This window comes from Glaciecola sp. 1036, from assembly GCF_050306235.1.
Taxonomy (GTDB): domain Bacteria; phylum Pseudomonadota; class Gammaproteobacteria; order Enterobacterales; family Alteromonadaceae; genus Glaciecola.
Window position 1 is genome coordinate 115,344 of the sequence record NZ_JBLWFH010000008.1, and the last position, 57,671, is coordinate 173,014.

General features: G+C 40.9%; 51 protein-coding genes (2 of these 51 cut by a window edge). 48 read left to right on the top strand and 3 right to left on the bottom strand.

Features of this window, described 5'->3' with window-relative positions:
• The 33 genes from ACNKW3_RS12975 to ACNKW3_RS13135 all read left to right on the top strand — a co-directional run.
• A protein-coding gene (locus tag ACNKW3_RS12975; protein ID WP_427399729.1) for a hypothetical protein crosses the window boundary here: on the top strand, nt 1-308 show its 3' portion. 211 nt of this gene lie to the left of the window's left edge; the window shows 308 of its 519 coding nt (coding positions 212-519); the start codon falls outside the window, past its left edge; its stop codon occupies nt 306-308.
• Between the two features lies 1 nt (nt 309).
• Entirely contained in the window at nt 310-1,557 is a 1,248-nt protein-coding gene (locus ACNKW3_RS12980) for a hypothetical protein (protein WP_427399730.1), read from the top strand.
• Between the two features lie 4 nt (nt 1,558-1,561).
• On the top strand, nt 1,562-3,160 hold the full coding sequence (locus tag ACNKW3_RS12985; protein WP_427399731.1) for a diguanylate cyclase domain-containing protein: 1,599 nt from the start codon (nt 1,562-1,564) through the stop codon (nt 3,158-3,160).
• A gap of 150 nt (nt 3,161-3,310) precedes the next feature.
• Complete coding sequence (gene rplK, locus ACNKW3_RS12990; protein WP_427399732.1) at nt 3,311-3,739, top strand: 50S ribosomal protein L11; 429 nt, start codon at nt 3,311-3,313, stop codon at nt 3,737-3,739.
• 4 nt (nt 3,740-3,743) lie between these two features.
• The gene (rplA, locus tag ACNKW3_RS12995; RefSeq protein WP_427399733.1) at nt 3,744-4,436 is read left to right on the top strand and encodes a 50S ribosomal protein L1; all 693 of its coding nucleotides are present in this window, start codon (nt 3,744-3,746) and stop codon (nt 4,434-4,436) included.
• A gap of 276 nt (nt 4,437-4,712) precedes the next feature.
• Nucleotides 4,713-5,231: a 50S ribosomal protein L10 gene (gene rplJ, locus ACNKW3_RS13000; RefSeq protein WP_427399734.1), complete on the top strand. Its 519-nt coding sequence runs from the start codon at nt 4,713-4,715 to the stop codon at nt 5,229-5,231.
• 56 nt (nt 5,232-5,287) lie between these two features.
• Nucleotides 5,288-5,662 (top strand): 50S ribosomal protein L7/L12, encoded by a 375-nt coding sequence (rplL, locus tag ACNKW3_RS13005; protein ID WP_427399735.1) that lies wholly within the window; start codon nt 5,288-5,290, stop codon nt 5,660-5,662.
• 277 nt (nt 5,663-5,939) lie between these two features.
• Nucleotides 5,940-9,968, top strand: a complete 4,029-nt coding sequence (gene rpoB, locus ACNKW3_RS13010; protein WP_427399736.1) for a DNA-directed RNA polymerase subunit beta — start codon at nt 5,940-5,942, stop codon at nt 9,966-9,968.
• A gap of 74 nt (nt 9,969-10,042) precedes the next feature.
• Nucleotides 10,043-14,251 (top strand): DNA-directed RNA polymerase subunit beta', encoded by a 4,209-nt coding sequence (rpoC, locus tag ACNKW3_RS13015; RefSeq protein ID WP_427399737.1) that lies wholly within the window; start codon nt 10,043-10,045, stop codon nt 14,249-14,251.
• 360 nt (nt 14,252-14,611) lie between these two features.
• Nucleotides 14,612-14,986, top strand: coding sequence for a 30S ribosomal protein S12 (rpsL, locus tag ACNKW3_RS13020; protein WP_427399738.1), 375 nt, complete (start codon nt 14,612-14,614; stop codon nt 14,984-14,986).
• Between the two features lie 72 nt (nt 14,987-15,058).
• Nucleotides 15,059-15,529, top strand: coding sequence for a 30S ribosomal protein S7 (rpsG, locus tag ACNKW3_RS13025; RefSeq protein WP_427399739.1), 471 nt, complete (start codon nt 15,059-15,061; stop codon nt 15,527-15,529).
• 183 nt (nt 15,530-15,712) lie between these two features.
• Nucleotides 15,713-17,815, top strand: a complete 2,103-nt coding sequence (fusA, locus tag ACNKW3_RS13030) for an elongation factor G (RefSeq protein WP_427399740.1) — start codon at nt 15,713-15,715, stop codon at nt 17,813-17,815.
• Nucleotides 17,816-17,882: 67 nt separating this feature from the next.
• A complete protein-coding gene (gene tuf / locus ACNKW3_RS13035; protein WP_427399741.1) occupies nt 17,883-19,067 on the top strand; it encodes an elongation factor Tu in 1,185 nt (394 codons plus the stop codon).
• Between the two features lie 738 nt (nt 19,068-19,805).
• Entirely contained in the window at nt 19,806-20,213 is a 408-nt protein-coding gene (locus ACNKW3_RS13040) for a hypothetical protein (protein WP_427399742.1), read from the top strand.
• Nucleotides 20,214-20,681: 468 nt separating this feature from the next.
• Nucleotides 20,682-21,086, top strand: a complete 405-nt coding sequence (locus ACNKW3_RS13045; RefSeq protein ID WP_427399743.1) for an Imm44 family immunity protein — start codon at nt 20,682-20,684, stop codon at nt 21,084-21,086.
• 482 nt (nt 21,087-21,568) lie between these two features.
• A complete protein-coding gene (locus tag ACNKW3_RS13050; protein WP_427399744.1) occupies nt 21,569-21,886 on the top strand; it encodes a DUF6678 family protein in 318 nt (105 codons plus the stop codon).
• 118 nt (nt 21,887-22,004) lie between these two features.
• Entirely contained in the window at nt 22,005-22,334 is a 330-nt protein-coding gene (locus tag ACNKW3_RS13055; RefSeq protein WP_427399745.1) for a hypothetical protein, read from the top strand.
• Between the two features lie 201 nt (nt 22,335-22,535).
• On the top strand, nt 22,536-22,730 hold the full coding sequence (locus tag ACNKW3_RS13060) for a BrnT family toxin (protein WP_427399746.1): 195 nt from the start codon (nt 22,536-22,538) through the stop codon (nt 22,728-22,730).
• Entirely contained in the window at nt 22,720-22,980 is a 261-nt protein-coding gene (locus ACNKW3_RS13065; protein WP_427399747.1) for a BrnA antitoxin family protein, read from the top strand. The genes ACNKW3_RS13060 and ACNKW3_RS13065 overlap by 11 nt, the downstream gene beginning before the upstream one ends.
• A 129-nt stretch (nt 22,981-23,109) precedes the next feature.
• On the top strand, nt 23,110-23,349 hold the full coding sequence (locus tag ACNKW3_RS13070) for a DUF4160 domain-containing protein (protein WP_427399748.1): 240 nt from the start codon (nt 23,110-23,112) through the stop codon (nt 23,347-23,349).
• Nucleotides 23,309-23,599 (top strand): DUF2442 domain-containing protein, encoded by a 291-nt coding sequence (locus ACNKW3_RS13075; RefSeq protein ID WP_427399749.1) that lies wholly within the window; start codon nt 23,309-23,311, stop codon nt 23,597-23,599. Before ACNKW3_RS13070 ends, ACNKW3_RS13075 begins: the two co-directional genes overlap by 41 nt.
• 85 nt (nt 23,600-23,684) lie before the next feature.
• A complete protein-coding gene (locus ACNKW3_RS13080; RefSeq protein ID WP_427399750.1) occupies nt 23,685-24,008 on the top strand; it encodes a hypothetical protein in 324 nt (107 codons plus the stop codon).
• A 70-nt stretch (nt 24,009-24,078) separates the two neighbouring features.
• A complete protein-coding gene (locus tag ACNKW3_RS13085) occupies nt 24,079-24,429 on the top strand; it encodes a hypothetical protein (RefSeq protein ID WP_427399751.1) in 351 nt (116 codons plus the stop codon).
• Nucleotides 24,430-24,703: 274 nt separating this feature from the next.
• Nucleotides 24,704-25,600 carry a hypothetical protein gene (locus tag ACNKW3_RS13090; protein ID WP_427399752.1) on the top strand — a complete coding sequence of 299 codons (897 nt, stop codon included), beginning with the start codon at nt 24,704-24,706 and terminating at the stop codon, nt 25,598-25,600.
• A gap of 128 nt (nt 25,601-25,728) precedes the next feature.
• Nucleotides 25,729-25,980, top strand: a complete 252-nt coding sequence (locus ACNKW3_RS13095; protein WP_427399753.1) for a hypothetical protein — start codon at nt 25,729-25,731, stop codon at nt 25,978-25,980.
• 61 nt (nt 25,981-26,041) lie between these two features.
• Complete coding sequence (locus tag ACNKW3_RS13100) at nt 26,042-26,491, top strand: GNAT family N-acetyltransferase (RefSeq protein WP_427399754.1); 450 nt, start codon at nt 26,042-26,044, stop codon at nt 26,489-26,491.
• Between the two features lie 43 nt (nt 26,492-26,534).
• The gene (locus tag ACNKW3_RS13105; protein WP_427399755.1) at nt 26,535-27,221 is read left to right on the top strand and encodes a CPBP family intramembrane glutamic endopeptidase; all 687 of its coding nucleotides are present in this window, start codon (nt 26,535-26,537) and stop codon (nt 27,219-27,221) included.
• Nucleotides 27,222-27,255: 34 nt separating this feature from the next.
• On the top strand, nt 27,256-27,534 hold the full coding sequence (locus ACNKW3_RS13110) for a hypothetical protein (protein ID WP_427399756.1): 279 nt from the start codon (nt 27,256-27,258) through the stop codon (nt 27,532-27,534).
• 10 nt (nt 27,535-27,544) lie between these two features.
• Nucleotides 27,545-27,991, top strand: a complete 447-nt coding sequence (locus ACNKW3_RS13115) for an acetyltransferase (protein ID WP_427399757.1) — start codon at nt 27,545-27,547, stop codon at nt 27,989-27,991.
• Nucleotides 27,992-28,096: 105 nt separating this feature from the next.
• Nucleotides 28,097-28,459, top strand: a complete 363-nt coding sequence (locus ACNKW3_RS13120; RefSeq protein WP_427399758.1) for a hypothetical protein — start codon at nt 28,097-28,099, stop codon at nt 28,457-28,459.
• Between the two features lie 106 nt (nt 28,460-28,565).
• Nucleotides 28,566-28,964 (top strand): hypothetical protein, encoded by a 399-nt coding sequence (locus ACNKW3_RS13125; protein WP_427399759.1) that lies wholly within the window; start codon nt 28,566-28,568, stop codon nt 28,962-28,964.
• Between the two features lie 4 nt (nt 28,965-28,968).
• Complete coding sequence (locus tag ACNKW3_RS13130) at nt 28,969-29,796, top strand: RNA polymerase sigma factor (RefSeq protein ID WP_427399760.1); 828 nt, start codon at nt 28,969-28,971, stop codon at nt 29,794-29,796.
• A gap of 39 nt (nt 29,797-29,835) precedes the next feature.
• Nucleotides 29,836-30,330: a hypothetical protein gene (locus tag ACNKW3_RS13135; RefSeq protein WP_427399761.1), complete on the top strand. Its 495-nt coding sequence runs from the start codon at nt 29,836-29,838 to the stop codon at nt 30,328-30,330.
• Between the two features lie 104 nt (nt 30,331-30,434).
• On the opposite strand, the gene ACNKW3_RS13140 is transcribed toward ACNKW3_RS13135, so the two are convergent.
• A complete protein-coding gene (locus ACNKW3_RS13140; protein WP_427399762.1) occupies nt 30,435-31,193 on the bottom strand; it encodes a hypothetical protein in 759 nt (252 codons plus the stop codon).
• A gap of 571 nt (nt 31,194-31,764) precedes the next feature.
• On the opposite strand from ACNKW3_RS13140, the gene ACNKW3_RS13145 reads away from it, so the two are divergent.
• The 9 genes from ACNKW3_RS13145 (at nt 31,765) to ACNKW3_RS13185 (ending at nt 52,255) form a co-directional block, all read left to right on the top strand.
• Entirely contained in the window at nt 31,765-34,998 is a 3,234-nt protein-coding gene (locus tag ACNKW3_RS13145; protein ID WP_427399763.1) for a TonB-dependent receptor, read from the top strand.
• Nucleotides 34,999-35,248: 250 nt separating this feature from the next.
• Nucleotides 35,249-36,058, top strand: coding sequence for an IclR family transcriptional regulator (locus ACNKW3_RS13150; RefSeq protein WP_427399764.1), 810 nt, complete (start codon nt 35,249-35,251; stop codon nt 36,056-36,058).
• Between the two features lie 159 nt (nt 36,059-36,217).
• Nucleotides 36,218-38,644, top strand: a complete 2,427-nt coding sequence (locus tag ACNKW3_RS13155; RefSeq protein WP_427399765.1) for a glycoside hydrolase family 95 protein — start codon at nt 36,218-36,220, stop codon at nt 38,642-38,644.
• Nucleotides 38,645-38,720: 76 nt separating this feature from the next.
• On the top strand, nt 38,721-41,669 hold the full coding sequence (locus ACNKW3_RS13160) for a TonB-dependent receptor (RefSeq protein ID WP_427399766.1): 2,949 nt from the start codon (nt 38,721-38,723) through the stop codon (nt 41,667-41,669).
• Nucleotides 41,670-41,749: 80 nt separating this feature from the next.
• A complete protein-coding gene (locus ACNKW3_RS13165) occupies nt 41,750-43,258 on the top strand; it encodes a tryptophan halogenase family protein (protein ID WP_427399767.1) in 1,509 nt (502 codons plus the stop codon).
• Nucleotides 43,252-44,703 carry a tryptophan 7-halogenase gene (locus ACNKW3_RS13170; protein ID WP_427399768.1) on the top strand — a complete coding sequence of 484 codons (1,452 nt, stop codon included), beginning with the start codon at nt 43,252-43,254 and terminating at the stop codon, nt 44,701-44,703. The genes ACNKW3_RS13165 and ACNKW3_RS13170 overlap by 7 nt, the downstream gene beginning before the upstream one ends.
• 64 nt (nt 44,704-44,767) lie before the next feature.
• Entirely contained in the window at nt 44,768-47,692 is a 2,925-nt protein-coding gene (locus ACNKW3_RS13175; protein ID WP_427399769.1) for a TIM-barrel domain-containing protein, read from the top strand.
• A 65-nt stretch (nt 47,693-47,757) separates the two neighbouring features.
• Nucleotides 47,758-50,982, top strand: coding sequence for a glycoside hydrolase family 3 N-terminal domain-containing protein (locus tag ACNKW3_RS13180; RefSeq protein ID WP_427399770.1), 3,225 nt, complete (start codon nt 47,758-47,760; stop codon nt 50,980-50,982).
• Nucleotides 50,983-51,031: 49 nt separating this feature from the next.
• Nucleotides 51,032-52,255 carry a glycoside hydrolase family 5 protein gene (locus tag ACNKW3_RS13185; RefSeq protein WP_427399771.1) on the top strand — a complete coding sequence of 408 codons (1,224 nt, stop codon included), beginning with the start codon at nt 51,032-51,034 and terminating at the stop codon, nt 52,253-52,255.
• Between the two features lie 53 nt (nt 52,256-52,308).
• Here the strand turns inward: ACNKW3_RS13185 and ACNKW3_RS13190 are convergent, their stop codons facing one another.
• Nucleotides 52,309-53,085, bottom strand: a complete 777-nt coding sequence (locus tag ACNKW3_RS13190; protein ID WP_427399772.1) for a thioredoxin family protein — start codon at nt 53,083-53,085, stop codon at nt 52,309-52,311.
• Nucleotides 53,086-53,330: 245 nt separating this feature from the next.
• On the opposite strand from ACNKW3_RS13190, the gene ACNKW3_RS13195 reads away from it, so the two are divergent.
• The 3 genes from ACNKW3_RS13195 to ACNKW3_RS13205 all read left to right on the top strand — a co-directional run bounded on the left by ACNKW3_RS13195 (nt 53,331) and on the right by ACNKW3_RS13205 (nt 54,585).
• Nucleotides 53,331-53,579 (top strand): hypothetical protein, encoded by a 249-nt coding sequence (locus ACNKW3_RS13195; protein WP_427399773.1) that lies wholly within the window; start codon nt 53,331-53,333, stop codon nt 53,577-53,579.
• 83 nt (nt 53,580-53,662) lie between these two features.
• Nucleotides 53,663-54,157, top strand: coding sequence for a hypothetical protein (locus ACNKW3_RS13200; protein ID WP_427399774.1), 495 nt, complete (start codon nt 53,663-53,665; stop codon nt 54,155-54,157).
• A gap of 224 nt (nt 54,158-54,381) precedes the next feature.
• Complete coding sequence (locus tag ACNKW3_RS13205) at nt 54,382-54,585, top strand: hypothetical protein (RefSeq protein ID WP_427399775.1); 204 nt, start codon at nt 54,382-54,384, stop codon at nt 54,583-54,585.
• On the opposite strand, the gene ACNKW3_RS13210 is transcribed toward ACNKW3_RS13205, so the two are convergent.
• Nucleotides 54,582-55,031, bottom strand: a complete 450-nt coding sequence (locus tag ACNKW3_RS13210; RefSeq protein WP_427399776.1) for a YciI family protein — start codon at nt 55,029-55,031, stop codon at nt 54,582-54,584. The two genes, ACNKW3_RS13205 and ACNKW3_RS13210, sit on opposite strands and share 4 nt — an antisense overlap.
• A gap of 160 nt (nt 55,032-55,191) precedes the next feature.
• On the opposite strand from ACNKW3_RS13210, the gene ACNKW3_RS13215 reads away from it, so the two are divergent.
• The 3 genes from ACNKW3_RS13215 to nhaD form a co-directional block, all read left to right on the top strand.
• Nucleotides 55,192-56,247: a CNNM domain-containing protein gene (locus ACNKW3_RS13215; RefSeq protein ID WP_427399777.1), complete on the top strand. Its 1,056-nt coding sequence runs from the start codon at nt 55,192-55,194 to the stop codon at nt 56,245-56,247.
• Between the two features lie 205 nt (nt 56,248-56,452).
• A complete protein-coding gene (locus tag ACNKW3_RS13220) occupies nt 56,453-56,746 on the top strand; it encodes a GIY-YIG nuclease family protein (RefSeq protein WP_427399778.1) in 294 nt (97 codons plus the stop codon).
• A gap of 410 nt (nt 56,747-57,156) precedes the next feature.
• On the top strand, nt 57,157-57,671 hold the beginning of the coding sequence (gene nhaD / locus ACNKW3_RS13225; RefSeq protein WP_427399832.1) for a sodium:proton antiporter NhaD. It continues 844 nt past the right edge of the window; the window shows 515 of its 1,359 coding nt (coding positions 1-515); it begins with the start codon at nt 57,157-57,159; the stop codon falls past the right edge of the window.

Here is a 57,671-nt window from a genome sequence, read left to right on the forward strand (position 1 = left end):
TCTACATGGGACGAGCCATACAGCTTCCCACTAACGAGCGGGTTTTGGCACTGGATTATGAAGATTCAGAGAATTTACGAGAAGCCTTTTATCTGCAACTTATTGGTATGAACACGAAGCGCGTAAATGCTTATTGGTCAAGATTGCTTTTTTCAGGCAGAGCGCTCCCCCCAAGTCGCGTGGTTGATTTAAACAGCGCAAGCGAACTATTAACGGCGAATTTAAATGCCATTGCTTTTACTCGAAAATCCGACCTGCCAAAAGGATTTAAAGTGTTATTTGAGTTTGAGAATGAGAAGGTGAATTGAGATGCCTAGATTTCTTATTTTCTTCGTTTTAATGAGCATAAGTTGCCTGACGAATGGTAACGAGAAGTTACGAATTGACGGCTTTGCCACCCTAGCATTAACCCACATTGACGATTCAGATGTAAAGTTTAGAGCCTCATTGACCAACACTGGCCGCTCTTCTACTAGTTTCTTACCCGATTCTGTAATCGGCGTGCAAGCGCAATATAGCTTCAACGATAAATTTGAAGCTGTTATTCAAGGGTCGTTTACTGACAAGTCATATCAACATTTGTCAACTTACATCAATATGGCATTTTTGCGCTATCGAGTGAATAACGCCTGGTCTGTTAGAGCGGGTCGACTAAACACCAAGCTCTATATGCTTTCAGAATATCGGGATGCAAATTATGCTTATTTATGGGCTAGACCTCCGATAGAAATGTATGGTGCAGCGACCAGCTCATCTAAAGTCGATGGCGTTGAAGTGACCTTTGCTGACGATGTTCAAGGTGGGCATATAACTGCGTCGCTCGCATATGGCTATACTCCTGTAAGGATGGACGGTCAGTCAGGTGAATTTAAATTAGACTTTACTGAGGCTTTGTTTTTAAGTCTGGAGCAACAGTTTCTATATTGGAGATTTAGTTTATCTGCTGCAACGGGTGTTATGGACAACTATGAATTTCCAAATTTTGATAGTTTTATAGCAAATCTAAACGCTATTCCTACAGAGTTTTTCCCCCAAGGAAAAATCATTGCAGATTACTTTGATCCTGAAAACAAGCGAGCAAACTACCTCAGTGTTGGTGCAGCATTTGACGATGGAGAATGGATATTTCAAACAGAACTTGCATTCTATCGTGCAAATTGGAGTAGTTTGGCGGATGCTAAATTTGGCTACATATCGCTTGGGAAACATATCCAGAGTTTTACCCCTTACATTATGTTGGCATTCAACGAACCTGAAGAGGATTATGAGATCTATCCGTTACCAGACGTTTCTCAACTTCCACCGCCTTTAAATTTCGCAATTCCGGCGTTGCTCAATACAACGAATAACTCAACTGTTAATACTGCTATCGACCAAACTTCAATCGGCTTAGGTCTGCGCTGGGATATGGCAGAAAAGTGGTGTCTTAAAGTGCAAGTGAATCGATATAAAATTGATTTTCCTGGTTCAGGATTGTTTGGCAATAACGCAATTCTTGGGCAAACTCAATCCCGAACCACCAATGTATATCATCTTAGTGTGAGTACTGTTTTTTAAGCTTATGAGAAATTGGAATCAGTTTATCAATGTCCGAATTTCCTTGGTGATAGCGTCACTGAGTATATTGCTGGTGACAGTCACCGCGGTGTTAGGATATTACTACAAACTAAATCAGCAGAATTTAGCCAATCGCCATGTAATTGAACAGATAGGAGCAAGTGTCGAGAGGACTGCCGCGATATCAGCATATTTAAATGACGAAGATTTGGCGTTAGAAATAGTCAATGGACTTGTGTTAAACGATTTAATCAAAGGGGTAATACTGACAGGCGATGATGATTTACTCGTTAAAACTGGAGATATTTCGAGCAAAAAAAGTATAGTGGTTGAATTAAATGATCCCTTTAGCCCAGAAATTAACGTAGGCGTGTTACAAATATTCCCCGATGACGCCTTAATCGTTAAAAATGCGCGCAAAGATAGCTTTGAAAACGCTGTCCTGTTTACCATTGTAAGTTTGTTTATAGCTGCAAGTGTTGGCGTAGTAGTACATTTGCAATTAACTTCGCCTTTGCGTCGTCTGACTACCAAATTCGAAAAGCAAAGTGATTTAAGTCCCGAGCGTTTAAAGCCTATTGATATCGCCTATCCAAGACAAGACGAATTGGGGCAAATGATAAAAGGTATTAATGTCTTAGTTAGTACAGTTCAGGCGCAGTTTTCTACCGAGCAGCAATTGAGGCAACATTATGAAAAACTGCAACATCACTTTAAGTTAATTTTCGAACAGGCTAGCGCTGGCATTGGGATTATTGATGGTAACAATAAGTTGATAACAAAAAATCCGGCATTTGAGCAGCTATGTCCTAGTTTGAAAACCTCGACTGAGTTTTTGTCTATATTCGAAGATAACAGTCACCTGCTATCGCACCTAGAACATTTGCGTCAAAGTCACTCGAATCAGCAAGTGGCTATAGATCTCTCCTTAATTGTTGATGGTAATACCAGAGTGTTGCATTGCCTATTCGCCAGAATATCAGGCGAGCGTTCAGTGATGCGAAATAAGCATGATGTGCTTATTGAAGTCATTGCCCACGATATTACAGAGAGAATAGATAGAGAAAAGCGAATAAAATTTGAAGCTGACCATGATTTATTAACAGGCCTTAACAATAGACGCGCTTTTCTAAGAAAAATGGCCGAAAGGCTGGATGGACATAAAGCTGGACGACATCAAAATAATTTTGCTTTACTGATGATAGATTTAGATAAATTTAAACCTGTGAATGACACCTATGGCCACGAGGCGGGTGATAAAGTTTTACGCCATGTAGGAGAGATTATAACCACTAGTTTTGAATCCTATAATTCGGTCTGTTGTCGATGGGGTGGGGATGAATTCATAATAGGTTTTGAAATTGCCGCTGATGATGAAAGACTCGCGACCATTTGTAAGCGCCTTATCCATAACATTAGTCAGCCTTTAACTGTTGCTAGTGAAACTCAAGTAACCATTGGTGCAAGTATTGGCGTGGTGCATAGTGCGGATTTTGATTTAGACATACAAGGCTTAATGAACGAAGCCGATAAAACCATGTACGAAGTAAAAGAAAAAAGCCGAGGCGATTTCCTGATTGCCAAACCGGACAAATCAGCATAGACAAATTACTTAAATTACCTGTAATAAAGTATTGCATTGTTCATTTTAAAAGCATATAATTTGCGCCCTTTTTTATGCGAGGGAAGCCGTTTGAGTAAGTATTCTCTTTACTTACAAGGCGCTTGACCCATTTAATAGAGAGCAACCATTATGGCGAAGAAAGTTACTGGCTTAATTAAGCTACAAGTAGGTGCGGGTTCAGCAAACCCAAGCCCACCAGTTGGTCCTGCATTAGGTCAACATGGTGTAAATATCATGGAATTCTGTAAAGCATTCAACGCAAAAACAGAATCATTGGAGAAAGGCGCTCCAACACCAGTAGTTATTACTGTGTATGAAGATCGTTCTTTTACATTTGAAACAAAAACACCACCTGCATCTTACTTATTGAAGAAAGCAGCAGGTATTAAGAGTGGTTCAGGCCGTCCTAACACTGAAAAAGTGGGTAAAGTGAATCGTGCGCAATTAGAAGAAATTGCGAAAACGAAAGAGCCTGATTTAACAGCAGCCGATATGGATGCCGCAGTACGAACCATCGCTGGTTCTGCGCGTTCAATGGGCTTGAATGTAGAGGACTAAGACAATGGCAAAATTATCTAAGCGTTTACGCGCTATTCGTGAAAAAGTTGATCCGGTAAAAGAGTATCAATTTGATGAAGCCGTTGCTCTTCTAAAAGAATTTGCAACTGCTAAGTTTCCTGAAAGCATCGATGTTTCAGTAAACCTTGGCATTGATGCTCGTAAATCTGACCAAAACGTTCGTGGTGCAACTGTACTACCAAACGGTACTGGTAAAGATGTACGTGTAGCTGTATTTACTCAAGGCGCTAACGCTGAAGCAGCTAAAGAAGCTGGTGCTGATATCGTAGGTATGGAAGATCTTGCTGAGCAAGTGAAAAAAGGCGAAATGAACTTTGACGTTGTAGTTGCTAGCCCAGACGCAATGCGTGTTGTTGGTCAACTAGGTCAAATCTTAGGTCCACGTGGACTTATGCCAAACCCTAAAACCGGTACAGTAACGCCAGACGTTGCTACTGCAGTTAAAAATGCAAAAGCTGGTCAGGTTAGATACCGTAACGATAAGAACGGTATCATTCACGCTAGCATCGGTAAAATAGCGTTTGAACCGCAACAAATTAAAGAAAATCTTGAAGCGCTTTTAGAAGCATTAAGAAAGGCTAAGCCTTCTTCTGCTAAAGGTACTTACTTCAAGAAAATTAGCTTAAGCACCACTATGGGTGCTGGTATTTCGGTAGACCAAAGCTCTATCAGCTAATACCAAAGCTAACTCTGAAAAGGCTATGGGTTGGAGTGGATACGCAATATGTATCGACTCCCGTCCAAGACCGCAGGTGTGCGTCAGCTAGAGAGGTCAGAGAACTCTAGCATCCAATGACAAACTTAATTGATGCCTGCGCAGACGGTGGTTTCAGCTCAGACTCTCTGGGAAATGAACACCGTAGAGCGGTACCAGATTTGTCTGGTATCAATCTGTAAACCCTGATGAAAGCTAGTTGTTTAGGTGGACATCAGATTTTAAGAGGTGAACTCAGTGGCATTAGGTTTAGCAGCAAAGAAAGAGATCGTCGCGGAAGTGACCGATGTAGCATCTCGCGCTCTATCCGTTGCCGTCGCTGAATACCGTGGTATGGAAGTAGGTGAGCTAACCGAACTTCGTGTTAAAGCTCGTGAGCAAGGCGTTTACTTAAAAGTAATTCGTAACACTCTTGCAAAACGTGCTTTATCAGAAAGTAAGTTTGCTGACTTAGACAGTGCGTTAACTGGACCACTTATTTACGGATTTTCACTAGATGCACCTGGTGGTGCAGCGCGTCTTTTCAAAGACTACGTGAAAACCAACAATAAGTTGAAAGTGACAGCGTTATCTATTGGTAGTGGTTTATTGGGTCCAGACAAACTGGACGCAGTTGCTTCTCTACCAACAAGAGACGAAGCATTGGCGAAACTACTTGCTACCTTCAAAGCACCGGTTGGCAAGTTCGTTCAGACAATCAACGAAGTACCTACCAAGTTTGTGCGTGTATTGGCAGCGATCAAAGATCAAAAATAGTTTTGGTCTTGGCAATTTTATTGATATTTTAACATTATACCCAGGAGTTTAGAGAAATGGCTCTATCCAAAGAAGATATTTTAAACGCAATCGCAGAAATGCCTGTGATGGAATTAGTTGAACTGATCGAAGCAGCAGAAGAGAAGTTCGGCGTAGAAGCTACTGCAGCAGTTGCTGTAGCAGCAGGTCCAGCAGCAGCAGCTGAAGCAGCTGAAGAGAAGACAGAATTCGACGTAGTTCTTACTTCTTTCGGTGCTAACAAAGTTGCAGTAATCAAAGCTGTACGTGGTGCTACTGGTCTTGGCTTGAAAGAAGCTAAAGAAGTAGTAGAATCTGCACCTAAGGCAATCAAAGAAGGCGTTGCTAAAGAAGAAGCAGAAGAACTGAAGAAGCAGCTTGAAGAAGCTGGTGCTGAAGTTGAAATTAAGTAATTAATTGATTTTAATTGCTAGCCTATTATAGGCTTAGGCTGATGGTTTTTAACCATCAGCCTTTTTGCGCTATATCTATTGCAAAAAATTTGCCCTTTATTTCAATAGATTTTTGCGCGGGGAAAGCGTTAAGTTTTGAATTCTTACAGTTTTATCGGCTGTTTTGGTTTATGCTTGAGCTGGCACCCAAAAAGTAAAGGGTACAGGAAGTTTGTTACGCATTTATTATTGTCGTTGTGTAGCAGGTCGGGTCTAAAATCAGTCGGCTGAGGAACCCATGGTTTACTCTTATAGTGAAAAAAAACGTATCCGTAAGGATTTTGGCAAGCGCCCACAGGTATTGGAAATTCCATACCTCCTATCAATACAATTAGATTCATTTAAAAAATTCATTGATCAAGATCCTGATGGTCAGTATGGCCTAGAATCAGCATTTAGATCAGTATTTCCAATTAAGAGTTATTCTGGAAGCTCTGAACTTCAGTATGTCTCGTATCGATTGGGTGAACCTACGTTTGACGTTAAAGAATGTCAAATCCGTGGTGTAACCTTTTCTGCGCCATTGCGCGTCAAATTAAGATTAGTCTTATTTGATAAAGAAGCTGCGCCTGGCACAGTAAAAGATATTAAAGAGCAAGAAGTTTATATGGGTGAAATCCCATTGATGACAGAAAACGGCACTTTTGTTATTAACGGTACTGAGCGTGTAATCGTTTCTCAGTTACACCGTTCGCCTGGCGTTTTCTTTGATCACGATAAAGGTAAGACTCACAGTTCTGGTAAAGTGCTTTATAACGCACGTGTTATTCCTTACCGTGGCTCTTGGTTAGACTTTGAATTCGATCCTAAAGACAACCTATTTGTACGTATAGACCGTCGTAGAAAATTACCTGCGACTATCATTTTACGTGCCCTTGAAATGAGCACCGAAGAAATCCTAAATCTTTTCTTCGAAAAAGTATCTGTTCGCATAGACGAAGACAACTTCCTAATGGACGTTGTAGCCGATCGTTTACGTGGTGAAACTGCTCAATTCGACATTCTTGATAACGAAGGCAATGTTATCGTAGAAGAAGGCCGAAGAATTTCAGCTCGTCACACCCGCGCATTGCAAAAAGCAAAAGTATCTGAGTTAGTAGTACCTGCTGAATATTTGGTAGGCAAAGTATTAGCTACTAACCATGTAAACGAAGATACTGGTGAAGTCATTGCAAACGCAAACGACGAGTTAACACTAGAAATTTTAGAAGCGTTGAGAAATGCAGGTATCAATGAATTTGAAACTCTGTACATCAATGAACTTGATCACGGGTCGTACATCTCTGACACTATCCGCATTGATCCCTCTAGCAACCGTTTAGAAGCATTGGTAGAAATCTACCGCATGATGCGTCCTGGTGAACCACCAACAAAAGACGCAGCAGAAAACTTATTTGACAACTTGTTCTTCTCTGACGAGCGTTATGACTTATCAGCTGTAGGTCGCATGAAGTTCAACCGCCGTTTAGGTCGTCAAGATACCACGGGCGCTGGTACTCTAGATAAAGACGACATAGTTGCGGTAATGCAACAACTCATCACTATTCGTGATGGTAAAGACGAAGTTGATGATATCGACCACTTAGGTAACCGTCGTATTCGTAGCGTAGGTGAAATGGCTGAAAACCAATTCCGTGTTGGTTTAGTGCGTGTTGAACGTGCAGTTAAAGAGCGTTTGTCATTAGGTGATCTTGATAACGTAATGCCACAAGATCTTATTAACGCTAAGCCTATTTCAGCAGCGGTTAAAGAGTTTTTTGGTTCAAGCCAGTTGTCACAGTTCATGGACCAAAACAACCCGTTATCAGAAGTTACGCACAAACGTCGTATTTCTGCACTAGGCCCAGGCGGTCTAACGCGTGAACGTGCGGGATTTGAAGTACGTGACGTACACCCAACGCACTACGGTCGTGTTTGTCCAATTGAAACCCCTGAAGGTCCAAACATCGGTTTGATCAACTCTTTGGCAAGTTTCGCGCGAACTAACGATTTTGGTTTCTTAGAAACGCCATACCGTAAGATTGTTGACGGTGTAGTGACTGACGATATCGAATATTTATCAGCAATCGAAGAAGGTCAATATGCAATCGCCCAGGCGAACGTTGAACTTGACGCTGAAAGTCGCTTAGTAGAAGACTTGATTCCTTGTCGTCTACGTGGTGAAACAACCTTAGTGCAACGTGAAGATATCGCGTTCATGGACGTTTCAGCACAGCAAATCGTATCAATCGCTGCAAGTATTATCCCATTCCTAGAGCACGATGACGCAAACCGTGCATTGATGGGATCAAACATGCAACGTCAAGCTGTTCCTACATTACGTGCTGATAAGCCGCTTGTAGGTACTGGTATGGAAAAAACCGTTGCTGTTGACTCAGGTGTTACTGTAGTTGCTAAGCGCGGTGGTATAGTTGATTATGTAGACGCAAGCCGTATCGTTATTAAAGTTAACGAAAACGAAATGGTACCTGGTGAAGCGGGTATCGATATCTACAACCTAACTAAGTACACTCGTTCAAACCAGAACACTTGTATTAACCAACGTCCTACTTGTAACGTTGGCGAACCAATTGTTGCCGGTGATGTATTAGCAGACGGTCCTTCTACCGATTTAGGTGAGTTAGCACTAGGCCAAAACATGCGCATCGCGTTCATGCCTTGGAATGGTTATAACTTCGAAGACTCGATTCTAATTTCAGAGCGTGTTGCTCAACAAGATAGATTTACCACTATCCACATTCAAGAACTAAGCTGTATCGCTCGTGATACTAAATTAGGTCCTGAAGAAATCAGTTCAGATATCCCTAACGTTGGTGAGTCTGCATTGAGTAAGTTGGATGAATCTGGTGTTGTTTATATTGGTGCTGAAGTTAAAGGCGGCGATATCCTTGTAGGTAAAGTTACACCTAAAGGTGAAACTCAGTTAACACCAGAAGAAAAATTATTGAGAGCCATTTTTGGTGAGAAAGCATCTGATGTTAAAGATACGTCTTTACGTGTACCTAACAGTGTTTCTGGTACTGTAATCGACGTGCAGATCTTTACTCGTGACGGTGTTGAAAAAGACCAGCGTGCACTAGAAATCGAAGACATGCAGTTACGTCAGGTTAAGAAAGACCTTGGCGATGAATTCGGTATTCTTGCTGATGGTATCTTCGCTCGCGCAAGAGATTTGTTAATCAAGTCTGGTATTCCAGATACTAAATTATCTGAAACACCGCGTGAAAAATGGTTCGATATTGTGCTCAAAGATGAAGATGCACAATCAGACTTAGATCAAGCTGCTGAACAATACAGCGAAATTAAGAACGATTTCGATAAGAAGTTTGAAATCAAGCGTCGCAAGATCACTCAAGGTGATGACTTAGCGCCTGGCGTTCTTAAGATTGTAAAAGTATATCTAGCAGTTAAACGTAGTATTCAGCCTGGTGATAAAATGGCCGGTCGTCACGGTAACAAAGGTGTTATCTCGACAATTCAGCCAGTAGAAGATATGCCACATGATGCTGAAGGAACTCCGGTTGATATCGTACTCAACCCACTAGGTGTACCTTCTCGTATGAACATTGGTCAGATTCTTGAAACTCACTTAGGTATGGCTGCTCACGGTCTAGGTGTAAAAATTGACCGCATGATTAAAGAAGCCCAAGAAGCAGCTAAGGTACGTGATTTCTTAAAACAGGTTTATACCTTAGGTGAATCGCGTCAAGAAGTTGATTTAGACAGCTTCAGTGATGACGAAATCATGCGTTTGGCAGACAACCTTCGTGGTGGTGTGCCAATTGCAACACCTGTATTTGACGGTGCGCGCGAGTCAGAAATCAAAGAGATGTTGAAACTTGCTGACATTCCAGAGTCAGGACAAATTACCTTGTTTGACGGCCGAACTGGTCGTGCATTCGAGCGTCCTGTTACTGTAGGTTACATGTACATGTTGAAACTTAACCACTTGGTTGATGACAAGATGCACGCTCGTTCAACAGGCTCTTACAGCCTTGTTACCCAACAACCACTGGGCGGTAAAGCACAGTTTGGTGGTCAGCGCTTCGGTGAGATGGAAGTGTGGGCGCTTGAAGCTTACGGCGCAGCTTACACGCTTCAAGAAATGCTTACAGTTAAGTCTGACGATGTGAACGGCCGTACTAAGATGTATAAGAACATCGTTGACGGCGACCACAGAATGGAACCTGGCATGCCAGAATCCTTCAACGTATTGTTGAAAGAAATCCGTTCATTGGGTATCAACATCGAGCTTGAAGAAAACTAAGCAAGCGTTAGCGCTAAATTACAGGTTGGCCCGGCATTGGCCGGGTCGGATTAAAGACTCCGCTGGAGAGAAATGTGAAAGACTTATTAAAGTTTATTAAACAGCAAAATAAGACCGAAGAATTCGATAATATTAAGATCGGTCTTTCATCACCGGATATGGTCCGTTCGTGGTCATACGGTGAGGTCAAAAAACCTGAAACCATCAACTACCGTACGTTCAAACCTGAGCGTGATGGTCTTTTCTGTGCTCGTATATTCGGCCCAGTAAAAGATTACGAGTGTTTATGTGGTAAATACAAACGCCTTAAGCACCGTGGTGTTATTTGTGAAAAATGTGGTGTAGAAGTAACCCTAACTAAAGTACGTCGTGAGCGTATGGGTCACATCGAATTAGCATCACCTGTTGCCCACATCTGGTTCCTAAAATCACTTCCGTCTCGCATCGGTTTGATGTTAGACATGACGTTACGTGACATTGAGCGCGTATTGTACTTTGAAAGCTATGTTGTAACTGAACCTGGTATGACTGACCTTGTTCAAGGACAATTGCTTAACGAAGAAGAATATTTAGATTCGTTAGAAGAACATGGCGATGATTTCGACGCGAAAATGGGTGCAGAAGCAGTATTTGAATTGCTAAAAGCCCTAGACGTTGATTCTGACGTAGCATCAATGCGTGAAGAGTTACCCAGTGTAACTTCTGAAACTAAGCGTAAGAAAATCACTAAGCGTCTTAAGTTATTAGAATCATTCCAGCAATCAGGTAACAAGCCTGAGTGGATGATTTTAACTGTATTGCCAGTACTTCCACCTGAACTACGTCCATTAGTGCCGTTAGACGGTGGTCGTTTTGCGACTTCTGACTTGAACGATTTATATCGTCGTGTAATTAACCGTAACAACCGTTTGAAGCGTCTTCTAGACTTGGCTGCACCTGACATTATCGTACGTAACGAAAAGCGTATGCTTCAGGAAGCGGTTGATGCTCTATTAGATAACGGTCGTCGTGGTCGTGCTATTACTGGTTCAAACAAGCGTCCGCTTAAATCACTTGCCGATATGATCAAAGGTAAGCAAGGTCGTTTCCGTCAGAACCTTCTTGGTAAGCGTGTTGACTATTCAGGTCGTTCGGTAATTACCGTTGGTCCTACACTGAAACTGCATCAGTGTGGTCTACCTAAGAAAATGGCTCTTGAGTTATTCAAGCCATTTATCTATGGCAAATTAGAAGGTCGTGGTCTAGCTACTACGATTAAAGCTGCGAAGAAGTTAGTTGAGCGCGAAGCACCGGAAGTTTGGGACGTTTTAGATGACGTTATCCGTGAGCATCCGGTACTACTTAACCGTGCACCTACGCTTCACAGACTTGGTATCCAAGCATTTGAGCCTACCTTAATCGAAGGTAAAGCGATTCAGTTGCACCCACTAGTGTGTGCGGCTTATAACGCTGACTTCGACGGTGACCAAATGGCGGTTCACGTACCATTGACTATCGAAGCACAGCTTGAAGCTCGTGCATTGATGATGTCAACTAACAACATTTTATCACCAGCAAACGGTGAACCTATCATCGTACCTTCACAGGACGTTGTACTAGGTCTTTATTACCTAACCCGTGATCGCATCAATGCCAAAGGTGAAGGCATGGTGTTCTCTTGCCCGAACGAAGCTGAAAAAGCTTACCGTACGGATCAAGCAGAGTTACACGCACGCGTTAAAGTTCGTTTGACTACTTATGAAGTCAACGAAGACGGTGAAAAAATTGCTAACACTGGGATAGTTGAAACTACTGTTGGTCGTGCCATTTTCTCATTGGTATTACCAAAAGGCTTGCCTTTCGAATTGATCAACCAAGCAATGGGTAAAAAGCAGATTTCAAGACTATTGAACGCTTGTTACCGTACTCTTGGTCTGAAAGATACAGTTATTGCAGCTGACCAAATCATGTATTCTGGTTTCCATTACGCAATGATTGCTGGTGCTTCTGTAGGGATTGACGACATGGTTATCCCAGAAGCTAAGAAAGAAATCATCGACCAAGCAGAAGCTGAAGTTGTTGAAATTCAGGAACAGTTCCAATCAGGTCTTGTAACTGCCGGTGAGCGTTACAACAAAGTTATCGATATCTGGTCAACAGCTAACGATAACGTAGCAAAAGCTATGATGGACAACTTGAAATCTGAAACTGTTATTAACCGTGACGGTGAAGAAGAAGAACAGCAAAGCTTTAACTCTGTTTACATGATGGCTGACTCTGGTGCTCGTGGTAGCCCGGCGCAGATTCGCCAGTTAGCAGGTATGCGTGGTCTAATGGCTAAGCCAGATGGCTCAATCATCGAAACCCCAATTACGGCTAACTTCCGTGAAGGTCTAAACGTACTTCAGTACTTTATTTCTACTCACGGTGCTCGTAAAGGTCTAGCGGATACGGCGCTTAAAACAGCCAACTCAGGTTACTTAACTCGTCGTTTGGTTGACGTTGCACAAGACTTGGTAATCACCAATGTAGATTGTGGTACTTTCGAAGGTGTTGAAATGACACCATTAATCGAAGGTGGTGACGTTGTTGAACCATTACGCGAGCGTGTACTAGGTCGTACTGTTTGTGAAGACGTATTGAAACCTGGTACTGATGAAGTATTAGTTGAACGTAACGTGATCCTTGACGAAAAACTGGTTGATCTTCTAGAAGAAAACAGTGTCGATAAAGTAAAAGTACGTTCTGTAATCACTTGTGATAACGACTACGGCGTTTGTGCAAGCTGTTACGGTCGTGACCTAGCACGTGGTCACAGAGTCGGTATCGGTGAAGCTGTGGGTGTTATCGCTGCTCAGTCAATCGGTGAGCCTGGTACACAGTTAACCATGCGTACATTCCACATCGGTGGTGCGGCATCAAGAGCTTCAGCAGAAAACAGCGTACAGGTGAAAACCACTGGTACATTGAAACTGCACAACGAGAAGTTCGTTCGTAACACTGACGGAAAAGTGGTTATCGTTTCTCGTTCGACTGAAATCACTATTATCGATGACCAAGGTCGTGAGAAAGAAAGATATAAAGTACCTTACGGTGCAATCTTAACAGTAGATAATGGCGCTTCAGTTACTGCTGGTGAAGTAGTTGCTAACTGGGATCCGCACAGTCACCCAATCGTGACCGAGCGTCCATCTAAGATTACTTTCGCGGATATCGACGATGGTAACACTGAAACACAAACAGACGAATTAACGGGTCTAACGCGTATCGTTGTTAAAGATTTATCTAAGGCTAACGTAAAAGAGCCTAAGTTAATTCTTGAAAGCGATAACGGCGCATTACAAGAAATTCGTTTACCAGCGTTTACCACTATCGAAGCTACAGATGGCATGATGGCTAACGAAGGTGATGTATTAGCACGTATTCCTCAAGAGAGTTCGAAAACACGTGACATTACCGGTGGTCTTCCACGCGTTGCTGACTTGTTCGAAGCACGTAAGCCTAAAGAACCCGCTATCTTGGCCGAAATTTCAGGTACCATTGGTTTCGGTAAAGAAACTAAAGGTAAGCGTCGTTTAACCATCACACCTAAAGATGAAAGCGCAGCACGTCATGTTAGCTTGAACTCTAACGGTGCGTACGAAGAGATGATTCCTAAGTGGCGTCAACTTAACGTGTTCGAAGGTGAAAGCGTTGAAAAAGGTGAAGTTATCTCTGACGGTCCAGAGTCACCACATGACATCTTAAGACTTCGTGGCGTAAGTGCAGTATCTAACTACATTGTAAACGAAGTACAAGAAGTTTACCGTTTACAAGGTGTTAAGATTAACGATAAGCACATCGAAGTTGTCATTCGTCAGATGCTTCGTAAGTGTATCATCGTTAATCCAGGTGACAGCTTGTTCCTAGAAGGTGAACAAGTTGAAGTGTCTAACGTGAAAATCGCTAACCGCGAATTGGAAAAACAAGGCAAGATCGGCGCAACGTACGAAATTCAGTTGCTCGGTATTACTAAAGCGTCTCTATCAACAGAGTCCTTTATTTCTGCTGCGTCATTCCAAGAAACAACACGTGTACTTACCGAAGCTGCAGTTCAAGGTAAAGAAGACGACTTACGTGGACTCAAAGAAAACGTTATCGTTGGTCGCTTGATTCCGGCAGGTACTGGTTTTGCGTATCACCAGTCACGTGCTGAGCGTAAGCATGCTGCCTTGCAAGAAGAGCTTTCTGTTTCTGCTGAAGAAGCACAAGCACAACTTGCTGAAGCACTTAATGCTGAAAGCGAAAGCGGCGACGAAGAATAAGATTTTACTTAGTACATAAGTTAATCAATTCAATGAAAGCCCATCAATGAAAATTGATGGGCTTTTTTATTTGTTAAAGCAATCACCTCTAATGTTACAGATCTTTGATTTATTGGGCTTGGGGCTTGACACTCGGTTTAATGATCTATAGTATCTCGCAACCCAATTTTAGGGATATCTGTCTAACGTTAGTGGTAAAGACGGGCTTATTGAAAGCAAAAAGGCTTCACCGTTAGCAACTTACAGAATTAATCATGAAGTTGTTTGAAATATACTTGGTTGTTTCAACAGCTTTTTTTACGCACCCGGGCATTCACAAGAATAGCATCGGGTTTTATAGTTTTAATCAGGAGCTAGTTAATGGCAACAGTTAACCAGTTAGTGCGTAAGCCACGTAGAAAGCCGGTAGAGAAATCTAACGTTGCTGCCCTACAAGCTTGCCCACAACGTCGTGGTGTATGTACTCGTGTATATACAACAACGCCTAAGAAGCCGAACTCAGCACTTCGTAAAGTGTGTCGTGTTCGTCTAACTAATGGCTATGAAGTTTCTTCATACATCGGTGGTGAAGGCCACAACCTTCAAGAGCACAGTGTTGTGCTTATTCGTGGTGGTCGTGTTAAAGATCTACCTGGTGTTCGTTATCACACTGTTCGCGGTACATTGGACTGCGCAGGCGTAAACGATCGTAAACAAGCCCGTTCTAAGTACGGCGCGAAAAGGCCTAAGTCTTAACGGTTCTCCGTTAGTAAGGCCAAACATTAATTTTTGAGTTTTGGGTTATCCCTGAATTCTACGGAGAATACAATGCCTAGAAGAAGAGTCGTAGGTCAACGAAAAATCCTACCAGATCCTAAGTTCGGATCAGAATTGCTTGCTAAATTTATGAACGTCGTAATGCTTGACGGCAAAAAATCTGTCGCTGAGAAAATCGTTTACGGTGCCCTTGATATTGTTGCTGAAAAATCTGGCAAACCGCATGTAGACGTGTTTGAAGATGCGCTAGACAACATCCGTCCTACAGTAGAGGTTAAATCTCGTCGTGTAGGTGGTTCTACTTACCAAGTACCAGTAGAAGTTCGTCCAGTTCGTCGTAATGCTCTTGGCATGCGTTGGCTAGTAGAAGCGGCACGTAAGCGTGGCGAGAAGTCTATGGCGCAACGTTTAGCAGCTGAAATGCTTGACGCGCAAGACAACAAAGGTAATGCAGTTAAGAAGCGTGAAGACGTACACCGCATGGCTGAAGCAAACAAAGCGTTTGCTCACTATCGCTGGTAGTCTGAATTAGAAAAAGGGGTCAGAGAAACAGGACGTCAGGTTAAAAATAATGGAGTCGGGGTTAATTATTACATTTGTAAAGTTAACTTCCGGCAAACATTAAATAATTAACCCCGACTCCATTATTAATCTCTGTCCCCATTTTCGACATCTATCTAAAGAAAAACAACAAAAGAGACATTGATGCCACGTATAACGCCCATTCAATATTATCGTAACATCGGAATCGTTGCTCACGTAGACGCGGGCAAAACGACGACCACCGAACGTGTACTTTTCTACACGGGTATTTCACACAAAATTGGTGAAGTACATGATGGTGCTGCGACTATGGATTGGATGGAACAAGAACAAGAGCGCGGAATTACAATTACTTCCGCAGCAACCACTTGTTTTTGGGCTGGCATGCAACAGCAATTTAACCAGCATCGTATTAATATTATTGATACTCCTGGACACGTTGACTTTACTATCGAAGTTGAACGTTCGTTGCGTGTGTTAGACGGTGCAGTAGTGGTCTTTTGTGGTTCTTCTGGCGTTGAGCCGCAGTCTGAGACTGTTTGGCGACAAGCTGACAAATACCAAGTACCGCGTATCGTATTCGTGAATAAAATGGATCGCGCTGGTGCAGACTTTGATCGTGTAGTTGGTCAAATTCGCAAACGTCTAGGTGCTACTTGTGTGCCTATTCAAATGAACATTGGTACAGAAGAGAATTTCCAAGGTGTAATCGACCTAATTAAAATGAAGGCGATTAACTGGAATCAAGAAGATAAAGGTGTCACCTTCACCTACGAAGATATTCCTGCTGATTTGCTAGATAAAGCCGAAGAAATGCGCACCGAAATGGTTGAAGCCGCGGCTGAAGCAAACGAAGAGTTAATGGATAAATATCTTGGTGGAGATGATCTTACCGAAGAAGATATTAAGCAAGGTTTACGTCAACGTGTATTGAACAACGAAATCGTTGTTGCCTTGTGTGGTTCAGCGTTCAAAAACAAAGGCGTACAAGCGGTACTAGACGCTGTGGTTGAATATTTACCTTCACCAACGGAAGTTAAAGCAATCACTGGTGTGCTAGATGACGGCAAAGAGACCCTCGCAGAGCGTCATTCCGATGACGACGAGCCTTTCGCTGCGTTAGCATTTAAAATAGCTACAGACCCCTTTGTGGGCTCATTGACCTTCTTTAGATGCTACTCAGGTGTAATTAAAACCGGAGACGCGGTATACAACCCTGTTAAAGGTAAAAAAGAACGTATTGGTCGTATTGTGCAAATGCACGCTAATGACCGCGCAGAATTAAAAGAAGTTCGCGCTGGCGACATCGCCGCCGCTATCGGGCTGAAAGATGTGACCACGGGTGACACCCTTTGTGACATCAATAATGTCATTACTCTTGAGCGCATGGATTTTCCAGATCCTGTTATTTCAATTGCAGTGGAGCCAAAGTCGCTTGCTGATCAAGAAAAAATGGGTATCGCGCTGAGCAAACTAGCTGCAGAAGATCCGTCATTCAAAGTGCATACAGATGAAGAGTCAGGCCAAACCATTATTTCAGGTATGGGTGAATTGCACTTAGATATCATCGTTGATCGTATGAAGCGTGAATTCAGCGTTGAGTGTAATGTCGGTAAGCCACAAGTGTCTTATCGTGAAACTTTACGCAAAAAAGTTGAAGTCGAAGGTAAATTTGTGCGTCAATCGGGTGGTCGTGGACAGTTTGGTCATGTATGGTTACGCATCGAGCCGCAAGAAGAAGGCGCCGGTTACAGTTTTGTGAACGAAATTGTCGGTGGAGTAGTACCAAAAGAGTACATTCCAGCGGTAGATAAAGGCATTCAAGAACAGATGCAAAACGGTGTTCTTGCAGGTTATCCTGTGCTTGATGTTAAGGTCACTTTGTATGACGGTTCGTATCATGATGTTGACTCTAACGAAATGGCGTTTAAAATTGCGGGCTCAATGGGATTCAAAAAAGGTGCTGCCGAAGCAGATCCTGTTTTGTTAGAACCTGTAATGAAAGTTGAAGTAACAACTCCTGAAGATTGGATGGGTGACGTTGTAGGTGACCTTAACCGTCGTCGGGGGATGATAGAAGGAATGGATGAAGGTGTAGCGGGCATTAAGATAGTGCGTGCTAAAGTACCGCTTTCTGAAATGTTTGGTTATGCCACTGACTTGCGCTCTCAAACGCAGGGACGTGCGTCATATTCAATGGAATTCTTTAATTACGCTGAAACGCCAAATAATGTGGCGAAGGCGATTATTGAATCCCGAGTATAATTTTTTATTTTTTTAGATTCGGTCCGGTCTATGTTGGAACGGGCGTTAAACTTAGGAAAAAAGAGCAATGGCAAAAGAAAAGTTTGAACGTACGAAACCGCACGTAAACGTAGGTACAATCGGCCACGTTGACCACGGTAAAACGACGTTAACAGCGGCAATCACTACTGTACTGGCAAAGACTTACGGTGGTAGTGCCCGCGCATTCGACCAAATCGATAACGCACCTGAAGAGCGTGAGCGTGGTATCACAATCGCAACTTCACACGTTGAATATGACACGCCTACACGTCACTACGCACACGTAGACTGTCCTGGACACGCTGACTATGTTAAAAACATGATCACTGGTGCAGCACAGATGGACGGCGCAATCTTAGTAGTAGCAGCGACTGATGGCCCAATGCCACAGACGCGTGAGCACATCCTACTAGGTCGTCAGGTAGGTGTACCTTACATCATCGTATTCATGAACAAATGTGACATGGTTGATGATGAAGAACTACTAGAACTAGTAGAAATGGAAGTACGTGAATTACTTTCAGAATATGAATTCCCTGGCGATGACTTACCAGTAATCCAAGGTTCTGCACTTAAAGCCCTTGAAGGCGATGCAGAGTGGGAAAAGAAAATCGTAGAGCTAGGTGAAGCTTTAGATACTTATATCCCAGAGCCAGAGCGTGACATTGACAAGCCATTCATCTTGCCAATCGAAGACGTATTCTCAATCTCAGGTCGTGGTACAGTTGTAACTGGCCGTGTTGAGCAAGGTATCGTTAAAGTAGGTGAAGAAGTAGAAATCGTTGGTATCAAAGCAACGACTAAGACGACTTGTACTGGTGTTGAAATGTTCCGTAAGTTGCTAGACGAAGGTCGTGCAGGTGAGAACGTTGGTGTACTACTACGTGGTACTAAGCGTGATGACGTAGAGCGTGGTCAAGTATTGGCGAAGCCTGGTTCAATCAACCCACACACTAAGTTCGAAGCAGAAGTATACGTACTAAGCAAAGACGAAGGTGGCCGTCACACGCCATTCTTTAAAGGCTACCGTCCACAGTTCTACTTCCGTACAACTGACGTCACTGGTGCTGTAGAGTTACCAGAAGGCGTAGAAATGGTAATGCCTGGCGACAACTTGAAGTTTGTTGTTGAGCTAATTGCACCAATCGCGATGGACGAAGGTTTACGCTTCGCAATCCGTGAAGGTGGTCGTACAGTAGGTGCGGGTGTTGTAGCTAAAATCTTAGCTTAATATTCGAAACCACTAATCGATTCCAAAGGCCAGCTTATGCTGGCCTTTTTGTTATTCCAAACAATAAATTCCTACCTATTCCCACCATAACAATTTTGTGTTTAATACCATTCAGGTATAAGCTTGCTATAGAGCCAAAACAAGCCAAGTTGACTCTACATAAAATCAGTAAAACGCTAGCGAAAACAGTAGGTAACAAAGAAATCCGTATTTAGCGAGAAAACCCTCTAAATACAGGCTCGCGAAATCCAGCCCTAATAAACCTAAACTAAAGTTGACCATTCGAAATTAAATGTTGTATAACAGTCATTTAGATTAAAAGGATATTGGCGATGAATCTACTGCACATTCGTACATATGCGAGATGCTCGCTAATAAGATTTTCTGTGCCGCTGGCAAGAACACAAAAATTAACTAGTTAGATTGTGCGTCGGTGATCTGTTATTAAGTACAGTAGAAAAGTTTGAGCTTTTATGACACGCTTTTAGCGTCTGCGATGCTCGCGGAAAACGCAGTTTACCGGCGGACAACTCAGCCGCTAAAAGTGAGGCTTCAAACTCTTAGAAAGGCCAGCGGGGCATATGATTAACATGCAAAGATCGTCGATGCATAAGCTAAGCAAAGGATTAACAGTGTGAGCTCAGTCGTCATCTTCACAGAACAACCCGATTGCGACGGACACAATGCCTTACAGGCATTCCGCCTCCCATCTTGACTGTTATGTGACTCAGGATATTCATGGATAGAAACACTAAAAAAGCACTGAGATGGGATTCTGGTTACAGAACTAAACCAATCAAACCAGACAAAGCTTCCTTTTCAAGTGGCAAGTATTCTATGGCGTATGCGTGCCTCGACTGCAAAACCTCTTTTAAACGCAGCTTTCCTGGTGCGCCATGCGATTATCCATTGCACGGCCAGTGTGTTTCTTGTGGTGGTGTTACTTATAATTTAGGCCGGCATTTCAAAGCACCAAAAAAGTCGGATATTGCCCAATGGAAAAAGGTGGCATATCTCGTCCACCATGGTTTCTATTTTCAAAAAATCTGGCCTATCAAAAATAGCTATTTCAGCGTTTCTTACCCTTCAACGTTGGCAGAAGCAAAAGTGTTTGTTAAAAAGTATAAAAAGCATGCTCTTATTTAGGGTAAAGTCACATAACAAAAAAATTATGTCGCCCGCAGGCGGGCTGGGACACAAACACGCAGGCGGCTTCGCCATTATAGCTTGCCTGTTTGTGCCCCATATTTAGGTGTTCTGTGCCGCTGGCAAGAACACCAAATTTAATAAGGTAGATTGTGCATCGGCGATCTGTTATTAAGTACAGTAGAAAAGTTTGAGCTTTTATGACACGCTTTTAGCGTCTGCGATGCTCGCGGAAAACGTAGTTTGCCGGCGGACAACTCAGCCGCTAAAAGTGAGGCTTCAAACTCTTATACAGGCCAGCGGGGCATATGATTAACATGCAAAGATCGTCGATGCATAAGCTAAGCAAAGGATTAACAGCGTGAGCTCAGTCGTCATCTTCACAGAACAACCCGATCGGGACGGACACAATGCCTTACAGGCATTCCGCCGCCCATCTTAACTGTTAGGTGGCAAAAGGATCTTTTGATGAGGTTTTTCATAAGCGGGGAAATTGATTGGACTGTTGATAAAGAGTTTCAAAGGGCATCATTGGCAGTTAGGAATACACTAGAAGAATTCTTAAATCAGCGAGATTATGGAAGCGAGCTGAAAGAACTGAATATTTTCCCCATAATTGAAAATGCTCCACGAGAAATGATTGAGCAAGGTTGGCACAAAGAAAGGAAATTATTCAAACGTTCTTCTAAATCCTCAGACTTCCGCCTCAAAATAGATTATCACGCATTCCTGAATGGTTCTGATAGTGATAGGGTAAATTTAATAGTGAAGAATATTTTAACTGCTGTTGAAATACTTGGTATCAGAGCAAAAAAGGATTTTGATCATGAAAGGCTTAAACAAGACATCCTTAATTGTTTTGACAAAGTGTAAGAACTTTAGGTTGTATAAGCATGTCACCTAACAAAAAAATTATGTCGCCCGCAGGCGGGCTGGGACACAAACACGCAGGCGGCTTCGCCATGATCGCCTGCCTGGTTGTGCCCCATATTTAGAAGTTCTGTGCCGCTGGCTAGAACACCAAAGTTAATAAGGTAGATTGTGCATCGGCGATCTGTTATTAAGTACAGTAGAAAAGTTTGAGCTTTTATGACACGCTTTTAGCGTCTGCGATGCTCGCGGAAAACGCAGTTTACCGGCGGACAACTCAGCCGCTAAAAGTGAGGCTTCAAACTCTTATACAGGCCAGCGGGGCATTTGATTAACATGCAAAGATCGTCGATGCATAAGCTAAGCAAAGGATTAACAGTGTGAGCTCAGTCGTCATCTTCACAGAACAACCCGATCGGGACGGACACAATGCCTTACAGGCATTCCGCCGCCCATCTTAACTGTTATGTGCCCAAGGTAACCCGATGCTCAGTGTAATGAATAACACTAAATGGGAAGAGTTGTGTTCAGAAATGTACGAACTTAAAGCATCTTCTCCACAGTGGCGGACTAAAGATCTGACTACTGGGTATTTATCTCCATGGGATGGTGATTGGTTTTATCATTTCAGAGAAGGTGGCTTTGATTCGATTGAATGGGTCGAATTAAAGATTGATAGCACCGCTCAATATGAAATCGTCTTAGGTATTTTAAAGCAAATTAATCTACCAGGCTCTAAAAGTGAGAGTGGGTTCAAAATATATGGTTACGTCCCAATGAGTCAGTACGTTGAATACATATAGGTCACATAACAACCCAATAAACGCACTCACTTCGTTCGCTGGGACGCATACTCGTGGGGCGGCTACGCAATTATGCCCCACATGTATGCGACCGTTATTGGAAAGTTAGGGCTCAAATATGAATCGAGCATTTGGGAAAGTATTCAAAAACAAGAATGGCGTTGAGTACGGCGTAATCAGAAAAGCCAAGGGACCATTTCCTGAGGTTTTGTCGACTTCGGAGGTCCTAGCGGAAGACGGTTGTGGTAACTATTTTGTTCTACTAAATGAGGCTGTTTGCTTCTGGGATCACGAAACAGATGAGAACGAGGTTCTTTCTGAATCAGTAGATGATTTTGTTTCTAGGTGCTCGGCTCCAGAAGAAGTTGAACTAGAGCCTGGTCAAGTAGAGTCGGCTTGGATAGATCCCGAGTTTGCGAAGCAATTCGGCATCAAGAGCAAGCCCTAACAAGCGCATGTTTCGGACAAATTTCCGCTGCGCTACAATTTTGCCTGTGCTGCGAGCGTTAGGGTCACTTTTAGGAATTCAGCACTTCAAGTTTGATTAAATTTGCATCATATGTATTGCGTATGCATAATCCAGAAATGGAAATTCAATACGACCCATCAAAAGCAGAACTAAATATTCGAAAACATGGAGTTTCATTCGATGAAGCGACAAGTGTTTTGTTTGATCCTAAACGGACTTGGTTTCGAAGATAGTGATTCTGAATTAGAGCAAAGATGGGTTCTCTTAGGGATGAGTGAGCAAAATAGACTATTAGTTGTCGTATATACATTGCGAGAGAATGAAATTATTCGATTGATTTCAGCTCGAAAAGAGGTAAAGCAATATGAAAGATGAATATGACTTTTCCAAATCAAAGTCTGCAAGCGAAATTCCTCACTTAGCTAAACTACAAAGTGAAGGCAAAAGTAGAATTACAATTATGCTCGATAATGACATTTTAGATTTTTATCGAGATAGAGCTAAATTTGAGGGAATTGGTTATCAAACCCTAATTAATGCAACTCTTAGAGAAGCTGTCCAAGCAAAGCCTCTGGACGAAGAAGCCTTACGGCGTATTTTGCGTGAAGAGTTGAAAACTTCGTAAGTGAGAACAGACCCTAACAAATTGCTAAAGCGAATTAATTTGAACTGTCACAATTTTATGCTTTCGCAACTATTGCGCCAACTCAAATTAATTCGCTTAGCAAGGCGTTAGCTTTCTAAGGAGTAGAAATTGAGTCCAACAGTATTCAGGGAAGATGGCTATCGGTTCTTCTTTTTCTCACGAGAAGAGTCTCGTATGCATGTTCATGTTTTATCGGGTGACGGTGAAGCAAAATATTGGTTAGAGCCAGAAATAGCATTAGCGAAATCTTTCGGTTATTCTAGTAAACAACTATCTCGAATCGAACAATTGGTCATGGGGCATCAAGATGAGCTCATCAGCGCTTGGCAACGACACTTTAAAGACTGAAGTTACTAACGTATCACCGTTTGGCATATGGCTTCTCACCTCGTCGGACAAAGAGTATTTCTTGTCATTCGAAGACTATCCTTGGTTTAAATCTAAGCCAATTGAACAGATTTTTAATATTGAAGAGTTTGCGCCAGGTCATTTTCATTGGCCTGATTTGGATGTGGATCTAAGCGAACAGATACTTGATAACCCAGACAAGTATCCTTTAAAGGCGAAAGCTAACAATAGATTGAACAGAGATGCCTAGTCAATGTCATGTCGCTTGCATTCGCAACCGTCATGCCATCAACTAGCCACTCGTTAATCGAGCGTTATCTAACACGGAGAAGTTATTGGTTGAACAGCAGGAAAGTAAGGTTGGTCAAACTAAGAATGTAGCTATTATCTACGGGATGATTTCTGTAGGTTTAATTACAGCAGTAGTAACTGGTCAAACTATTAATGGCCAACAGCTGTCTTCAACAAATGATATTTGGCTACCGGTTTTTCTACTTTTCACGTCAATTGGCGTATACAGAAAAACCTGGTGGGGAAGTTGGTTTGGCTACCTGGTTTCTGTCCCCTTTTTTATTAATGTTCCAGTGGGGACTTTTTTAGGTGGCTACATGCTCTGGCATTTAACTAAATATCGGGATAGTTTCAAACATTGGATTTAGCAGCTAACAAATCAAACAATAGGGATAATATCAGCCCATGTCATGCCGATTGCATATGCAAAAGAGATTTATGCTCAAATTCATAGTTTTTAGTTCTGTACTAGTGCTTTCTATTTTTTCTGTTCAGGCCAAAAGTGACTGTGATATCTCGGGCATTTGGAATCACTCAGCTAAACCCGCAAAACTATTAATCGACCTAAACAAATCTGAGGTCACTGTTTACTCTCATGATAATAATTCGAACGCAATTGGATTAGTTGTTTTGAAAGCCTTAAAACCAACATCAAATTCTTCGTTATGGGAGGCAAAGATGTATAGTGCAGAAGAAGATTCGTTTGTTAATGTTCAGATATCCTCAAAAGGTTGCAATAAATTAATTGTTATTTTTGACGGTGAAGAGGTTTTAGAGCTTATTAGGTAAATTTAGCAGACGTCAAATCGCGTTTATAGTTACGGTCCTAAAAGCTTTGAAGGTTTTTCCATAGGAAAACTTTAAAGCCTTAATGAATTTTTTCTAATTTACCATGACCAGTCATCGGAAAATTTAAGTCGGCGCTAAATCTTGAGGTGAAGTTGCGGTCAGAGTGTCAGAGTTTTTAGCAAGACATGGTTTATAGGCTCATTCGTCAACTTAATCCAAATTCAATTTTTTAGTTTGTCGTGCATTGGGAATTTTTTAAAAATAAGGAAATCAGGTGAAATTTAGCACGTTATTAATTGTTGTTTTTTGTGGTTTGTTGTTTTCTACCAGTGTTTATTCTACTGAAAAACAATGTGAACAAATAGAAGCCCCCATCGTTTTCGATCAATATGGCTTACCTACCTTAGAGCTGATAATTAATGGCGAGAGTAATTTTGCTTTAATTGATCTTGGATCTAGGGCTGGAATCCATTTACCTGTTTCCACTATAAGCAGTATCTCAAATGTAAAATATACGGGTGAAACTTCAAACACTACCAATATTTCTGGTGAAGTATTTACATCGAAAGAGTTTGTTGTACCAATGATGGCTATTGGCTGTATGAAATTTGAAAATATAATAGGGTATGAGCTCAATCCTTGGGCAGCGTCTATTGGTGATAAACCCGAAGGTGAGGAAGAAAATTTACAACTAGTCATAGGTCAGGGATTTTTCGGAGATAAACAAATTGTTATTGATTATCTAAATAAGAAGCTGACTGTTAGCAATAAAAACAGTGCACTTGAGTCTACAGATAACAGTAAATTTAAGCCTTATGAGCTTAGTGATGAAGGCATTACTATCCAAATGAGCAGTTCGCTAGCTGATTATCAAATGGTGCTAGATACAGGAGCATCAAGCTCAATATTTTCACTTAATAAAGTAGATAACAACGAGCCATTAACAGAATGCAATTACGATTTGGGACCAGATGTACAGTGCAAAATATTCACTTCTGAGGTAAATATCGCTGGCTTTAGTTTTGTTCCGAACCTTTTGCTTTATCCGATAGATCCAAGGTTTACAAAAGATGGTTTATTAGGAAGCGATTTTTTTAATAAGTTTACTGTGGCGTTAGATTTTTCTAATAACAGAATTGCAATTAGCCCAAATGAATCGAGTAAATTGTAGATTGGCTAATGCCGAGCATTTAAATTAGTCAATTTGACAGTTTAAAATTGGCATATTCAGCAAAACTCAATTCCAATTTGTCGTTTAGTTTAGAAGTCACCATATTGAACAAAAGGAGCATTAGTAGTATGGACCTAGAAAAATGGGAACAAACGAGAGCAAAAGGCAAAACCCGTTTTGTAATAATGAAAGGTGTGATCGGTTGGGGTGTCACTACTGCTATTTTGTGGTCAATCATAATGGCATTTGTAGCGCCAACAGATAATCTATGGTTACGGCCATTACTTGCGCTTGTTCTTTTCCCCTTAGGCGGCATAGCCTTTGGACATTTTGCTTGGCAATCAGCCGAGAAAAAATATGCAAAAAGTAAAGCAAAGTAAGCCTTGGTTAGTGAATATACTCTCCGTAAGTATAATTGAATAATTTTTAGGAAAAATTTTTTTGGATATTAAGCTTTTAGACGTTACCAAAGTAAATTGGCTCGATATGATTGAGCTCGAAATCACCAAGCAGCAGGAAAATTATGTGGCGCTTCCAGCAGAAGCAATCGCTGCTTCTAAATTCTATGACTACTACGTAAATCGTGGGATCTATTTAGGCGATAAACCCATAGGCTTTTTGCAGTATTACCCTAATTACCGTGACGAAAAACCCAATGAAATTTTCATCGACCAACTTTTATTAGATGTTGAATATCAGGGCAAAGGATACGGGACCATAGCTACTGCTTTGGCAATCGAAGAAATAAAAGCATTAGAAGGCTTTAATGCCATTTCAATTTGCTATGTGGAAGGCCATGATATAATGAAAAAGTTTTTTGAACGTTTTGGTTTTAAGGTGGTTGATCAAGACGAGTTTGACGAAACCATAATGGAGTTACATTATGGGTAGAGGGGATTGCTAATCCCTTATCGATATTTACAAGGACAGTATCATGATAGGCCTAATTTTATTTGCCATATCTTGGATTCTACTTCGCTTACAAAAGCGGCCGATCTCAGAACTCGGATTTAATAAACCTGTTCAGAGATCTGTCGAATTTATAGGTGGCTTAATAATAGCAGCCGTCTTTGCAAGCTTTCAGTTTGTTCTTATCGCCCATTTTTCAGATTTTAACTGGCAACTGAATCCTGAGTATTCATTATCCAATTTGATACAAAGTTTGCGCTGGAATCTGAATTCAGTTTTATACGAAGAGCTGTTATTCCGTGGCTATCTGCTTTACAAAGCCATCGAATATTTAGGTGTTAGAAAAGCCTGTTTGTTGTCGGCGGTTGCCTTTGGGATATATCATTGGTTCTCCTACGGGATTTGGGGGGCTTTGGTGCCCATGGTGTATGTGTTTATTTTGACCGGGTCTTTCGGTTTGATGACCGCCTATGCATTTGCAAAGTCAAAATCGGTCATATTGCCAATTGCCCTTCATTTAGGCTGGAATTTGACTACAAATTTAATTTTTTCCAATGGTCCTATTGGCCAACAGCTTTTAGTTCCTAGCATTTCAGATCCTAAGGTTATGGAGAGTTCCGAACAAATAATAGCTAATATCATTATTCCATTGAGTTTTGTGAGCTTGGTGCTTTGGATAGTCACTAAAAAAATAGCCAGATACCGGCATTAACCAGCCAAGTGACCTATTTTAAGGATGTAAAAAGATGCCATATCGATTAAAGCATTATGCACAGCCAGTAAATGTGGATGCCAGAAGCCGAATAGATGTATTTTTATTAGAATTTTCAGTATGTTTGATTACAGGAGGCATGGCATATTGGGCTCGCGACGTAGAATTAAGGCTGTTTTTCGGTTGCTTAATTGTATCCCTAATATGTCTAGTGCTTACTTTGCACAATGTTTATGTGATAGGTAAAGCCCTACGAAACAAATATAAAGCAGATAAAGTAGCCGAACCATTGAACAACAAAACAAATAAATAAAAGAGTAATTATGCAAGTATCAGCTGTTAATAAAGATGACTACCTAAGGTTGATTGATATATGGGAAGCGTCTGTGCGAGCAACCCATGACTTTCTACCCGAACAAAATATCAATGAACTAAAGCCATTAATTCTGGAACATTATTTTGATGCGGTAGAACTAAGATGCGTTAAAGATGATGATGAAATTATCGGATTTATCGGCGTTGCCGATACAAATATTGAAATGCTTTTTGTCAGCCCAAGTGCTTTTGGAACTGGCGTTGGAAAGCTTCTACTTCAAAATGCAGTAAAAGAGTTAAAGGCTTCAAAAGTCGATGTAAATGAACAAAATCCGCAAGCCATAGGCTTTTATCAAAAAATGGGGTTTGAAAAAGTGGGGCGGTCGGCACTCGACGGACAAGGAAATCCATTTCCGTTGCTCCACATGGCGTTAGCTAGTATCGAATCAGTTTAATTTTAAACTTATGCGCTTTAAACAATAATGAAAACTTGGGTTTACAAAAATTGGCGCCATATACCAAATAAGTAAAGCGTTAGTTTAATAAAAAGGAAGCACAAAATGATCAAATGGGAAGATCTCAAGTGGTATCAAAAAGCGGGTTTTATTTGTGTCATTTGTGTTGTAGCTTGGTTTGCACCTGAAATAACGTTATTACTGCAATTCGGTGGAATTGAAGTTGTGTTTGCCTTCGCCGTTATGTATTTCTCACCCATACTTGCGCAAGTAAAACAATTTCATCAAAAGCTAAAATCATCCATAGATTTAGCTATTGTAACTTTTCAAACTAGCGCATCCGCTCGCCCTAAAGTGTTTTGCTTACAAGCCGGTTTTTGTTGCATGGCTTTTCTTCTTACCAGTTCAGTCACCTTTTCTGCTGTTTTCTTTATGCCTGGATTATTATTCAATGGCGTACTTATCTAAATTAACCGGTCTTTATAAATAATTACCCTTATTTTGATTTTCTCAGTCACATACTCAGGATGGAACTCGTCTAAATAAGTGCATGTTAATACGGAGGACAAAAATCATGCTCTATGCTATTCGAAGTATCCTAATCAATCAGCCTTATACAAAAGTATTTGGCTATTTATCTAACCCATTTAATTTACCTAACTGGACCAACGCTTTTAGTAAAGTCGAGGCTAAAACGGCGGTGTTAGCGACTGATCAAGGACAAGTTACAATTGGATTAAGAACCTTAGCCGAAAGTGATGTGGGTAATATTGATTGGGTTATGACTTTCCCCGATTCTAGTGTTGCTACTGCTTTTTCTCGTGTTATACCTTTATCCGAAGAGCGATCTCTTTATTGTTTCACCCTTACGCCGCCGCCAGCACCATTACAAGAGTTGGAGGGAATTTTGACTGAGCAAACAAGTATTCTTGAAAAAGAACTTGAAAATGTAAAAGCAATATTGGAGGCATAATTAGATGAAAAACAATAGCCCAGAGCATATAGAGGAATCAGTAGAGCAAGCATTGGAAGGCAACAGAGAATCTATGGAATCAGTGCTTCGGGCTATTCGTAAAGACATTTATTCGTTGTCAATTCGGTTCTTAATGTCACCAGCAGACGCGGAGGATGTCACACAAGAAATTTTACTAAAAATTATGCTGAGATTGGCAAAGTTTGAAGGAAAAAGTAGTTTTAAAACATGGGTATATAGAGTTACCACAAACCATTTGTTAGATCATAAAAAAGCCAATAGCCAGCATCTAATGTCACTAGATGATTTTTCTCTAGATTTGTCAATGGGATTAAATAATACGGTGGAATCTTCTTTATATGACGCTAGATTATTAGCCGAAGTAAGAGTTGGATGTACCTTAGCCTTACTAAACTGTCTTACCCCGGACAAAAGGGTAGCTTATATTTTGGGCGATATTTTGGAGCTGGAGCACACTGAAGCTGCCTATATTCTTAATGAATCTTCCGCTGCCTACCGAAAAAGGCTTTCAAGAGCTCGAGAATTGGTCGTTAATTCGATGACTCAAAATTGTGGATTAATAAACAAGCAAGCTCTTTGTCGATGTCATAAGCGAGTAGAAACCGCAAAATCTTTAGGTCGAGTCTCTGAAAATAAACTCATTTTTATGACATCCTCTGGTGATGCCTCTCGTTTTCCCCATATTTTAGAGAAGATTCGTGCCCTTGAAGGTGCTCAAAGTACAGCTGCACTATTCCGTGCTCATAACGTTCAGGTTACACAAGATACATTTAATTTTTGGCTAAAGTCTGTTATATCTCAACATCATTAGACTGGATATTGCACAGGCGATAGAAATTAAAGGAATTAAATGCCGTTTACACCTTTCCACATGGGACCTGGAATATTAATAAAAGCACTTTTGCAAGGTAGCTTTAGCTTGATGGTGTTTGGTTGGTCACAGATCGTAATGGATTTACAACCGCTGTGGGTACTTATCACCGGCCAAGGTTACCTACATGGATTTTCTCATACCTTTGTTGGTAGTACTTTGTTAGCAATTTTTTCCGCTATAACAGGTAAGTATTTAAGTGAAATTGGATTAAGGTTAATCGGTATTTCAAAGCCGAATCAGCTAATAAAAATAACTTGGACAGTCGCTTTTTTAAGCGCTTTCATCGGTGGTTATAGTCATGTTGTTCTCGATGCAATCATGCATTCAGATTTGCGGCCTTATTATCCCTTAAATCAGAACAATCAGTTACTTGAGATATTGTCAATTTCACAACTTCACAAGCTTTGTCTATACACTGGTTTGTTCGGGGCTTTGCTGTTTTTTGTCATCCAGTGGAAATACAAAAAATAAGTTCACTGTTCCTTAAACTATGCGGCTAGCACTTTCCACTCAATAATAGGGTAGGCTTAAAATCAGTGCAGAGTTTTAAAAAACTCTGCACTGAAAAAAATAGTTTAGTTTTTTCTTCTACCTATATAGAAGATGCTAAACATCATTAACCCAAACAAGCCAGATAATGCTGGGGTATTCACGTTGTTAGACGTAGGAGGATTTGCTTGTGCAGTATAGTAATAAGTGACGCTGGCAATTGCAGACATAGAAGCTGAAAGACCAAAATAATCCACTACGCCATCATCATCTGTTTCTGCGACTCTATGATTGAAATTTCCTGTCACTGAGTAATTAGTAAAACCAGGTGTTGTAAACAAGGAAGCGTAAGATGCACTATTGTTTCCTAAAGCACTGTAATTTAATGAAATATCGTTACTAACATCACATTCTTGTGAATTCGCAAATACGGACCTTTCTAAACAAGAAGTGCGTCCGTTGTTAACGGGCGAAGATGAAAAGGAGATACCAGAACCGTTATTTACTGTAAAATCAAGACTTGCAATAAATTCTGCGTAGCCTGAAACGTTTCCGTCACTGGTATCTATAAAGCCTGCATAGTGATTGCCGGTAATTTGAATGTTTTGTAGTTGTATACGAACTGAATTTAGGGTCCCTAACGAAGTATCAAAGTTTGCTAAACTGAAGTTTCTAGTTACGATTTCTCTATTATCCCTTACCCCACTGTAGTCGATGGTACTTCTCATACCAGTACCTAAATTAACATCTGTAGAGTAAGTTATTAAAGCTGAGTTTGACGCTGTTGATATTGCAAGTAAGCCAAGGGCAAAAATTGTAGTTTTAATTTTACTGAAAATTGTCATTTTATATTCCATTAATAGGGTGTAAACAAAACCCCTTCCTAATTTAATTTCTTAAACAAATTGGATAGGCAACTTGCGCTAAGCAGGAATTATTCCGATTTTTATTTAATAACATTATCAATAAGTTACCAATAAAAATGAAAATTTTAATTTGAAAATGTAAAAAAATTAGACACTAACATTCAAAATTCTTTAATACAGGTTTCATATTTTAACTTCACAATGCCCCCGCTTTATTAGGTGATAACAGCTGAACTTTTTTTACGTTAAATTTGACCTTGACCAAATAGTCCAGTATGAATATACAAGTTCGATAAAAAATACGCTTAATTGGTTTACTTATTGAACAATAAAATTAGGTGAAAAGTAAAGAAAACGTAGTAACAATGTTACTTTAACGTTAATTTTTGCTTTTTACATTCTTGCTGACAAATAGGTCATAAAAGTGTAATAATTGGTTTGGTACAATCACGGCGTTTTTACATGTACCTATTCGTTTTGAAACAGCAGAAGACTGTTAAAAAACGGTTAGTTAGACAGAAAAAGAATACCCATACTTAGGAAACACATAATGTTTAAGAAAAACAAACTCAATCGCATTGCGATTGCAGTTGCTATGACCGTTGGTCTATCAACAGCAGCTGTAGCGCAAACTACTACTTCTACTATTAGAGGTAACGTTGCAAGCGAAGCTGGTACTACAGTCCCTAACGCGACAGTAACTATCACGCACGTTCCTTCTGGCACAGTGTCAACAGCCACTACAAACGACAGCGGTGTATTTTCTGCACGTGGTTTACGTGTTGGTGGTCCATACACAGTTACTATTTCCGGTAGCGGCTTTGCTCCGATCAAAGTAGACAATGTTTATTTATCACTTGACCAAACAATGTCTCTTCCTGTTACTGTTGAAATGAGAAGCACTACTGAAGTAATCACAGTAACTGGTTCTACAATTGCTGGCGGTGGGTTCTTAAATGAAGGGATAGGCACTAGTTTAGGCCTAGAAGCTATCGGTGAAGTTGCGTCTATCGACCGTGACATCACTGACGTTGCAGAATTAAGCCCGTTTGCTTCTGTTAACCCGCAAAGTGGCGGCGCTAAAGAATTAAGCATTGCTGGTGCTAACAACAGATTTAACTCATTGACTGTTGATGGTGTAGGCATGGGCGACCGTTTTGGTCTTAACGCAAACGGCTATCCAACTCAACGTTCTCCAATTTCTCTTGATGCTATTGAATCATTATCAATTCAGGTAGCACCTTTTGACGTTGAGTACAACGGATTTACTGGTGGTACAGTAAACGCAGTAACTAAATCAGGTACTAATGAATTCCACGGTTCACTATCTTATTACACTACTAGCGATTCTATGATCGGTGATAAGAGCAGAGACGAAGAATTCGACTTCATTTTTGAAGAAGATACTTTCGTTGCAACCCTTGGTGGTCCAATCATCAAAGACAAATTATTCTTCTTCGTTGCATATGATAAGTATGAAGAAGTTGCGCCTTTACAAAATGGTCCAGTAGGGTCAGGTGCATTGAATATTGAACCTAACATCACTATGGATGACGTTGCGGCTGTTGGTCAAATCGTTTCTGATGTTTGGGGCTTCGATATCGGTGATTTCACTAAAGGCGATGCTGAAGATGAAAAAATTCTTGCTAATATCGACTGGAACATCAATGACGATCACCGCGCTAAGTTTACTTACATCTTAACTGACGGTAATTCAATTGCTGAGCAAAACGGAAACAACTTCCTTCCATTTGGAAATGTACTAGGAGCTTCTTCGGCGTGGTATAACCGTTCTGAAAGAGTAGAAAGCTACATTGCGCACGTTTTCTCTGACTGGACTGCTAATTTCTCAACTCAATTTAAGATTGCTTCTACTGATCAAAAAACCGGTCAGAATTCAATCAACGGCGCTGAATTCCCTAACTTCGCAGTATTCCTTCGTGAAGTAGATGGTGAAGATAACTTCCTGTCAATTGGTCCAGACCGTTTCCGTCATGGTAACGAACTTGATCAAAAATTCATGCAGTATAAGTTCCTTGCTTCTTACACCATGGGCGACCATATTTTCAAAGCTGGTTATGAAAGAGAAGAAGTTGACGTAGATAACTTGTTCGCGCAGAACTCTGAAGGTTCATATTTGTTTGATAGCCTAGAAGACTTACGCAATGCTACAGCTTCTGGCTTGCTTTATAACAACGCTACAACAAACGACGAAAATGACCTTCGTGCAATTTGGGGTTACACCTCTAACTCACTATATTTACAAGATTCTTGGGATGTTGATGGTTACCTAACAGTTGATGCTGGTATTCGTTACGACTGGTATGAGTCTGAAGGTTCTATCCGTAGAAACCAAAACTTTGTTGACCGTTATGGCTACTCAAATACTACTGACATAGATGGCTTAGATGTAATTTTGCCAAGATTGTCATTTAAGTGGTTAGCTAGCGACACAGTGACTATTCGCGGTGGTGTTGGTCGATTCTCTGGCGGTTCTCCAGGCGTATGGATTTCAAACAGCTATTCTAATGACGGTGTAATTGCCGATGCGTCTAATTTAGACGGTCCTATTGCTGTTCCAACTACGCCAGATCCAGCTACAGGTCAGTACATTCCTCAGGAAGCATTGGATGCACTAGCAAACGAAGCGCCAGACGGTGACGTGAACGCGCTTAGCCCAGACTTTGAAATTCCAACCACTTGGAAGTATAACTTAGGCCTAGCATACTATGCTGACGAATTGCCATTAATTGGCGAAGGCTGGACATTCTCTGTTGATTACTTATACAACAAACTTGAAAATGCTACTTACTGGTATGATCAACGTTGTGAAACTGCTCTTGCGTTTTCACCAGATGGTCGTGGTGTGTATGACTGTGGAAGCGACCTTGATGGCGACGGAAGTAGAGATCCTGAAGCCTTGGTAGTTGGTTCTGTAGACCTAGGCAGCAGCAACTTAGTAGCAGTATCGGCATCAAACGATTGGGATACTGATTATGGCTACTTTGACTTCTTCGTGAGCTATACGCACTCTGACGTTGATGATATTGGTTACGGTACTTCATCTACTGCAACTTCAAACTACTCAGACTTCGCAGCATATGACCGTCAAAGACCAACTGAAGGTACTTCAAGCTTCCAAACTGAGCATATGTTAAAAATGCGCTTCAATTGGAGCAAAGAGTTAATTGAAGGTTATGAAACTAAAGTTTCTATCTTTGCAACTCGTCGTACTGGTCAGCCTTACAGCTACACCTTTAACGAAAACAACAACTGTGTACTAGATATCGGTGGTGGACGTTGTGCTCGTGAAAGCCGTAACGATGATGCTGGTCACTTATTGTACGTACCAACAGGTATTGATGATCCATTATTCGCAGCGTCTTCATTTGACGGTGATTTAGCAGCACAGCAAGCATTCTTTGACTATATCAATAGTTCAGAACTTGCTAAATATGCTGGTGGCATCGCACCTCGTAATGGCGATAACTCTTCTTGGTCAACAATTGTTGATTTAAGAATTCAACAAGAGTTACCAGCATTTACTGACGATCATAAACTTACCTTGTTCTTCGATATCGAAAACTTAGGTAACTTGTTAAATGATGATTGGGGTCGTGTTGAGCGTACTCGTTACGAATATGAGCGCGCTGTAGTAGCTGCTCAAATCGTAGACGGTCAATATGAGTACTTCGATTTAAGAAATCCAGATAGCATTTCTAACAATGAAATTCTCTCTCAATCAGTATGGCAACTACAACTAGGTGTTAAATACCAGTTCTAATTTGTTAGAAAACTGATGATATTTAATATCAGAGGCTAATAGTTAGCTAATATTCAAAACCCTCCTTATGGAGGGTTTTTTTATATATAAAATATATTTTTCACTTGTAAATTCTTTGTTAAACATCTATTTTAAAAGCGCTTACTTTCATTAGAATTTTATTGAATTAGTGAGCAATAAACGCATGGGGTTTTTATTTGGGACCTCATTCCCTGTTAATTTGAGACGAATTCTTATAGCGAATCGATTGATGACAGCTAATCAACCAAGTGAAAAATTGCAATCTGGACTCTATGAAAAGTCAGTTGTGACAGAAAAAAGTTACACTGCACCAGCCTTGGAAAAAGGATTGGACATCATTGAACTGCTTGCAACGCTTAGCGAAGGTTTAAAGCTAAAAGAAATAGCTGCTCAGTTAAATAAGTCTGTGTCTGAGATTTTTAGAATGGTTTGTGTGCTAGAAAAACGACAGTACATACACCTTGATAGCGAAACAGAAAAATACCACATTTCAATTAAACTGTTTGAAGTGGCTTTTGGGCAATACCCAGTAAAAACCTTATCTGAAGTCGCTACTAAAGAGTTATCTTACTTAACCAAAGAGATAAAGCAGTCTGCTTATTTATCTGTGCTTAATAATGAAAGTACTATCGTTACTGCTTATCAAGAAAGCCCAACAGAAAACCATTTTAAAGTGGGGTTAGGAAGTTCTGCTCCTATTTTAGATAGTTGTGCTGGGCATGTTTTTGTTGCCTACATGGACGATAGTGATTATGTCAAGATTCAACAGCAATTTGGCATAACATTCGAACCTACACGACTCGAAAATCTGAAGCGCGTTATCCTTAATCAAGGTTATGAACGAATGCTGAGCAAAAAGATTCAAGGCATTGAAGAGATAGGCTTTCCAGTATTTGATCGAATGAATAGAATAGTTGCATGTTTGGTTGTGCCATTCTTACATTATCTAGACAATTCCAATGTGGTTGACATTAACACTGCTATTCAAGAAGCAGGGTTAAGCGCTCAAAGAATGACAATTGCATTATCGACTAGTTAATTACTAACTCCCTTCTTAAGTCCAAATCTATAAAACACTGCCAGTCTCAAAAGCCAAACCTCGACCAATTGGTTATATTAAATATAAAAAACAATTTGATATACAAAATAAATCCGTATAGTATTTACACATTCATTTTACAAATGGTTTACAAGTTGCGTGTCTGAAAACGAATACATTCATAGACAAATATGCATTTTTAAAGGGCTGCCCAAGTACTCAGCTCCTTTTTTGCTGTTTTTTTGTTGGAGTTTTTCGTCATTCGCAAATGCTTCGTCAACTCAAACAATATGGTTTGACCAACCAGGTAGTGATTGGGAAAGTGAGACCTTACCCATAGGTAATGGCTATATGGGCGCCAGTATTTTAGGCGGGGTCGCTGAAGATAAAATAAATGTAGCTGAAAAATCACTATGGACAGGTGGTCCCAGAGGTAAAGAGGCTTTTACTCGCGGTTGGCCTGACAAGCCTGAACAATATCAAGCAAAAGTAAAGCAGATGCAGGATTTACTGTTTCAACAAAAATCAGTAACTCCAGAAGTCATGGCTGACGCCCTAGGGCACGAAATGACAGGTTACGGTAGCTACCAAGCGTTTGCTGATATTGTACTAATGACTCCTCATCAGGAGATTAATGTAACCGATTACAGTCGCGTTTTAGATATGGATTCGGCCACTGTTACCGTCACCTATCAAAACCAAGGTATTGAGTTTCAACGAGAATATTTTGTCAGTTATCCAGATAATGCCCTTGTTGTAAGAATATCTGCAGATAAAGCCAATCAGGTTAATGCAACCTTTAGTTTGCGACTTCCTGAGAACAGACAAAAAGACATTCGCTACCACGACAAAGGAATGTCTCTAACTGGTCACTTAGATGACAACCAATTGGCCTTTGCTGCCGAAGCCTATATTCAAACGGAAAATGGTATTAGTGAAGTTACTGACAAGGGTTTTGTTGTCAGCAATGCTGATGCAGTTACTCTTTATTTTGTTGCAGCAACCCAATATGAAAATGTTTTTCCGGACTATCTAGGGCAAGATCCAGTAGAAAAGGTAAAAGCTCGAATCGCTAACTTGCAACAAACGAGTTATGCAAAAGTCAAACAGACTCACCTAGAAGATTATCAAAAGCTGTTTAAACGCGTTGATTTAGATCTCGGTGGTGAAAGCGGTGATTTGCCAACGGACCAACAACTGGCTTTGTATAACCAAAATAAGTTACCAGCAGCACAAATGCGGGCGCTTGAAGAAGTTTTTTATCAATACGGTCGTTACTTGTTAATTGCATCCTCCCGTGCTGGAAGCTTACCTGCAAATTTGCAAGGTGTTTGGAATAATTATGAATACGCACCTTGGAGTGCGGACTACCATTTCAACATTAATCTGCAGATGAACTATTGGCTGGCTGACATGACCAATCTGTCAGAAACCAATATGCCGTTGTTTGATTATATAGATGCCTTGATTCCTGCTGGAGAAATTGCAGCTAAGAAATTACTTGGCGCAAATGGCTGGACCGCCTTTTTGAATTCAAATATTTGGGGCTTTAGTGGCACCATAGCCTGGCCCACAGCATTTTGGCAACCGGAAGCCGGTGCTTGGCTAGCACAGCATTATTACCAGCATTACCTGTTTACACTCGATAAAGAATTTTTGCAGCAAAGAGCTTGGCCAGTGTTAAAAGGTGCGAGTGAATTTTGGTTGGATGTTTTAGTTACTGACCCAAATACAAACACCTTAGTCGTCTCACCTTCTTTTTCTCCTGAGCACGGAGATTTCACCATAGCAGCGGCTATGTCCCAACAATTGGTGACTGAGCTACTCACGAGCACCTTACAGGTGGCTGAATTGTTAAATGAAAAACAATGGGTTGAGCGCATTCAAGCTGCATTACCAAAGTTGGAAACGGGTTTAAACATTGGAAGCTGGGGGCAATTACAAGAATGGCGAGAAGATGTTGATGATAAGTCATCAAGGCATCGTCATGTTTCACAGCTTTATGCTTTGCATCCTGGGAACCAAATATCACCAAGCAAAACACCTGCATTAGCAGAAGCGGCTAAAACCACCCTCAATGCTCGTGGTGATGGTGGAACGGGCTGGAGCAAAGCGTGGAAAATTAATTTCTGGGCACGATTATTAGATGGCAATCGAGCGCACAAATTACTTAAAGAGCAATTTAGTCATAGCACCTTGAAAAATTTATGGGATAACCATCCACCGTTTCAAATAGACGGAAATTTTGGCGCTGTGTCAGGTATGACAGAAATGTTATTACAAAGTCACCAGGGAAGCCTTTCGCTTTTGCCTGCTTTGCCAGAGGCATGGGAGAAAGGTTCAGTAAATGGATTGCGAGCAAGAGGCAATTTTGATGTTTCTTTATCATGGAATGATCATTCGCTAGTAGAAGCTAGCATTAAATCGGGTGTTGACAATGTTGTGTCGGTTTCAAACACGGCCTTTAACACACCTATTAAAGTGTTATCTAAAGGGAAACCAGTACCCTTTAGTAAAATTGGCGAGTTTGAAATTCGCTTTAATTCAATGGCCGGGCAGGTGTATCAAATACTTGTTGGTCAATGAGAGCATTCACAATCTTGTGACATTCATTTTGCTATGAATGCCATATGTAAGTTAGATGGAAAAGGTAAAACTAAATATGCAAAGCACACAACAACACAAAAATGGCGCACTATTTAAGCGCACAAAAACATCTCTGAGCATTTTAGCTGCTTTGGGAATTATGCTACCAAATTTAGCCCTTGCTCAGGAGCAGGAAGCTGAACCGGAAAATACTGAAGATACTGAAGTCATTGAAGTTAAGGGGCTACGCTCGAGTATTATCTCCGCACAGATGGTTAAAATGAACTCTAACAAGATCATGGACGGAATCAGTGCTGATGATATTGGTGCCTTACCTGACCGAAGTGTTACAGAGACGCTACAACGGGTTGCTGGTGTTGCCATCGACAGATATATGTCCCAAGGCGATCCAGAACATTTTTCTGTAGAAGGTAATGGTGTAATCGTTCGCGGTCTTACTCAAGTGCGAAGTGAGCTTAACGGTCGTAGTACATTCAGTGCCAATGGCGGTCGAACTTTAAGTTTCGGTGATGTTCCACCTGAACTTTTAGCCGCGGTAAATGTTTATAAAAGTCCGACTGCTGACCAAATCGAAGGTGGGTTAGCAGGTACTATTGATTTAGAAACGCGTTTGCCATTCCACGCCAGTGAGCGTGAGTTTGCTTTCAATATTTCAGCAAACTACGGTGACAAAGTAAAAGATACAACGCCTGCGTATTCGTTCTTATATAGCGATACCTGGGATACTGATATCGGTAAAATTGGTTTCTTAGCAGATATTGCCTATTCAGAACTATCTACCCGCAATGATTCAATGTATGTTCGTCCGTTTTTTGCTAGAGACGACATTGCTGGGCAAGAAGGCAATACGGTTTATATTCCTCGTGGCGCTGACTGGCGTTCAATGAACTTTAACCGTGAGCGTACTGGGCAATATGCCGCAGTTCAATGGGAACCTGCAGAAAATCACGAATTGACACTTACTTATTTCAACAGCCGTTATGAAATGATGTGGGATGAAGATGCGATTTTCGTCAGTAATGACATCACTGCGTTACAAGCGACAGAAGATAGCACCTATGATGCCAATGGTGCCATGTTAACCGGTCGAGTTACCCAGGATTCTGGTATTGTGATGGGTTCTGATATTCGTGTTTCAAGAGAAGATTCTGAAACTAACGATATCGCCTTAGAATATGAATACACAGGTGAAGCTTTCAATTTCAGTATTCAAGCGCAACGAGTTAAAGCAACGACTGAAAAGCTGGATTCTACAGTAGCAGTTGCAGTGCGTGTTCCTTATATCGACATTGACTTGTCTGGTTCATTACCTGCGATTACTTCTGACGCAGCTGTGCTAGGCGATGTTGATAGCTATCGTTGGGACTTCTTGATGGACAATCAAGTAGATAACGAAGCTGAAATGACTTCTTTGCAAGTTGATTTTGATTACTTCCTAGATAATGACGTTTTCCACACTGTGCATTTCGGTGCACGATTCAGTGATTCTAACTCTGATAACTTTGACAGTGGATACAACTGGGGTGCAATTGGTAACTGGTTGATTGATGCTGGTGCTGTGGTAAGCGGTGCAAACCCTTCTGCTTCAGACGTGAATATCAACGAGTTCAACGATTTCTTCTCTGGTGATGTACCTCGACCTGCGAATATCTACGCGCCTTTACGTTATTACGCAGAAGGCTTCCCAGAAAGTTATGACGAAGTTAAGAGCCGAATTGAATACGTTGATTGGGCTGAAGGTGCGGCATGGCAACCTCGTGATTTAACTGATGACCAATGGTACAACAATCAAGAAGAGAAAACCCAGTCTGCATACGTGATGTTTGACTACTCCTTCAATGATTTAAAATATCCGGTTAGCGGTAACGTAGGTGTACGTTATGTAAAAACTGAAAATACTGCGATTGGTTCAGTTATTTTCCCAGCGAACTTATTGTTTGGTGACGGTGGATTTTTCCCATTCGAAGCTGAACATAGCTACTCGAACGTGTTACCAAGCATGAACATGAAAATCGAGTTAACGGATGATTTATTACTTCGTTTAGCAGCGGCTAAAGCTATGGCTCGTCCAGATTATAGTCGTTTACAATCTAGACTTGAGTTTAGTGCAGACATTAGAGAAGACCGTCGTGATGCCTTGTTAGATGACCAAGGAAATCCTTTACCAGGAGTTACAATTACTGCGGCTGACTTTAATCTAGGTGCAAGTGCGAATACTAACCCTTATCTAGACCCAATCGAATCTACACAGTTGGATTTATCTCTAGAATGGTACTACGCTCCAGGCAGCTCTGCTTACATTGCTTTGTTTAACAAAGACATCAAGGGCTATGAAGTGGAAGAGTTTGTAACTGAAACTTATGACGCCCCAGGACCTGACGGAACTCGTCCGCTGGACTTTAATTTCCAACGTCCAGTAAGTACTGGTGAAGCAGATATTCGCGGTTTTGAACTTAGTGTAAACCACTTCTTTACTGATTTGCCTGCGCCATTCGATGGTTTTGGTATCCAAGCTAACTATACTTACATTGACAGTAAAACTGATGTTAAGCCTGAAGGTGACCCAGTAGATACTGATGGAAGTAGCTATGGTGTTCAACCGTACCGAGGTCTTTCGAAAAATGCCTATAACTTAGTTGGTATTTATCAGAAAAATGATTGGACTGTACGTCTAGCTTATAACTGGAGAAGTGAGTTCTTAACCTCTATCGGTGCTAATGGCTTTAACGGTACAACGCCAATTTCACCTGAAGGTTATGTTCGTCCAAGTGGCGTAGGTACTGATAATTTCTGGCGCTTACCTGTATTGAATGATGCAGCAGGTTATCTAGATGGTTCAGTGTCTTACCAAGTGAATGAAAACTTCACTGTCATTTTGGAAGCTAACAACCTAAGTAATACTATTACTAAGAACATAATGCGACAAAATGGTGCGGGCGATCATAATTCTGCCTATCACCAAAATGATACGCGATTTGCGTTATCGTTACGTGGCAAGTTCTAAGTCATAACAAGAGTAAATTGCTAGAAATTAAAGGCACCGTTAACTCGGTGCCTTTTGATTGACAGCAAGATGGAGGTAGTTTGCAAGCGCAACCCATAAAAGAAATATTAGTAGTAGGCGGTGGAACTGCAGGTTGGATGACAGCCGCTGCATTAGCTAACCGACTTCCTAGTCATTTCTGTAAAGTGACATTGGTCGAATCAGAGGCCATTGGTACTGTGGGTGTGGGCGAGTCAACGATTCCGCACATAAGGCAATTCAATGAAACCTTAGGCATTGATGAAGCCACCTTTATGAAAGAGACCAGTGCCACTGTTAAATTGGGCATTAGGTTTGATAATTGGGGTAATATTAACCAGCAGTATTTTCATCCATTTGGAGAATACGGCGAAATAACTAAGGGAATAGACTTTCATCAATATTGGCTTAAAGAAAGGGCCGCTGGCAGTGATATGTCGATCAATGCATATTCAATTGCTGCGTCTTCAGGTTTAGCCAATAAGTTTCCCTTATCTACTCATCAAAAAACTACCAAATTTTCTGATTACAACTATTCCTATCATATTGATGCTGGCAAGTACGCTTTATTTCTTAGAAAGTATGCTGAAAATAAAGGCGTAAAACGCGTTGAAGGCAAAGTAGTAAAAGTAGATAAGCATGAAAACGGATTTTTAAAATCAGTTACCTTAGAAGATGGCACCCATCTTCAGGCCGACTTTTTTGTAGATTGCAGTGGCTTTAGGGGCTTACTCATTGATCAACAAATGCAAAGTCAATTTATCCATTGGAATAAATGGTTGCTGACTAATAGCGCTGTGGCTGTACCCAGTGAACGAAATGATCAGTTAAATCCTTACACTATTGCATCGGCGCAATCGGCTGGTTGGCGTTGGCAGATCCCGCTGCAACATAGAATGGGTAACGGATACGCTTATAGCAATGCGCACATAGATGACCAAACCGCTATTGATACCTTAATGCAAGCATTACCGGGCAAGGCCTTAGCGGAGCCGCGTATCATTCGATATCAGCCGGGAAGACGAGAGGCCAGTTGGGTCAAAAACTGTTTGGCGGTAGGCTTATCTTCTGGGTTTTTAGAGCCGCTAGAATCAACGAGTATCTATTTAATTCAATTGGGTATTACCAAATTTTTAGAATTGTTGCCGAGTAGAGATTGTCCTCAGGCAAACATAAACGAATATAACAAACTAATTGCGCGTTCTTATGAAGTTATTCGCAATTTTATCATCTTACATTTTCATGTTACCCAGCGCGACGACACCGAGTTTTGGCGTTATTGCAGGCATATGGCAATTCCAGACGAATTGCAAAATCGACTCGAATTATTTGCTGAATCTGGTCGAATCGATATTTCACAGTTCGGCGTTTGGCCAGCCGTGTGCATTGGCCAAAATCTTATTCCTAAATATTATGATTCTCGCTTGGATACTTTTGGCGACGAATATATTCAGCAGTATTTACAACAAACTCGGAAAAAAATATCCGAGGCTGTTGCTCAAATGCCAAGTGCAGACGAGTTTATTGCCTTTAAGTTGAGCCAAGCGAAATCGGGGGATATGTCATGTTAACCCATGCTCCGATCAAGCAGGTTGTTATACTTGGTGGTGGCGCTGTAGGCTGGTCTGCTGCTGTTGGATTAGCCAGAGGATTACAGGGGCAAGATTGCCAAATATCAGTCGTAGACTTGCCAATCCAAGAGCCTGAGCTGATCGCAGCTGGCCCGCAAATTTTTGACTACCATAAAATTTTAGGTATTCAAGAAAGGCAGTTATTACAGTCTGGCCATGCAAAATTATCTTTGGCACAAGCTTTTTCAGGTTTTAATAAATCCTCAGATTTGATTTTCAATAGCTTTGATACTTCTCGTCCTGAATTTTGTAGTATTGAATTTCACCATCTTATGAACTGGTTCAATCTTACTGATTTTGCCGACTATTCAATACCGTCCTGTGCCTGTAAACAGCAAAAATTAGCGCTGCCTAAAGTGGGTAACGACCCGGTTCAATCGAGTTTTACTTGTGGAATGCACTTAAACACCCAAGTGTACCGCAAATTTATGCAGGGTGCGGCAAACCAGTTAGGCGTTAAATCTTACTCATCATTAATTGACAATATCGAGCAAGCTGAAAATGGCTTTGTGACCAAAATTACCTTGCAAGATGGCACTAGCTTAGCGCCAGATTTGGTGATAGATAACAGTGGTTACAACTCGTTGGTAATGCGACGTACTTTCAATTTAAATTATCAAAGCCACCCGTTGAGCTCTAGTATCAATCGCCGAATTGAATGCTTAGCCTCAACCAATTCGCCAGCCTTGCCTTATAGCACTCATTCCGTATTGCCATGTGGATGGAAAGAAAGCATTCAAATGGCCAACATACATTCAACCAGTGTTAATTTTAATCAGAATCAGTTTAGTGATCAGCAGGTAATTGAAGCGATTGGCCTTAATTTTGATGTTGCAGATAAACCGGTGGTATCAAATATTCACATTGGCCATTTGACACATTTTTTCTATCACAATTGTGTCGCTATTGGTGAAGCTGCTGGTTATGTTGCAAGCCCATCCATGACTAATTTGGTGATGTCACAAAGAGCTATTACCAAATTATTAGACTTGTTTCCAAATAAAGCTTGTTTGGTAGCAAATACAAATGAATACAACAGGCGTGTTAAAGCAGACTACTCAGAAGCGTTCGACTATTTAGCCTTTCATTATCAATGGGCAAAGAAACAACATCCTAAACTTGAGTGTGTGCAAGAAATACCTACGCCATCAGAAAAGCTACAACAACGCATTGGACTATTTGAGAGTACGGGGCGGGTAGCCTACGAATTAAACCCAATGATTACTCGGCAGTCTTGGTTGAATGTTTTACAAGCTTTCTGCGCTGAAAAATCTGGAATAGATCCCTTAGTAGGGGCCTTAGATAAAGAAAATGCCAAAGGATTTTTAAACAAATTAAAGCAAGCTGTGCAGCAGCACGTTCACAGCTTTAATGCTTATCGGTAATCAAGCATGCACAACACAAATTTTAATTTTAATGAGATACAAAATAGTTTTTACGGAGATGTATATGAAATTTAACGCTAAATTGCTAAGTTCTGCCGCTGCGGCTGTAGCGCTAGCAATGGCTGTTCAAGGCTGCCAACCCAAAAGCGATGCACCAAATTCAGGTGAACAGGCAACTAAAAATTATCAACAAACGGCTAACGGTGTAATCGTAACCCCTAGTGAAGGGCAAGCAAAAACCGTAAGAGTGCAAGTTTACGACAACAACATTTTCCGTGTAACAGCTTTACCTCATCAAAACTTAGAAAGTGTTGCAGACAGTATTCAAGTAGTGGCTAAGCCTTCTGGAACCTTTGAAGTAAGCGAACAAGGTTCAAGTATTAAAGTGGCTACCGAGGAAGGATATGCCTTAGTTAACCTTGCCAGCGGTGCAGTTACCGTGTTCGATGATCAAGGGAAAGAATTACTGTCCAGTGTCAACAGCGGTGAATTTGGGCCTGTAACCATGGACCCAATTACGCCTGACGAAGATAGCTATTCTATGCGTCAGCAGTGGAACAAAAATACTGATGAAGGATTTTTTGGTTTAGGTCAGCATCAAAACGGCCAAGTTAACTATGCTGGTGAAAATTTAGAAATGGCTACTCATAACCTCGAGATTACTATTCCTATGGTAGTGTCTACTCGTCACTACGGCGTGCTTTGGGACAATGCATCCATTACGCATTTTGGTGATCCTAGAGGCAATATGCCAATGGATGAAAACCTATCTTTATTCGATGAGCAAGGAAATCCTGGAGGATTAACAGCCAAATATTATGATGGCGAAGAGCTTTTATTCACTCGCGTTGAATCTGATCCTAATTATCAGTTTTTATCTCACAACAGTGTAAGAGAATTTCCTTTTCCTGAGGAGATTGGTGATGTTGCAAATCCGCAGGTTGAATGGACAGGTAGCATAATGTCAGACACTGGCGGTGAACATTTTTTCAAACTCTATTCTAGTAGCTATGCAACCGTAGAATTTGCAGGAGAAGAAGTGTTAAATCGCTGGAGAATGAATTGGAATCCTTGGTACCACGATTTTACCTATGAAATGAAAGCTGGCGAGAAAGTCCCAGTGAAATTTACATGGGATTCAAATGGCGGTTATTTCAGAATGAAGCACACGCCACCGCAAGCTCAAGAAGACCAGTATTCTTTATCATTTGCATCTGAAACCGGCAAAGCCATAGATTACTACGTGGTAGTGGGTGATGATTATGATGATGTTATCGCAGGTTATCGCGAGCTAACGGGTGACTCTGTGATGTTGCCTAAATGGGCGTACGGATTTTGGCAAAGCCGTGAGCGCTACACCAATCAAGATCAGTTAGTCGATGTCGTTAAAGAATACCGCAAGCGTGAAATCCCCTTAGATAACATAGTACTTGATTGGTCGTATTGGCCACAAGACGCTTGGGGAAGCCATAAATTCGATAAAGAGCATTTCCCAGATCCTAAAAAAATGGTGGATGAAGTTCATGCGCTAAATGCCAATATTATGATTTCTGTTTGGCCTAAGTTTTACCCTACTACTGATAACTATAAAGAATTGGCAGCTAAGGGTTACATGCTAACCAAAAATGTTGACCAAGAAGGAAATCTAGACTGGATTGGTCAAGGCTACAAAAATGGTTTCTACGACCCCTACCCAGAAGAATCTCAACAAATATTTTGGCGCCAATTACGCGACAACATCAATGTACACGGATTCGATGCTTGGTGGTTAGATGCTTCAGAGCCGGACATTCATTCAAACTTGTCGTATCAAAAACGAAAAGAAGTCATGAGTCCATTATCTGTAGGTAACGGTGCTGAATATTTCAATTCTTATGCTGTGCCTAACGCCGAGGGTGTTTATAAAGGTGAGCGAGTAACAGACCCAGACAAACGCGCTTTTATTTTAACTCGTAGTGGTTTTGGTGGAATTCAAAGAGCCGGAACAGCCATATGGAGTGGTGATACAGTGCCGCGCTGGTCCAATTTACGCGAGCAAATTGCTGCTGGTTTAGGTGCTAGTTTGGCGGGTATGCCTAACTGGACGATGGACATAGGCGGATTCACACCAGAAGACAAATATCGCAACGTGGATGGAAAATTCGTAGGTCACTTCTCAGGTTTACGCGAAGAAGATATTCAACCTTGGCAAGAATTGAATGTACGCTGGTTCCAATTCGGCGCTTTCGTACCCTTGTTCCGCTCACATGGACAAAACCCTTATCGTGAGATTTTCAATATTGCGGATGAAGGTTCAGATATTTATAACTCAATGGTTTATTACACTAAATTGAGATACAGATTAATGCCATATATCTATAGTGAAGCTGGCAAAATGTACCATCAAGATGGCACTTTAATGCGTGGTTTAGTAATGGATTTCCCAGAAGATAAAACCGCCATTAACTTAAATGATCAGTATATGTTTGGTCCTGCATTGTTAGTGAATCCGGTTCATCAAGAAGGTGCCACTTGCCGGGAAGTTTATCTGCCTCAAGGAACGACCTGGTTTGATTTTTACACTGGTAAGTCTTATCAAGGTGGTCAAACAATTGAAGCCAGTGCACCGCTAACTCGTATGCCGTTGTTTGTTAAAGCCGGTTCTATCATTCCCACTGGACCAGCAATTCAAACGGTTTATGAAAAGCCTGATGCGCCAATTCTCCTAACAATTTATGCAGGAGAAGATGGTGAGTACGCACTTTATGAAGACGATGGTAAATCATACGATTATGAAAAAGGTGAATTTAGCTTTGTGCAAATTAATTATGACGACAATGCTAAAACCGTCTCTTTCAGCCAACGTGAAGGCGGATTCCCAGAACTTGTGACTGAACGTGTGTTTAACATTCGTTTGATTACTGGAGAACAAGCCGACGCCGCTAATTTTGATGTACAAACTGAAGCACAAGTGACTTATACAGGTGAACCAGTTAGCGTTCAGCTTTAAGTGCTTAATTTACAGAAAAGTGTTGGCTTGCCAGCACTTTTCGTTGTGGATAGAAATTTTGAAAAATGGGATTTAACACCACCATGGCAATGCAACATAAAACCTTTTTAGTGCGCGCGTGCGCGACGGCTTTGGCTACTTTATTAGTGGTAGGCTGTGCTTCAGAAAAAACATCTTCCACTGCACCTACAGTAGATGTGCAAGAAAAAGTAGAATGGCCTAATTTAACCAGTCCTATCGTCTACGCAGAAGAAGACAAAGCCTTTGTCGAAGACTTGTTAGGAAAAATGACGACAGAACAAAAAGTCGGACAGGTTCTACAGGCAGAAATACAGTCAATAACACCTGAACAAGCGCGTGAGTTTCATATAGGTTCAATATTAAATGGTGGTGGTTCTGTACCTAATAGAAATCCAGAAGCGACTGCCAAAGATTGGGCGGCATACGCGCAAACTTTCTACCAAGCGTCTGTGAATGCGGATGAAAAACATGCTGGAATTCCAATTATTTGGGGCACAGATGCTGTGCACGGACATGGTAACTTGGAAGGGGCGACAATTTTCCCACACAACATTGGATTAGGTGCTGCCAATAATGCTGAATTGGTTGAGAAAATTGGCCAAGCCACAGCATTAGAAGTGCGCGCAAGTGGTATTGAATGGATCTTTGCACCAACAGTAGCAGTCGCTCGAAATGATCGCTGGGGGCGTACCTATGAATCTTATTCTGAAAACCCAGAACTCGTTGCCAAACTTGGTGCTGCCTTAGTTACAGGTATGCAAGGCGAAGTTGGTACCGATGAATTTCTTGGTGAAGATCGTGTGCTAGCAACGGTAAAACACTTTATTGGAGACGGCGGTACTTTTGGTGGTGATGACCAAGGCGACGTCAGATTAAATGAGTCTGAACTTATTCGTATTCATGCACCTGGCTATTTTTCAACCTTGGATGCAGGCGCCCTCTCCTTGATGGCCAGTTTTAACTCCATTAACGGCGAAAAGATGCATGGTAATCAGTATTTGCTAACCGATATTCTGCGCGAAAAACTCGACTTTAAAGGATTAGTGGTAGGGGATTGGAACGGTCATGGGCAAGTACCTAACTGTACCAACGATAGTTGCCCGCAGTCTTTCAATGCCGGTCTTGATCTCTTTATGGTAGTGAATGATTGGGAAAGCATGTATCACAAAATGCTGGAGCAATTAGCTGCTGGCGAAATTACTATGGCACGTTTAGATGAGGCGGTGCGTAGAATTTTGTTGGTGAAAAAAGCATTAGGGCTATTTGACGGTAAAGGCCCTTTAGATCGTCAAGTGGGCGGAGATAATACCGTTATAGGTTCTGACCAGCATCGCGAAATTGCTCGCCAAGCTGTGCGCGAATCACTGGTTTTACTCAAAAACAACGATAGCCTGTTACCGATCAGCACCCAAAAACATGTACTAGTCACTGGTCCTGGCGCCAATGATTTAGCCATGCAAGCTGGTGGTTGGACTGTCACTTGGCAGGGCACTGGTACTAAACCAGAGGATTATGCCGGTGCTACCAGTATTTTCGAAGGTTTCCAGCAAGCCTTCGAGGGAACCAGTGGTTCAGTAGAACTCAGCGCAGACGGAAGTTATCAGAATAAACCCGATGTTGCCGTTGTAGTCTTTGGGGAAACACCCTATGCGGAAGGGCAAGGGGATTTAAACAGTTTAGAATTTGAACCTGACAACAAAAAATCCCTAGCGCTGCTGAAGCAACTCAAATCTCAAGGTATCAAGGTAGTATCTGTGTTTATTTCGGGTCGTCCCTTGTGGATAAATCCTGAAATAAACGCATCTGATGCCTTTGTGGCAGCTTGGCTACCAGGCAGTGAGGGGGCTGGCATCGCAGATGTGTTAGTGAGTGAAAATCCGCAATCCCCTGAATATGATTTTACCGGTAAACTTTCATTTTCATGGCCTAAAACTCCGCTTCAGGATGAATTGAATGTAGGTGATGAAGACTATGATCCTCTATTTGCTTATGGTTACGGTTTAACTTATCAAGACAAACAAAATCTTGGCATCTTGGCTGAACAAGTGGAAGGTTTGGAAAGTGCATCAAATGGCGATATTGACCTTTATATGGGACGTCCGCTTCAACCTTGGCATGTATTTATCAGAAACGATAATTCTAACCAAATTCTCAGTGGTGCCTTTGCGCAAATGACAGACGGTACTGCAACAGTAAGAACAGCAGATAAAGATGTGCAAGAAGATGCGCTAGAATTTACCTTTAAGGACGTATGGTCCTCAGGTATGTATATCGCCAGTGGTTCAATGGACTTAACTGATTACATGCAAGAAGGAACCCTTGAAGTTGACATTCGAGTAGATGCTATTCAAAACGGAACATTGTCTTTAAGCGTTAATTGTCAGCCTTATTGTCATCAGCATTACCCATTAAGAGATTGGGCGCTAGAACATGAAGGAAAAGGGTGGCAGCATTTGTCTATTCCGTTATCTTGCTTAGTGGAAGAGGGGACAGACATCGCCAATGTAACTCGTGGTTTGGATGTAAATACTGGTGGTGCTGGTACAGTAGCAATTGCCAATGTACAAATTAAACGACAAGGTGAACCTAACATGTCTTGCGTTCCTAGAGATAGTTATGCCACTACACCGGGTGTTCTCAATGAACATTGGGCAGTGAGTTGGTGGATGCCTAGGCACTTAGCAAAAGTAAAACAGGCCCAACAAGGTACAGCTGACTTAGTCATGATAGGGGATTCAATTACCAATGGCTGGGAAGATGTTGGTAAAGACGTTTGGCAAAAATACTTCGGCGATATTGACACACTTAATCTTGGATTTTCGGGTGATAGAACTGAAAACGTCATCTGGCGATTGCAAAATGATGCTCTCAAAGGAGTATCTCCTGACTTAGCCGTAATAATGATAGGCACTAACAACACTGGTCATCGTTTAGACAGCCCAGAAGCTATTCGAAATGGGGTATCTGTGATTATTGATGAGTTACAAAAACAAACACCAGACACCAAAGTACTTCTATTGGCTATTTTTCCAAGAAGTGCGACACCAGAAGATGAATTACGTCAAAACAACAGTAAGACAAACATACTGTTAGAGCAGTTAGCACAACAAAAAGGGGTTATGTTTGATAGTTTCAATCAAGCGTTTTTAACCGAAGATGGGACCTTGACGACGGAAATCATGCCGGATTTACTACATCCAAAACAAAAAGGATATGAAATCTGGGCGAAACAACTCAAACCCTATGTGGATAAATATGTTGGTAAATAATTACTAAGTAGATTTCTACACTTTACATAGTTTTAAAAAGGACACTAAGATGAATATTAAGCAAGTCTTGATAGGGGCTAGCCTGTGCCTGTCAATCGTGATTTCAGGTTGTGGTGGCGGTGGTAGTTCCAGCTCTACCCCAAATCCACCACCACCTCCGCCGGCGCCACCAACACAGCCACCGGTAGAGCCTGAATATGATATTCCACCGGATGCTACCAGCATGCGGGACCTGACTTCAGTAGAATTTGCCGCCTTACTTGGTGAAGGTATCAACATTGGTAACTCACTTGAGGCTCTTGATGCTAATGGTGTCCCCAATGAAACTGCTTGGGGTAATCCACCGATTTATTTGGAACTCATACAAGCAATTAAACAAGCGGGTTTTGATATCGTTAGATTACCAGTGGCATGGAGTAAATTTAGCGATCCTGACACATACGAAATTGATGATGCTTGGATTGCAAGGGTCAAAGAAGTGGTTGATATGATCCTCGATGAGGACATGTATGTCATGATTAACATGCATTGGGACGGTGGCTGGATGCAACCTACCTATGCACAGCAAGACGAGGTGAATGAGCGTATTACTGCTATGTGGCGCCAAATTGCCATAGAATTTCGTGATTATGACGACCACCTATTATTTGCCGGTACTAACGAAGTTATGGTGACAGGTGATTATGGTACACCCACCGAAGAATACTACACTGTACAAAATAGCTTTAATCAGACTTTCGTGGACACAGTGAGACAGACCGGTGGACGTAACTATTATCGTTTCTTAGTGGTACAAGGCTTCAATACCAATATAGACCATACGGTGAACTTCGCTGTAATACCTGAGGATCCCGAGCAACAAAGACTCATTATGGAAGTGCATTTTTATGATCCCTTCCAGTTTACCTTAGATGAATCCAACGACAATATTACCCAATGGGGAGCCAATGCAACGGATCCAGATAAAACTGCGGGCTGGGGCAATGAGGATTTCACTGATCAACAATTCGACAAAATGAAGACAAACTTCATCGATAACGGTGTCGGTGTGATTCTTGGAGAATATGGCGCCATTTTACGAACCAACGTGATAGAGCAGGCCAGTTATCGTGTAGATTGGAATGCACATATTGTAAATGCTGCGCTTGTACGAGGTATAGTGCCGATTTATTGGGACAATGGCGCAACCGGCAATCATGGATTAGGTGTTTTTGATCGAGTGACAGGTAGTCAGGTTTATCCAGACGTTATTGATGTGATTAAACGTCAATAACTAGAAATTGAAGTACAAAAGCCCGCAGATAAATAAATTATTGTGCGGGTTTTTTATTCCCAACTGAAACTTGGGTAAGTAGGAAAAGTAATAGACTCCTCAGGGGCTGATTTTACTGAGTCAATCAGACCTACAATATCAGAGTCCAACTGAATCCGAAATTGCCTGACTTCGCGCCAAACGGCGTAAAATTCTTCGTGATCTTGTTCAGGGTTTTCTTTATAGCTTTTCAATAACGGACTTAGCTTTTGGTAAGCCCTTTTAAGGCGTTTAGCTTGGATTTGTTCAAACGCTTTAATAGTATTCATTTTTTTTTGTTGATTTGGATTAAGGGTTTCTGCGTCACTTTGAATCTTAAACTTGTCGGATAAGAAGTATTCTTCAAAAGCTGAATAGTCTTTCGAAGCTGCATTGGTCCAATCAACATGGTCTTGTCTATTTAACACTTTGTTGTTTACCGGGTCAAAAATAACCACAGTAGGTGTGCCGTAAAATCCGATTAAATTTAGCTCAGATAGTGCTTCAGAACGATTTTCTAAGTAACCAACATCGACAAACTGCACAGCAAATTTATCTTGTAATTGGGAATGAAAATCTGGAATCGAAAAGGTTTCAGAAAGGGCTCTGCTGTCATGACACCATTGAGCGCCAAAGACAGCCAATACAAGTTTATTCTCGGTTTTACCCGTGGTTATTACTTGTTGTAGTTTCTCGACAGCATCGCTTGAGGGGGTATACTTGTAATCATCAAGCAATACAATGTTTTTATCATCGGCTGACAGGGCACTACTTAAAGTCGCTATAATGAATAAGAGGATAAAACGTGACAATGATTTCATTCCATCGAAAAAGTGCCGTCAAATAGATACATGCCATTATCTAAGTAGTTGATACTAAAATGCAACTATAAAACACGAATATTTCAACAATTAGAGGCGATGGTATTAGATGAGCAATGCAAAACTAACATCATTGTTTGCGATAAATCCGAACATCACAAAGTCTTACAAATTGAAACAGACATGAAAATCAACTGTGATATATTTGCGTTATAGTAGAAAGAGGAGTGAACTCAGTGGAAGGTACAACCTTTGTTTTATTGTTGCTTTTTTGTTTCGTATTGCCCATTACCATGTATAGCATTTGGACAGGACACAAAAAAGAAATGTTGAAGTTAAAAGCAAAAAACGGTGGCGTTGAAGTGCAAGCAATGGAAGCTGAAATTGTCACAATTAAAAAGCGTTTAGCCGCGCTTGAAGCTATAGTGACAGATGAAAAATATCAATTGAATAAAGCGTTCGATGATCTTAATAAAGATGATTAATCAGAGTAACTAAGACTATAAGTGACTTTTGTTTGTATTCATAACAAGCTAAACTAACGCCCATTGTGAAAAAGGAAGCTGCTATGAAACTTGGAATCGTACTTTTAACTTGTTGTTTGTTATTTTCTTGTGCGAGCAACAATAATATCCCTAAGCCAACGACACTGGGTCAATTGGATGGCGCAGAACTTAGACTTAAAGTCTTGGTTGAAGCGCCAGGCACTCTGTTTGCACGAGATTCTAAATTAGAAGTCACTTTTGATTCCGGCTCTGGCAAAACAACGGAATCGTTCCCGATAAAATTACTGGGTGTTGAAAAAGTCGAAGAGGGAATAAGCTTATTTTCTTCTGATATCGATTATAACAGCCATTTAGTGGCAGTTGACGATGAGTCTATGGACGCGTTTCTAGCATTCTTAGAAAATAATGCAGATGCAGCCTTTACGGTAAGATTATCACCTGCGTTTACCAATTTGCCGAATCGAGCAAAAATGTATTATGCCACTTTTGTTCGCATGAATAGATTAGGCGAGTATGAGCCTCTTGTATCACACATGCAGATTGATGTACCCAAGTAGGTGAACGGTATAAAAAATAATCACTACATCTCCTGCAATATACCTACTTTTGGTCCCAGATAAGGTATATTTCCACATTACTAAAAATCGAAAAAACGCGTTCTAGAACGCGTTTTTCGAATAATAAATATAAAACTTGAAAACTTTTTGAACCTTTCGCAAAATATTGTTGTCAATCTTTTGACTATCACTCGTTAAAAAAAGAATAAGCCATCAGGCAAGTAGTGGAGACTATCGTTTTGTTATTTTCTAAAGTCTTGTTTAGACTCACATTTTTTGCATTTGTTATTATATATGGTGCTGTATTAGCGGAGTTCATCAACCCCGCATATTATCAGGTGAATGTGAATATCGATTTAGAAGCTTTGGTGCTGACCGGCATTGTTGCGGCTTATTTGTACTTTTTTCTTAGAAAACGCAAACACTAATCCATGTTTTTTTCCGCTAGAGTTGCATGGTGATCATTCACTAGCATCAATGCTGCTGAACTATAAATCTTGTTTAATTCATAGGTAAATATGCCGGCTTTTACGGCGGGATCTGTATTCACCCATTGTTGTGCTTCTTCGATGCTGTCTGTGTTAAATATAAACAAGCCACGTTTTGGGGCACTTTCAATAAATGGACCAGCCACTACTAATTTTTGTTGTTCCGCAAGAGCTTTCATATTGGAAAAGTGGCCAGCGAAGGCTTTTTTCTTTTCTTCTTCACTGATATCAGTATTGCCGCCAGTGAGTAAAACAACCAATACGTATTGTTTCATGCCATAAGCATCTGCTTGTAATTTTTCTGCGAGTTCTGAATCAAACTCAGATTCATGAGCGAAAGTAATAAAAGATAGTGAACATAACACAAACGCAAGTAAGTACTTCATATCTATTCCCCAACACAATTAATGAACAAAGATAAATACGCTCTAACTTACACCTAAAAATCACAAACAACAAACATAGAATTTTAATCTAAGTTGTATTTCCTTAGGTAATGAATGCTAGACTATCAAAGTTCTATTTAACAGGAGTTATGCAGACCTCATGGTCTTACTATTGGTTTATATTTTTATTGCGCTGGGATTCTCATTTCTTTGTTCCATTGCCGAAGCCGTTATTCTTAGTGTATCTCAAGCCTATATTTCTTTATTGCAGAAAGAAGGGAAACCCTCTGGTGATTTGCTCAATCAATTGACGTCTGACATAAACAAACCTCTGTCGGCTATTCTCACCTTAAATACTATCGCTCATACCATGGGCGCTGCAGGTGCAGGCGCACAAGCGGCCAAGGTGTTTGGTGATACCTATTTAGGAATTATTTCAGCTGTATTAACCTTTTTAATACTGGTGTTTTCAGAGATTATTCCAAAAACCCTTGGTGCTACATACTGGAAAGTACTGGCGCCTTTTACTGCGTTCTTCCTCAAGTATTTGATTATTGTCTTATATCCCTTTGTCATAATGTCGCAAAAACTTACTAGCGGATTTACTGAAGAGAGTCCACTTAAAGGGTTAAGTCGAAATGAATTACTTGCGATGGCCGAGCTTTCTGAAAGCGAAGGTCAATTAGCGGCGCAGGAAGCCAACGTTCTGCAAAATTTATTGACTTTGCACGAACGAAAAATAAAAGATGCTATGACTCATAGGACGGTGGTGTTCTCAGTGCCAGAAGATATGACAGTTGGAGAGTTTGTGGAAAAATATTCTGAAAAACCTTTTTCACGCATTCCAATTTTCGAAAACAAAGAGTCTGAAAGCATAACCGGTTTTGTGATCAAGTCTGAACTTTTAATTGCAGCGGCTAAAGGCGACTCCGATAAGTTAGTAAAAGACTACGCCAAGGAGATGGTAACCTTGCTAGCTGATATGCCTCTTGCGAGAACCTTTGATTACTTTTTAAATTCCAGAGTGCACATTTTATTAGTAGTTGATGAATATGGCGGCTTAGAAGGAATTATTACCTTAGAAGATCTGCTGGAATCACTATTAGGTGTTGAAATTGTAGATGAAGTGGACAAAACCGTCAGCATGCGACGTTTAGCCAAAGTTATGTGGAAGACTAGAGAAAGGCGATTATTCGATCCCGCACAAAAAGATTAAATCATAAAGGTTTAATCTTTTTACCGGTTCTTCAGGGCGTCACGCAAAAATGAACCGAAGATCTAACTAAGAAGAATCGTCATCGTGGCGCAGGCCACGATCCCCTTGGAATATAGTAAATCTAATTAAAACCAACACAAAGAACAGTCTAAATAAAATGAAAATTCGCTAAGCTTGCTTTATTTGATTACGAGGCATTCCAGTAGTGAAGCAACCCTCTGTTTACATTATTACCAATATGCACAATACAACGCTATACATCGGCGTAACGAGTAATCTAATTCAACGTATTCATCAACACAAAAACAAGCAAATAGATGGCTTTAGCAAAAAGTACAACTTGCAAAAGCTCGTGTACTTTGAACAGTTTGCGCTTATGGAAGACGCAATATTGAGAGAAAAGCGCTTAAAAAACTGGCATAGGGAATGGAAAAATAAACTGATCAATACAGAGAATCCGGATTGGGACGATTTGTATGAAACATTACTTATGAATTAGCAAACTGCAGTAATTTCCAAGGGGGTCGTGGCCTGCGCCACGATGACGATTCTTCGTAGTTAATTTCATTTAGACTGCAAGTTGTCTTTTTCAGACGAATAGAATCAAATCGCTCAGCGGCAGCTTTGCAGAATTCCCACCTTAGAATGCCAAAAGCAGAAACAATTTATTAACACTGCATATTTAGTATGTTTAATATTAATACTGGTAATAATTATTAATTAAAACAATGTGATACAACTTATATTTGGTTCTGAAGACAAGCTGGTTTTCAAAATAGACTAATGTCTTACTAGCCGTCAGTTTAGGGACTGCCTATATTCATCGCGCGTATTACAAACGAGGTTTATATAATTGCGATGAAGCTTGCATTGAATTTTTTTATCTTTTTGACCCTTATTCTCTTTTCTATGAATGTTGTCGCCAGCGACCTTTCTCAGACCAATGATCTCACTGCTTCTGGTTTTGGTATTTTGGCACTTTGTTTGTTTGTAGTGGCTTATGTGTTTGTTATTCTTGAAGAAAAGCTGCATCTGCGCAAGTCAAAACCAGTATTGGCCGCAGCTGGCGCCATTTGGATAATTATAGCAATCGCTTATGTAGACGCTCCAAATAAGCACTTGGTGGAAGAAGCCATCCGCCATAACTTTTTAGAATACGCAGAGTTATTTTTCTTCTTGTTAGTAGCAATGACCTACATTAACGCTATGTTAGAACGTGGGGTATTTGATGCCTTGCGTAACTACTTAGTTAGCAAAGGATTGTCTTTCAAAGCTTTGTTTTGGCTAACCGGTATTCTCGCGTTTTTTATCTCTCCAGTGGCAGATAACTTAACCACGGCATTAGTGATGTGTGCAGTAATTATGGCTGTAGGTAAAGCTCACCCGAGTTTTGTTGGCTTAGGTTGTATAAATATTGTGGTGGC

Bases quoted from the DNA above. Each gene is read 5' to 3' on its own strand.
- ACNKW3_RS13170 (WP_427399768.1), top strand. From the start codon at position 43,252: ATGTTAACCCATGCTCCGATCAAGCAGGTTGTTATACTTGGTGGTGGC.
- ACNKW3_RS13065 (WP_427399747.1), top strand. From the start codon at position 22,720: ATGAAAGATGAATATGACTTTTCCAAATCAAAGTCTGCAAGCGAAATT.
- ACNKW3_RS13060 (WP_427399746.1), top strand. From the start codon at position 22,536: ATGAAGCGACAAGTGTTTTGTTTGATCCTAAACGGACTTGGTTTCGAA.
- ACNKW3_RS13145 (WP_427399763.1), top strand. From the start codon at position 31,765: ATGTTTAAGAAAAACAAACTCAATCGCATTGCGATTGCAGTTGCTATG.
- ACNKW3_RS13140 (WP_427399762.1), bottom strand. From the start codon at position 31,193: ATGACAATTTTCAGTAAAATTAAAACTACAATTTTTGCCCTTGGCTTA.
- ACNKW3_RS13095 (WP_427399753.1), top strand. From the start codon at position 25,729: ATGGACCTAGAAAAATGGGAACAAACGAGAGCAAAAGGCAAAACCCGT.
- ACNKW3_RS13150 (WP_427399764.1), top strand. From the start codon at position 35,249: ATGACAGCTAATCAACCAAGTGAAAAATTGCAATCTGGACTCTATGAA.
- ACNKW3_RS13050 (WP_427399744.1), top strand. From the start codon at position 21,569: ATGCTCAGTGTAATGAATAACACTAAATGGGAAGAGTTGTGTTCAGAA.
- ACNKW3_RS13160 (WP_427399766.1), top strand. From the start codon at position 38,721: ATGCAAAGCACACAACAACACAAAAATGGCGCACTATTTAAGCGCACA.
- ACNKW3_RS12980 (WP_427399730.1), top strand. From the start codon at position 310: ATGCCTAGATTTCTTATTTTCTTCGTTTTAATGAGCATAAGTTGCCTG.
- ACNKW3_RS13115 (WP_427399757.1), top strand. From the start codon at position 27,545: ATGCAAGTATCAGCTGTTAATAAAGATGACTACCTAAGGTTGATTGAT.
- rpoB (WP_427399736.1), top strand. From the start codon at position 5,940: ATGGTTTACTCTTATAGTGAAAAAAAACGTATCCGTAAGGATTTTGGC.
- ACNKW3_RS13135 (WP_427399761.1), top strand. From the start codon at position 29,836: ATGCCGTTTACACCTTTCCACATGGGACCTGGAATATTAATAAAAGCA.
- ACNKW3_RS13130 (WP_427399760.1), top strand. From the start codon at position 28,969: ATGAAAAACAATAGCCCAGAGCATATAGAGGAATCAGTAGAGCAAGCA.
- ACNKW3_RS13185 (WP_427399771.1), top strand. From the start codon at position 51,032: ATGAATATTAAGCAAGTCTTGATAGGGGCTAGCCTGTGCCTGTCAATC.
- ACNKW3_RS13215 (WP_427399777.1), top strand. From the start codon at position 55,192: ATGGTCTTACTATTGGTTTATATTTTTATTGCGCTGGGATTCTCATTT.
- rpsL (WP_427399738.1), top strand. From the start codon at position 14,612: ATGGCAACAGTTAACCAGTTAGTGCGTAAGCCACGTAGAAAGCCGGTA.
- tuf (WP_427399741.1), top strand. From the start codon at position 17,883: ATGGCAAAAGAAAAGTTTGAACGTACGAAACCGCACGTAAACGTAGGT.
- ACNKW3_RS13040 (WP_427399742.1), top strand. From the start codon at position 19,806: ATGGATAGAAACACTAAAAAAGCACTGAGATGGGATTCTGGTTACAGA.
- ACNKW3_RS13110 (WP_427399756.1), top strand. From the start codon at position 27,256: ATGCCATATCGATTAAAGCATTATGCACAGCCAGTAAATGTGGATGCC.
- ACNKW3_RS13055 (WP_427399745.1), top strand. From the start codon at position 22,005: ATGAATCGAGCATTTGGGAAAGTATTCAAAAACAAGAATGGCGTTGAG.
- fusA (WP_427399740.1), top strand. From the start codon at position 15,713: ATGCCACGTATAACGCCCATTCAATATTATCGTAACATCGGAATCGTT.
- ACNKW3_RS13085 (WP_427399751.1), top strand. From the start codon at position 24,079: ATGCTCAAATTCATAGTTTTTAGTTCTGTACTAGTGCTTTCTATTTTT.
- ACNKW3_RS13075 (WP_427399749.1), top strand. From the start codon at position 23,309: ATGAGCTCATCAGCGCTTGGCAACGACACTTTAAAGACTGAAGTTACT.
- ACNKW3_RS13125 (WP_427399759.1), top strand. From the start codon at position 28,566: ATGCTCTATGCTATTCGAAGTATCCTAATCAATCAGCCTTATACAAAA.
- ACNKW3_RS13200 (WP_427399774.1), top strand. From the start codon at position 53,663: ATGAAACTTGGAATCGTACTTTTAACTTGTTGTTTGTTATTTTCTTGT.
- rplL (WP_427399735.1), top strand. From the start codon at position 5,288: ATGGCTCTATCCAAAGAAGATATTTTAAACGCAATCGCAGAAATGCCT.
- ACNKW3_RS13210 (WP_427399776.1), bottom strand. From the start codon at position 55,031: ATGAAGTACTTACTTGCGTTTGTGTTATGTTCACTATCTTTTATTACT.
- ACNKW3_RS13045 (WP_427399743.1), top strand. From the start codon at position 20,682: ATGAGGTTTTTCATAAGCGGGGAAATTGATTGGACTGTTGATAAAGAG.
- rpsG (WP_427399739.1), top strand. From the start codon at position 15,059: ATGCCTAGAAGAAGAGTCGTAGGTCAACGAAAAATCCTACCAGATCCT.
- rplA (WP_427399733.1), top strand. From the start codon at position 3,744: ATGGCAAAATTATCTAAGCGTTTACGCGCTATTCGTGAAAAAGTTGAT.
- ACNKW3_RS13105 (WP_427399755.1), top strand. From the start codon at position 26,535: ATGATAGGCCTAATTTTATTTGCCATATCTTGGATTCTACTTCGCTTA.
- ACNKW3_RS13175 (WP_427399769.1), top strand. From the start codon at position 44,768: ATGAAATTTAACGCTAAATTGCTAAGTTCTGCCGCTGCGGCTGTAGCG.
- ACNKW3_RS13180 (WP_427399770.1), top strand. From the start codon at position 47,758: ATGGGATTTAACACCACCATGGCAATGCAACATAAAACCTTTTTAGTG.
- ACNKW3_RS13120 (WP_427399758.1), top strand. From the start codon at position 28,097: ATGATCAAATGGGAAGATCTCAAGTGGTATCAAAAAGCGGGTTTTATT.
- rplK (WP_427399732.1), top strand. From the start codon at position 3,311: ATGGCGAAGAAAGTTACTGGCTTAATTAAGCTACAAGTAGGTGCGGGT.
- ACNKW3_RS12985 (WP_427399731.1), top strand. From the start codon at position 1,562: ATGAGAAATTGGAATCAGTTTATCAATGTCCGAATTTCCTTGGTGATA.